This is a genomic window from Knoellia koreensis, assembly GCF_013041615.1.
Taxonomy (GTDB): Bacteria; Actinomycetota; Actinomycetes; order Actinomycetales; family Dermatophilaceae; genus Pedococcus; species Pedococcus koreensis.
The window spans coordinates 1-57,671 of record NZ_JABEPQ010000005.1 but is presented as its reverse complement, the minus strand read 5'-3'; the positions used below and the strand labels follow the sequence as shown (position 1 = coordinate 57,671).

At 70.2% G+C, this 57,671-nt stretch carries 50 protein-coding genes and 3 tRNA genes (1 of these 53 running past the window's edge); 16 read left to right on the top strand and 37 right to left on the bottom strand.

Translation table 11 applies throughout. The annotated features are described in order from the left end of the window. Positions 1–155: the 5' portion of a beta propeller repeat protein gene (locus HJG52_RS17665; RefSeq protein ID WP_171244912.1), read on the bottom strand. The gene continues 745 nt to the left of window position 1, outside the view; 155 of the gene's 900 nt are visible here — the first part of the coding sequence; it begins with the start codon at positions 153–155; its stop codon lies beyond the left edge, outside the window. A gap of 224 nt (positions 156–379) precedes the next feature. Between HJG52_RS17665 and HJG52_RS17660 the strand changes: the two genes are divergently transcribed. Together HJG52_RS17660 and HJG52_RS17655 are read left to right on the top strand one after the other, a co-directional pair. After that, the gene (locus HJG52_RS17660) at positions 380–730 is read left to right on the top strand and encodes a hypothetical protein (RefSeq protein WP_171244957.1); all 351 of its coding nucleotides are present in this window, start codon (positions 380–382) and stop codon (positions 728–730) included. Next, a complete protein-coding gene (locus HJG52_RS17655) occupies positions 727–2,223 on the top strand; it encodes a hypothetical protein (protein ID WP_171244956.1) in 1,497 nt (498 codons plus the stop codon). The genes HJG52_RS17660 and HJG52_RS17655 overlap by 4 nt, the downstream gene beginning before the upstream one ends. A 332-nt stretch (positions 2,224–2,555) precedes the next feature. Here the strand turns inward: HJG52_RS17655 and HJG52_RS17650 are convergent, their stop codons facing one another. The 15 genes from HJG52_RS17650 to gabT form a co-directional block, all read right to left on the bottom strand. Next, the gene (locus tag HJG52_RS17650) at positions 2,556–3,974 is read right to left on the bottom strand and encodes an NADH-quinone oxidoreductase subunit N (RefSeq protein WP_171244955.1); all 1,419 of its coding nucleotides are present in this window, start codon (positions 3,972–3,974) and stop codon (positions 2,556–2,558) included. An 18-nt stretch (positions 3,975–3,992) separates the two neighbouring features. Further along, positions 3,993–5,483 (bottom strand): NADH-quinone oxidoreductase subunit M, encoded by a 1,491-nt coding sequence (locus HJG52_RS17645; protein WP_171244954.1) that lies wholly within the window; start codon positions 5,481–5,483, stop codon positions 3,993–3,995. Between the two features lie 2 nt (positions 5,484–5,485). Further along, positions 5,486–7,402 carry an NADH-quinone oxidoreductase subunit 5 family protein gene (locus HJG52_RS17640; RefSeq protein ID WP_171244953.1) on the bottom strand — a complete coding sequence of 639 codons (1,917 nt, stop codon included), beginning with the start codon at positions 7,400–7,402 and terminating at the stop codon, positions 5,486–5,488. Continuing rightward, positions 7,399–7,701 carry an NADH-quinone oxidoreductase subunit NuoK gene (locus HJG52_RS17635; protein WP_171244952.1) on the bottom strand — a complete coding sequence of 101 codons (303 nt, stop codon included), beginning with the start codon at positions 7,699–7,701 and terminating at the stop codon, positions 7,399–7,401. The genes HJG52_RS17640 and HJG52_RS17635 overlap by 4 nt, the downstream gene beginning before the upstream one ends. Continuing rightward, complete coding sequence (locus HJG52_RS17630) at positions 7,698–8,261, bottom strand: NADH-quinone oxidoreductase subunit J (protein WP_171244951.1); 564 nt, start codon at positions 8,259–8,261, stop codon at positions 7,698–7,700. Before HJG52_RS17630 ends, HJG52_RS17635 begins: the two co-directional genes overlap by 4 nt. After that, positions 8,261–9,241: an NADH-quinone oxidoreductase subunit H gene (locus tag HJG52_RS17625; RefSeq protein ID WP_171244950.1), complete on the bottom strand. Its 981-nt coding sequence runs from the start codon at positions 9,239–9,241 to the stop codon at positions 8,261–8,263. Before HJG52_RS17625 ends, HJG52_RS17630 begins: the two co-directional genes overlap by 1 nt. Further along, positions 9,234–10,637: a hypothetical protein gene (locus tag HJG52_RS20445; RefSeq protein ID WP_206071076.1), complete on the bottom strand. Its 1,404-nt coding sequence runs from the start codon at positions 10,635–10,637 to the stop codon at positions 9,234–9,236. Before HJG52_RS20445 ends, HJG52_RS17625 begins: the two co-directional genes overlap by 8 nt. Beyond that, positions 10,628–10,945, bottom strand: a complete 318-nt coding sequence (locus tag HJG52_RS17615; RefSeq protein WP_171244949.1) for an NADH-quinone oxidoreductase subunit A — start codon at positions 10,943–10,945, stop codon at positions 10,628–10,630. Before HJG52_RS17615 ends, HJG52_RS20445 begins: the two co-directional genes overlap by 10 nt. Positions 10,946–11,014: 69 nt before the next feature. Beyond that, positions 11,015–13,327 carry a heavy metal translocating P-type ATPase gene (locus tag HJG52_RS17610; RefSeq protein WP_171244948.1) on the bottom strand — a complete coding sequence of 771 codons (2,313 nt, stop codon included), beginning with the start codon at positions 13,325–13,327 and terminating at the stop codon, positions 11,015–11,017. A 27-nt stretch (positions 13,328–13,354) separates the two neighbouring features. Beyond that, the gene (locus tag HJG52_RS17605) at positions 13,355–14,371 is read right to left on the bottom strand and encodes a hypothetical protein (RefSeq protein WP_171244947.1); all 1,017 of its coding nucleotides are present in this window, start codon (positions 14,369–14,371) and stop codon (positions 13,355–13,357) included. Positions 14,372–14,445: 74 nt separating this feature from the next. Further along, a complete protein-coding gene (locus HJG52_RS17600; RefSeq protein WP_171244946.1) occupies positions 14,446–14,652 on the bottom strand; it encodes a heavy-metal-associated domain-containing protein in 207 nt (68 codons plus the stop codon). Between the two features lie 55 nt (positions 14,653–14,707). Continuing rightward, complete coding sequence (locus tag HJG52_RS17595) at positions 14,708–15,025, bottom strand: metal-sensitive transcriptional regulator (RefSeq protein WP_171244945.1); 318 nt, start codon at positions 15,023–15,025, stop codon at positions 14,708–14,710. Positions 15,026–15,513: 488 nt separating this feature from the next. After that, a tRNA-Phe gene (locus tag HJG52_RS17590) sits at positions 15,514–15,590 on the bottom strand. A gap of 68 nt (positions 15,591–15,658) precedes the next feature. After that, a complete protein-coding gene (locus HJG52_RS17585) occupies positions 15,659–17,098 on the bottom strand; it encodes an NAD-dependent succinate-semialdehyde dehydrogenase (RefSeq protein WP_171244944.1) in 1,440 nt (479 codons plus the stop codon). Beyond that, on the bottom strand, positions 17,095–18,429 hold the full coding sequence (gene gabT, locus HJG52_RS17580) for a 4-aminobutyrate--2-oxoglutarate transaminase (RefSeq protein ID WP_171244943.1): 1,335 nt from the start codon (positions 18,427–18,429) through the stop codon (positions 17,095–17,097). The genes HJG52_RS17585 and gabT overlap by 4 nt, the downstream gene beginning before the upstream one ends. A gap of 94 nt (positions 18,430–18,523) precedes the next feature. Between gabT and HJG52_RS17575 the strand changes: the two genes are divergently transcribed. Next, positions 18,524–19,408: a LysR family transcriptional regulator gene (locus HJG52_RS17575; RefSeq protein WP_171244942.1), complete on the top strand. Its 885-nt coding sequence runs from the start codon at positions 18,524–18,526 to the stop codon at positions 19,406–19,408. 99 nt (positions 19,409–19,507) lie between these two features. Here the strand turns inward: HJG52_RS17575 and HJG52_RS17570 are convergent, their stop codons facing one another. Continuing rightward, on the bottom strand, positions 19,508–20,443 hold the full coding sequence (locus HJG52_RS17570; protein WP_171244941.1) for an AurF N-oxygenase family protein: 936 nt from the start codon (positions 20,441–20,443) through the stop codon (positions 19,508–19,510). Between the two features lie 51 nt (positions 20,444–20,494). Between HJG52_RS17570 and HJG52_RS17565 the strand changes: the two genes are divergently transcribed. Then, positions 20,495–21,169 (top strand): TetR/AcrR family transcriptional regulator, encoded by a 675-nt coding sequence (locus HJG52_RS17565; RefSeq protein WP_171244940.1) that lies wholly within the window; start codon positions 20,495–20,497, stop codon positions 21,167–21,169. Positions 21,170–21,238: 69 nt separating this feature from the next. Here the strand turns inward: HJG52_RS17565 and paaZ are convergent, their stop codons facing one another. After that, positions 21,239–23,278 (bottom strand): phenylacetic acid degradation bifunctional protein PaaZ, encoded by a 2,040-nt coding sequence (paaZ, locus tag HJG52_RS17560; protein ID WP_171244939.1) that lies wholly within the window; start codon positions 23,276–23,278, stop codon positions 21,239–21,241. 100 nt (positions 23,279–23,378) lie between these two features. Between paaZ and paaA the strand changes: the two genes are divergently transcribed. The 6 genes from paaA to HJG52_RS17530 are packed head-to-tail and all read left to right on the top strand — an operon-like array spanning position 23,379 to position 28,290. Then, entirely contained in the window at positions 23,379–24,359 is a 981-nt protein-coding gene (paaA, locus tag HJG52_RS17555; protein WP_171244938.1) for a 1,2-phenylacetyl-CoA epoxidase subunit PaaA, read from the top strand. Further along, positions 24,356–24,670 carry a 1,2-phenylacetyl-CoA epoxidase subunit PaaB gene (gene paaB, locus HJG52_RS17550; protein WP_171244937.1) on the top strand — a complete coding sequence of 105 codons (315 nt, stop codon included), beginning with the start codon at positions 24,356–24,358 and terminating at the stop codon, positions 24,668–24,670. The genes paaA and paaB overlap by 4 nt, the downstream gene beginning before the upstream one ends. Beyond that, positions 24,670–25,707: a 1,2-phenylacetyl-CoA epoxidase subunit PaaC gene (gene paaC, locus HJG52_RS17545; RefSeq protein ID WP_171244936.1), complete on the top strand. Its 1,038-nt coding sequence runs from the start codon at positions 24,670–24,672 to the stop codon at positions 25,705–25,707. Before paaB ends, paaC begins: the two co-directional genes overlap by 1 nt. A gap of 56 nt (positions 25,708–25,763) precedes the next feature. Then, positions 25,764–26,297 carry a 1,2-phenylacetyl-CoA epoxidase subunit PaaD gene (gene paaD / locus HJG52_RS17540; protein ID WP_346767821.1) on the top strand — a complete coding sequence of 178 codons (534 nt, stop codon included), beginning with the start codon at positions 25,764–25,766 and terminating at the stop codon, positions 26,295–26,297. Continuing rightward, positions 26,298–27,398, top strand: coding sequence for a 1,2-phenylacetyl-CoA epoxidase subunit PaaE (paaE, locus tag HJG52_RS17535; RefSeq protein ID WP_346767819.1), 1,101 nt, complete (start codon positions 26,298–26,300; stop codon positions 27,396–27,398). A 25-nt stretch (positions 27,399–27,423) separates the two neighbouring features. Continuing rightward, positions 27,424–28,290, top strand: coding sequence for a 3-hydroxyacyl-CoA dehydrogenase family protein (locus tag HJG52_RS17530; RefSeq protein ID WP_171244934.1), 867 nt, complete (start codon positions 27,424–27,426; stop codon positions 28,288–28,290). Here HJG52_RS17530 and HJG52_RS17525 read toward each other — a convergent pair. Genes HJG52_RS17525 through HJG52_RS21405 form a run of 6 tightly spaced genes read right to left on the bottom strand, consistent with a single transcriptional unit; the run spans position 28,278 to position 33,070 of the window. After that, entirely contained in the window at positions 28,278–28,904 is a 627-nt protein-coding gene (locus tag HJG52_RS17525; RefSeq protein WP_171244933.1) for a TetR-type transcription factor C-terminal domain-containing protein, read from the bottom strand. The genes HJG52_RS17530 and HJG52_RS17525 overlap by 13 nt on opposite strands. 34 nt (positions 28,905–28,938) lie before the next feature. Further along, the gene (locus HJG52_RS17520; protein ID WP_171244932.1) at positions 28,939–29,541 is read right to left on the bottom strand and encodes a CbiQ family ECF transporter T component; all 603 of its coding nucleotides are present in this window, start codon (positions 29,539–29,541) and stop codon (positions 28,939–28,941) included. Next, positions 29,538–30,212 carry an energy-coupling factor ABC transporter ATP-binding protein gene (locus HJG52_RS17515; protein ID WP_171244931.1) on the bottom strand — a complete coding sequence of 225 codons (675 nt, stop codon included), beginning with the start codon at positions 30,210–30,212 and terminating at the stop codon, positions 29,538–29,540. Before HJG52_RS17515 ends, HJG52_RS17520 begins: the two co-directional genes overlap by 4 nt. Continuing rightward, on the bottom strand, positions 30,209–31,369 hold the full coding sequence (locus HJG52_RS17510) for a thiolase family protein (RefSeq protein ID WP_171244930.1): 1,161 nt from the start codon (positions 31,367–31,369) through the stop codon (positions 30,209–30,211). Before HJG52_RS17510 ends, HJG52_RS17515 begins: the two co-directional genes overlap by 4 nt. Next, positions 31,366–32,448 (bottom strand): AMP-binding protein, encoded by a 1,083-nt coding sequence (locus tag HJG52_RS17505; RefSeq protein WP_171244929.1) that lies wholly within the window; start codon positions 32,446–32,448, stop codon positions 31,366–31,368. Before HJG52_RS17505 ends, HJG52_RS17510 begins: the two co-directional genes overlap by 4 nt. Before the next feature lie 22 nt (positions 32,449–32,470). Beyond that, positions 32,471–33,070 (bottom strand): biotin transporter BioY, encoded by a 600-nt coding sequence (locus HJG52_RS21405; protein ID WP_346767818.1) that lies wholly within the window; start codon positions 33,068–33,070, stop codon positions 32,471–32,473. A gap of 175 nt (positions 33,071–33,245) precedes the next feature. Here HJG52_RS21405 and HJG52_RS17495 point away from each other — a divergent pair, with 175 nt between their 5' ends. Next, complete coding sequence (locus HJG52_RS17495) at positions 33,246–34,172, top strand: NADP-dependent oxidoreductase (RefSeq protein WP_171244927.1); 927 nt, start codon at positions 33,246–33,248, stop codon at positions 34,170–34,172. Between the two features lie 125 nt (positions 34,173–34,297). Here the strand turns inward: HJG52_RS17495 and HJG52_RS17490 are convergent. From HJG52_RS17490 to HJG52_RS17475, 4 genes are all read right to left on the bottom strand, one after another. Then, a tRNA-Asp gene (locus tag HJG52_RS17490) sits at positions 34,298–34,371 on the bottom strand. A gap of 21 nt (positions 34,372–34,392) precedes the next feature. Beyond that, positions 34,393–34,465 (bottom strand) — tRNA-Glu (locus HJG52_RS17485). 121 nt (positions 34,466–34,586) lie between these two features. Further along, positions 34,587–34,961, bottom strand: a complete 375-nt coding sequence (locus HJG52_RS17480) for a GntR family transcriptional regulator (protein ID WP_171244926.1) — start codon at positions 34,959–34,961, stop codon at positions 34,587–34,589. Continuing rightward, the gene (locus tag HJG52_RS17475; RefSeq protein ID WP_171244925.1) at positions 34,958–35,857 is read right to left on the bottom strand and encodes a hypothetical protein; all 900 of its coding nucleotides are present in this window, start codon (positions 35,855–35,857) and stop codon (positions 34,958–34,960) included. Before HJG52_RS17475 ends, HJG52_RS17480 begins: the two co-directional genes overlap by 4 nt. Positions 35,858–36,147: 290 nt before the next feature. Here HJG52_RS17475 and HJG52_RS17470 point away from each other — a divergent pair, with 290 nt between their 5' ends. Continuing rightward, a complete protein-coding gene (locus HJG52_RS17470; protein WP_171244924.1) occupies positions 36,148–37,797 on the top strand; it encodes a peptide ABC transporter substrate-binding protein in 1,650 nt (549 codons plus the stop codon). 69 nt (positions 37,798–37,866) lie between these two features. Here HJG52_RS17470 and HJG52_RS17465 read toward each other — a convergent pair whose 3' ends face one another. From HJG52_RS17465 to HJG52_RS17430, 8 genes are all read right to left on the bottom strand, one after another. Further along, positions 37,867–38,919, bottom strand: coding sequence for a PHP domain-containing protein (locus HJG52_RS17465; protein WP_171244923.1), 1,053 nt, complete (start codon positions 38,917–38,919; stop codon positions 37,867–37,869). Between the two features lie 18 nt (positions 38,920–38,937). Further along, positions 38,938–40,380, bottom strand: a complete 1,443-nt coding sequence (locus tag HJG52_RS17460) for a GuaB1 family IMP dehydrogenase-related protein (protein ID WP_171244922.1) — start codon at positions 40,378–40,380, stop codon at positions 38,938–38,940. 24 nt (positions 40,381–40,404) lie between these two features. Beyond that, positions 40,405–40,617: a hypothetical protein gene (locus HJG52_RS17455; RefSeq protein WP_171244921.1), complete on the bottom strand. Its 213-nt coding sequence runs from the start codon at positions 40,615–40,617 to the stop codon at positions 40,405–40,407. Positions 40,618–40,711: 94 nt separating this feature from the next. Beyond that, the gene (locus tag HJG52_RS17450) at positions 40,712–41,653 is read right to left on the bottom strand and encodes a PQQ-binding-like beta-propeller repeat protein (RefSeq protein WP_171244920.1); all 942 of its coding nucleotides are present in this window, start codon (positions 41,651–41,653) and stop codon (positions 40,712–40,714) included. Beyond that, positions 41,650–42,639, bottom strand: a complete 990-nt coding sequence (locus tag HJG52_RS17445; protein ID WP_346767817.1) for a pirin family protein — start codon at positions 42,637–42,639, stop codon at positions 41,650–41,652. The genes HJG52_RS17450 and HJG52_RS17445 overlap by 4 nt, the downstream gene beginning before the upstream one ends. Continuing rightward, entirely contained in the window at positions 42,636–43,934 is a 1,299-nt protein-coding gene (locus tag HJG52_RS17440) for an alpha/beta hydrolase fold domain-containing protein (RefSeq protein ID WP_171244919.1), read from the bottom strand. Before HJG52_RS17440 ends, HJG52_RS17445 begins: the two co-directional genes overlap by 4 nt. Further along, on the bottom strand, positions 43,931–44,863 hold the full coding sequence (locus HJG52_RS17435) for an SMP-30/gluconolactonase/LRE family protein (RefSeq protein WP_171244911.1): 933 nt from the start codon (positions 44,861–44,863) through the stop codon (positions 43,931–43,933). Before HJG52_RS17435 ends, HJG52_RS17440 begins: the two co-directional genes overlap by 4 nt. 77 nt (positions 44,864–44,940) lie before the next feature. Then, the gene (locus HJG52_RS17430) at positions 44,941–46,434 is read right to left on the bottom strand and encodes an FAD-dependent monooxygenase (protein WP_171244918.1); all 1,494 of its coding nucleotides are present in this window, start codon (positions 46,432–46,434) and stop codon (positions 44,941–44,943) included. A gap of 80 nt (positions 46,435–46,514) precedes the next feature. Between HJG52_RS17430 and HJG52_RS17425 the strand changes: the two genes are divergently transcribed. Beyond that, on the top strand, positions 46,515–47,114 hold the full coding sequence (locus tag HJG52_RS17425) for a TetR/AcrR family transcriptional regulator (protein WP_171244917.1): 600 nt from the start codon (positions 46,515–46,517) through the stop codon (positions 47,112–47,114). A gap of 342 nt (positions 47,115–47,456) precedes the next feature. Here HJG52_RS17425 and HJG52_RS17420 read toward each other — a convergent pair whose 3' ends face one another. Beyond that, on the bottom strand, positions 47,457–48,722 hold the full coding sequence (locus tag HJG52_RS17420; RefSeq protein ID WP_171245137.1) for an ATP-binding protein: 1,266 nt from the start codon (positions 48,720–48,722) through the stop codon (positions 47,457–47,459). 620 nt (positions 48,723–49,342) lie between these two features. On the opposite strand from HJG52_RS17420, the gene HJG52_RS17415 reads away from it, so the two are divergent. The 3 genes from HJG52_RS17415 to HJG52_RS21915 form a co-directional block, all read left to right on the top strand. After that, entirely contained in the window at positions 49,343–55,687 is a 6,345-nt protein-coding gene (locus HJG52_RS17415; protein WP_171244916.1) for a DNRLRE domain-containing protein, read from the top strand. Positions 55,688–56,670: 983 nt separating this feature from the next. Continuing rightward, positions 56,671–56,964 carry a transposase gene (locus tag HJG52_RS21920; protein WP_206071070.1) on the top strand — a complete coding sequence of 98 codons (294 nt, stop codon included), beginning with the start codon at positions 56,671–56,673 and terminating at the stop codon, positions 56,962–56,964. Between the two features lie 20 nt (positions 56,965–56,984). Next, positions 56,985–57,671: DDE-type integrase/transposase/recombinase (locus HJG52_RS21915; protein ID WP_171244915.1), on the top strand; the 687-nt coding region annotated here is incomplete at its 3' end.

Below are 57,671 nucleotides of genomic sequence, written 5' to 3'. Positions count from 1 at the left end.
CCGAGCAGCAGCGCCACCAGGGTGGCCAGACCACCCACGAACATCGCCAGCCCCAACGTCGCGGGTAGCACCGCGCCCACAGTGAATGTCAGCACCGTGCTGACCACGACTGCCGGCCCGTACGCGAGCACCTTCCTCATCGTCGTCAGCACCACCGTTACCTCCTTCTCGAGTCGATGTGCACTAGTGCGAACATCTCGATTGCGGCCGGTGCTGACCTCCAGAGCGGCACCGGTGGCCATAAGGCCTACGAGAGCAGTGTCATCCCCACCTACGACACCCCGGCGACGTCATCCCCAGGCTCAGGAGCGGGCCTCACGCGCCGCACCGGGATCTGAGTGGATTGGGTTGCACACCTCTCACGAACAAGGAGACCGCCATGATGAGCACCGACCCCCGCCGGACCGACCTGGACGCCGCCGACAGCCTGACCACCGTCGCCCGATTGCTGGCGCGCGCCTTGGACATGGCCTGCGACCAGGCCGCGACCGACCCCAGCCCGGCCCTGCGCTTCCTGGGGCTCGGTCTGAACCTGGCCACCTCCCAGGCACTCGAGCTGCTGCCTGTGAGCCACGACGTCGATGAGCTCGCACCCGTTGAGACCGACCCGCTCAAGCTGCTGCGCGCCGCCGAGGAGCTCACCCGACTACACCCCATTGAGGACTTCCCGCCCGGAACCTCGCAGCTGATCGCCACGATCTGCGACCTGCTCAACGAGCACGCGCCGTGACCGGCAGGGACAAGCGCAGCGTCGGCGAACTCCTCCTCGAGTCCGACCACACCGCCAGAGCGATCCTGATGGACGTCGACGAGATGGACGCGGCTCCGATGCTGCGCACCTGGGGCGAGGTCGTCCAGGCCGCCAGCGAACTCTGGCAGGCCCTGCCGCCGGTGACCCCGATCCAGCCGGGCACCGGGGAGCATCTCCCCGACTCCGCAGACCTCGCGATCCAACAGCTTCAGGCGATGAGCGAAGCCATGCATCGCACCGGACGCGGCCGGGCCTGGCCAGGCGACGGGCCTCCAGACGAGCGCCTCCTGCGCATCGCCGAGAGCTTCACCCGCGCAGCCGACCTGATCAGCGGGCACGCCACCCCTCGGCCCCCGCTCAGCGACCCCGAACGGCGCGACCTGCAGGCAGCCAGGACCCGGATCATGCACACCCTCTACATCGGCTCCCACGGGGTTGCCGTCGCCGTCAGGCAGCGGGTGCGCGAGCTGGAGATGAAGATGGCCAGCCGACGCGGGCTGACCACCGGGGACTCACTTCGGCACGCCCGCGCTGCACACGCGCGGCTTACCGCGTTCGAGCAGCAGGCCGGCGCCGTCCTCGCATGCACCTACCCCCGCGCGCTGGCGGGGGAACACCGCGAGCCAGCCGCCACCGGACGGCTCGCACAGGCCCTGGCTACCTGGGACGTCCAGGCCCACCGGACCCTGGCCGTCAGGGTCGACACCGCCGATCTCATGCTCACCGCCCGGACCCAATCCTTGGTTCTCACCGCGGTCAACACCCTGACGCGCGTCGCCGCAGACTCCGGACAGCTCGACCGGCAGCAGTACACGACCCGTCTCTCCCCCGCTCTGGAAATGAGTCAGGAACGCTGGGAGACCATGGCCGGCCTCTGGAAGGACCTCACGCCGCCGACCTCACGCCGCGTCGACCCCGACCTCGCCAGCGCAGCCCTCGAGACCCGGGCCGCGCTGCACGAGCTTCTCCGGGACGGCACAACCATCGCCCACGCCTCAGTCATCGCCCAAAGGACCGACTTGAGTCGGATCGGCCGACTCTCTCAAAGGGTGCTGGCCACCAACCTCGACCTGGCCCACGCCACCCATGACGCCACCACCAACCCAGAACTGACCGGAGCCGCGCAAGCCGTCAACAGGCTGGCAATCGCCACGCGGTGGCACGACCCACGCGACCCCCAAACCATCGATGACAGCCCCCTCGCGGCCCGGGTCACGCCACGCGACCTCCTGACCAACAGAGCCGTCCCCCTGCCCGACCACGTCCGCTCCTGCCTCACGGTGGCCGCAGACAACCTCATCGACGCCAACAGGACAGCCATGAGCGCCGCAGCTTCCCTCGACCCTGTGCCCGCACAGGACAGGCGGACCAGTCAGGATGGTGAACCAAGCGCGCGTCGTGGTCGGGCTATACAAGACCGAACGCTCAACAGCATGTCCACGGGCCGTCCCACCTCGCGCTGCGAGAGATGACACCTCTGGGCGACCCGCATGGGCGGTTCAAGGGCTGCACCCCCGATGCGGGCTGTCGCCTAGCATGAGCATAGGACCGCGGTGAGCGGTTATCTGCCAGCTTCATGGGACCACCTGGGTTGCCAGTCATGGGACCACCCGGCGCCCCTTGCCGGTTGGCCCGCGGTCGCCGGGCCTGCGTCATGTCGTTGGACCCGGAGGTTGTCGAGCGTGGGATGGTCACCGTGTGGGTGCCGCCAAGGGCCAATTGTCGCTGGAGGGGCCTGGCGGAAGGGATTGGGTGCACCGAACTGGACGCAACGTCCACGTTCGCCGAAAGTGCACCTGTCTTGTCAGGGTGCCACGCCCAGGGCTCCGTCAATGACGTGCCACAGCAGGCCGCCCGCGATGCCGACGGCGAGGCTCAAGGCGGCGGCGCTCACTGCAGTCCAGGTCGACCATGGCAGTGCCAAGGACGACGACCGTCCGCCGACGTCGTGTCGGTTGGCGACCCGGAAGGCTGGCGCGATCCAGGATAGGTAGTAGAAGAGGCTGGCCACGCTGTTGAGCAGAACGACGACCGCGAGCCAGGCCATGCCGCCGTCCCAGGCGGCGGTGGCGGTGGTGAGCTTGCCGACGAACACGCCGGTGGGCGGCGTGCCTGTCAGTCCGAGCAGGGACACGACGAGGGCCGCGGTGAGCCATGGGGCGTGGCGGGACAGGCCGGCGTATGCCGCGAGGTCGCGTCGGTCGGGCAGCGCACCGGCGACGGCGAAGGCCGCGATGTTGGTGACCGTGTAGGCCGCGAGGTAGAAGAACAGGGACGGCAGGGCCAGCTCGGAGCGACCCGCGACCGCAACCGGGACGAGCAGGTACCCGACCTGGCTGACCGTGGACCAGCCGAGCAGCCGCCTCGGGTCGCGCTGGCCGTAGGCGGCGAGGTTGCCCAGCGTCATGCTGGCCGTCGCGAGGACCGCGACGAGCAGCGGCCATGCGAGCGTGTCGGGCATGACCGTTACTAGCCGGTAGGCGGCGATGAGCGCCCCGATCTTGGGGATCGTGGTCAGGAACGTCGCGACGGTCGAGCTGGCGCCCTCGGTGGCGTCGGGCACCCAGAAGTGTGCCGGCACACCGCCGGCCTCGAACAGCAGCCCGGCCAGCACCGCGAGCAGCCCGGCCGCGACCGCGGCCGGCGCCACCGCACCCAGCCCAGCGGGGAGGTCGGCGTAACGCGAGCTGGCGGCCACGGCGTACAGGATCGTCACGCCGAGCAGCAGGACGATCCCGAACAGGGCGCCCATGAGGTAGGTCTTCATGGCCGCCTCGGCAGCGCGTGGCCCGCGGGCCATCCCGACCAGCCCGTAGAGCGGGATGCTGGCCAGCAGGAACGCGGCGGCCAGGACGATGAGGTCCTGGGCGCCGGCCAGGATGATGGTGCCGGTCGTGGAGAACAGCAGCAGCGCGTAGGTGTCGCTCTCGCGCGGCGACCCGGTCAGCTCGTCGCCGGCGAGCAGCAGGATGAGCAGGGTGCCGAATGCGGCGACGATGCGGGCGACGCCGGTGCCGGTGTCGACGGCGTAGGCGCCCTCGAACGCGGCCGAGGCGGGACCGGCCAGCGCGACGGCGGAGATCGCGATGCTGACCACCAGGGCCGCCCCGGCGACCACCCGGCTGACCCATTGGCGTTGTCGGGGCAGGAACGAGCCGCCGAGCAGGACCGCGAGCCCGGCTGCGAACAGCAGCATCTCGGGCAGCAGGAGCAGTGGGCGCATCGCCATCGAGCCCACCGGTCACCTCCCGACCAGGGTGATGGCGGCGCGGCCGGCGGGTTCGATCAGGTAGAGCAGGGTGCGCGGCAGCAGCCCGATCACCAGCGACAGCACCAGCAGTAGGCCGACCGACCAGGTTTCGGACGGGTGCAGGTCGGTGAACCCGCGTGACGCACCGATGGTGTCCCCGGTGAAGATCCGCTGCAGCGCGCGGAGGAACAGTGCTGCGGTGATGAGGATCCCGAGCAGCGCGACGGCGGTGACGGGGGCGGCGGCGATGCTGCCGGTGAAGACCTGGAACTCGGCGATGAACCCGGACAGGGCGGGCAGGCCGAGCGAGGCGAACGCGCCGACCGCGAACAGCCAGGCCATCCGTGGCGCGGGGGCGGCGAGCCCGCCGTAGTTGCGCATGTCGTAGGTGCCGGCGCGGTCCTGCATCACCCCGGCGAGCAGGAACAGGGCGCCGGTGACCAGGCCGTGGCTGACCATCTGGGTGACCGCGCCGGTGACTGCGACCGAGCGGGCTTGGGCGGTGTCGGGGGCAATCACGCCCGCGACGCCGACGGCCAGGACGATGTAGCCCATGTGGTTGACGGAGGTGTAGGCGATCATCCGCTTGAGGTTGTCCTGGGCGAGCGCCACCAGCGCGCCGTAGAGAACGGACACGACGCCGACGGCCACGATCACCCAGGCCCAGGCGCGCCAGGCGTCGGGCAGCAGTGGCATCCCGATCCGGACGAACCCGTAGGTGCCCATCTTCAGCAGCACCCCGGCCAGGATGGCCGATCCGATCGCGGGGGCGTCGGTGTGCGCCGGTGGCAGCCAGGTGTGGAACGGCACCGTGGGGGTCTTGACCGCGAGTCCGAGCAGGATGGCGCCCAGCACGAGGGCGCCGGTGACGGGGTGGTCGGCCAAGGGCGGGTGGGCGGTGAGCTGGAGTATGTCGAAGGTGTGCGGGTCGGCGCCGACGTACAGGCCGATGAACCCGGCGAGCAGGGCGAGGGAGCCGAGGAAGGTGTAGAGGAAGAACTTCAGCGCCGAGCGGGCCGCGTCGCCGTGGCCCCAGCCGGCGATGACGAAGTACATGCCGACGATGGACAGGTCGAAGAAGACGAAGAACAGGATGAGGTCGGCCGAGGTGAACAGGCCCAGGCTGACCGACTGCAGGAACAGGAACAGCACCGCCTGCAGCCGCGGCCGGTTCCGCTCGCGTAGCGCGTAGACGGCGCAGGCGAGGAACAGCACGGCGGTCATCACGACCAGCGGCAGTGACAGCCCGTCGACGCCGAGGTGGTAGCGGCTGTCCACCCCGGGGATCCAGCGGGTCTGCTCCTCCAGCGCGAGCTGACCGGGCGCGGGCGCGTTGTAGCGGGCCCACGCGACCAGCACCAGCGCCAGGTCGACGCTGGCGGCGACCACCCAGGCCCACCGCGCGGCGGCGTCGCTCAGGCGTGGCAGCGTGAGCAGGACCACGGCTGCGGCCAGAGGCAGGAACACGATCAGGGAGAGCACGGTCACCTCACCGTCAGCAGGAGGACGAGACCGACGGCCAGGACGGCGACGGACTGCAGGTAGTACTGGTGCAGCTGCCCGGTCTGGGGGCGTCGCGCGACCCGTCCGAGCGCTCGGGTGCGCGCCGCGACCGCCTCGACCGCGGCGTCCACCCGTCGCAGGTCGAACCGCGCGGACCACGCGCCAGCGGCCATGGTGGCGTGGGCGATTCGCTCGACGGCCCGGTCGAACACCGCGTCGTCGAACCGCGCGAGCACGGCGGCGAGTCGCATCGTCGGTTGTACGAGAGTGGCGTGCGCGGCCCGCTCGAGGCCCAGCCAGTCCAGCGCCCAGCCGGGTCGTGGCACCGGCCAGCGCATCACGGCCAGCAATGCGGCCAGGGAGAGGGCGCCGCCGACGACCAGGCCTGCCGCGGACACCTGCTCGTCGGGCTGACCGAGGTCACTGGCTAGGCGCGCGGCGAGCGGGGGCAGGGCGAGGACGCCGAGGCCAACCGCTCCGACGGCAAGGACGAGCGTGGGTGCCTGCTGCCACCAGCCGACCACCCGCGTGCCGGGCTCCTCCTCGTCAAGATGCGCGGCCGAGCCGGCGGGGTCCGCGCCGCGCTCACCCCGCCAGATCACCACGACGATGCGGCCGGCGTAGCCGCCGGAGATCACTGACGCAGCGAGCCCCGCGGCATACAGCCACACCGAGTGCTCGGCAGCCGCGGCGAGGACCGCGTCCTTGGTGGCCCACAAAGACAGTGGGGGTATGCCGGCCAGGGCCACCGCGCCGAGCGTCGCCGACCAGCCGACCACCGGCCACCGGCCGGCGACACCCGCCAACGCCTCGAGCCGCTTGGTGCCCAGCGCGGTCAGCCACGCCCCGGCGGCGAGGAACAGCAACGCCTTGGTGGCCGCGTGCGCGACGAGGTGCGCGGCGCCGCCCGCGACCGCACCGACCCCCGCGGCGAGGACCACGAACCCGAGCTGGGCGGCGGTGGACGCGGCAAGCAGTTGCTTGAGGTCGGTCTGGGCGAGCGCGACGACGCCGAGGACCACCGCACTGGCGACACCCAGCCACGCGGTGGCGGTGGCGACGCCCGGGGTGGTGGCCAGTAGCGGCTGCACCCGCAGCAGGAGGTATCCGCCCATCGCGACCATCGCCGCGGAGTGCAGCAGCGCGCTCACCGCGCTCGGTCCCGCCATCGCCCGCGACAGCCAGAATGAGAACGGCAGCTGCGCGGCCTTGCCGAGCGCGGCCACGACGATGCCGGCGGCGGCGACCTGACGCCACGGGTCGTCGGCTGCGGAGAGGTCGGAAAGCGCCAGGCCTGAGCCACCGGCGAGGGCGGCGCCCGCGGCCAGGTACAGGCCCAGGTCACCGGCCCGGGTGGTGAGGAACGCGGTTAGGCCGGCCGACATCCGGTGCTGCTCTTGCCATCGGAACCCGATGAGGGCGTAGGAGGTTGCGCCCATCACCTCCCACGCCATGAGCAGAATGGGCAGCGTCGTGGCGGTCACGGTCAGCGACACCGAAGAGGCGAACAGCAGCATCAGCCCGTGGAAGCGGCCCTGTGACTCCTTGATGTCACCGACCGCGAAGATGAGCACCAGCAGGGTCACCGCGCTGACCACCGGCGCCACGAGGGCGGCCAGGCCGTCGACCCGCATCCCGAAGTCGGCGTCGGCCATGAACGGCACGGACACGGCCGGCCGGGCAACGGCGGCCCACACCGACAGCCCGAGTGCAATGGCGGCGGTGGCCAAGGATGCGGTGTTGGCCGACCGGCGGCCTGGACGGGTCCAGGCCAGGGTGGCACCGACGACGGCGGGCAGCAGCACGAGCACCAACAAAGCGGCGGCGGCCGGCGCTCCCGCGGTCGATGCGGGGGTCGACAAGGCGGTCGAGAAGGCAGTTGTGGCAAGGGTGTTCATTGCGACAGGTCACCCGCCATGTCGGTCATGTCGGTGCCGTGCTCACGGTGCAGCAGTGTGGCCACGGCGAACCCCATGGCCATCTCGACCGTCATCGCCGCGATGATCACCATGAGCAGCACCTGCCCGTCTGGGTTGGGGGCCAGGAACCACCAGAAGCCTGCGGCGGCGAGGATGACGCCGTTGACCATGAGCTCGAGGCCCATCATCACCATGACGACGACCTGCTGGGAGATCGCGCCGTAGAGCCCGACGCTGAAGAGCGCCGCGGCCATCAGGAGGACGGTCTGCAGGGTCATCGGCCCACCCCTCCGCGTCGCGGGTCGCGGGCCGGGCGCCGGCGCAGGTCGTCACCGAACCGGTCGTAGCGGGTGCGGTGCGCTGCGAGTACCACCCCGGCCACGATGGTGGCGACCATGACCGGGCTGATGACGACCATGGCCAGCATGTGCGGTCCCATCAGTGCCTCACCTAGTGCCCGGGTCGGGTCGGCCGGTGGCGCGCCACGCCGGGTCGGCCACGGGATCAGCAGGGCGCCGGCGCCGAGCACCACGAACGTCGCGACGGCGGCGCCCACTGCGCGGCGGTTGTCGTGGACCATGCTCATCGGCATCAGCGCCGGGTTCATCCCCATGAACATGACCATGTAGACCGCCATCACGGCCATCTCCATGACCATCATCAGGATGGTGATGACGCCGACGTAGTCCTGGCGCAGCATCAGCACCGCCACCCCGACGGCGATGAACGACAGGGCCAACGCGTAGGTGGCGCGGGCCATCGAGTCGACGATGAACACCGCCGCACCCGAGGCGACCGCGACGACGGCGACCACCCAGAACCCCACGTCGAGGACCATCACTGCCTCCCAATTGCGACAAGGGCGATAACGAGGTCCTGCAGCAGCGCCGCCGGCAGGAGGATCAGCCACCCGACCTCCATGAACCGGTCCGGCCGAACCGCCGGCAACCGGCGGCGCAGCAGCACCAGCACCGCCAGCAGCACCACCGTCTTGAGCAGGCTCCACGCCCATGCCGGCAGCAGCGGCCCGGCGCCGCCGCCGAGGAACAGCGGCACCGCGAACGCCGCCCCGGCCGCGAGCAGCGCATACCGTCCAGCCAGGAGCAGCAGCCGGTCGGCGCCGGACAGCTCCGCGCTCACCCCGCCGGCGACGTCGGCGCCCAGGGCCGGCGAGAAGGGCCCCCACACCGAGAACGCCAGCGCCCCCATGCAGTAGATGAGGAACGCCACCGGCATCCAGACCGCGAACCACAGCCCGTCCTGCGCCGCGGCGATGTCACCCACCCGCAGGCTCTTCGCCGCCACCGCAGGAGCGACGAGCGCGAACATCAGCGGCAGCTCGTACGCCAACCCGTAGGCGAGGAACCGGTACCCGCCGACCAGCGAATGCGCCGAGTTCGGGCCCCACCCGGCCAGCCAGACCGCAGCCCAGACGGCGACGTCCATGGCGTTGAACCACACCACTCCGACCGGCAGGTCGAACAGGGTCCACCGACCCAGCGGCACCACCGCCACCATCAGCAGCGCCAGCACCGGCAGGCCAGCGACACCGACCCGCCACAGCAGGACGTCGCTGGCCACCGGCACCCGACGGCACTGCCGCAGCAGCCGCGCCGCCTCCAGCAGCGGCACCGCGAGACCGCGCCTCCCGCCCCCGGGCCGGCCCCCGCCCCCGGCGGCAACGCTCCGCTCGGCGCGAGCCGTGGCCACGCCGTCGAGGGCCGCCGCGAACAACGCAAGCAGACCCAACAGCACTGCCGCGAAGACGGCCCACCCGGCGGCCACCGTTGTCACGCCGCTCACCATCGGCTCACCCATGCCGAGCCTCCGCCGGGACGGCAGCGGTGTCGAGGGCCAGGCTGGCCACCAGCAGCCGTACCTCCGCAAGGTCCAGACCGGAAACCAGGCGCGGAAGCGCCCGGACCATGGCCGTTGCCGCACCTGCTGGCTGCGCGGCACCGTGCCCGTCGCGGTCCTGCAATGACTCCAGCAGGGTGCCATCGAGAATTGCCAGCAACCGGTCGTACGCGTCGCCTTCCAGCCACGCGGGCAGGTCGTGGCGGTCGAGCACCTGGCGGTCCAGGCGTCCGGCGCCGCGCAGCGACCAGCGCAGCAGCCAGGACCGCGCCACCCGACGATGCAGCCGCCGGAGCGCCAGTTCGGCCTCCTCCGATCGCCCGTCGAGCAGCAGGTCACGCACCCGGGCCGCCCGCGACGCCCCGTCCGCCCAACCCGAGAGCGCCAACACGTCTGCGGCGTGGTCGACCAGCCGCGCCGCCGTCGCCGCCGACAGGTCGTCGTCCCCGTCATCGCAGCCGCGGGTCTGTTCCAGCAGCTCGACCGTGGCGTCGACGACCAGGTCACCCTGCAAGGCGACCGTGAGCACCAGCCCCGCCGGCCAGTACCGAAGCACCGGCCCCAGCGCCAGGTGCAGCACGTCCATCTCCAGACCGTCGCGGTCCTCGCCGCGCCCAGCCAGCGGTATGCCGTGTGGTGCCATCTCCATGCCACCGTGCCCGGAGTGGTCCATGCCTTCGTGACTGGTGTGATCCATCCCCTCGTCGGAGCCGTGGCTCATGGCCTGGTGACCCGAGCGGTCCATGACCTCGTGACCGGACCGGTCCATGGCTTGGGGAGCCGAGTGGTCCGGGGACGAGTGCTCGCCGCGGTCCATGATCTCTTGCCCGGAGTGGTCCATCCCCGCGTGGTGCATACCGGCGTGACCGGCGTGACCGGCGTGACTTGTGTCCGCGTGGTCCATGCCTTCATGACGGGCGTGGTGGTCCATGCCTTCATGACGGGCGTGGTGGTCCATGCCTTCATCAGCTCGGTGCTCGTCCGTCTCGTGGCCACCTGTGGGATCGGGCGATGTCTGGCGGGTGAGTGCGTCGTTCCGGTGCCGGTCGATGTCGGCCAACTGTGCGGCCGCCGACTCGAGCGCCTCGTCCAGGTTTGCGATGTCCTCGAGTTCGATGCGGACGCGCGGCCCGGGCAGCTGGTCCCACACCCGGTCCACCAACTCGATCAGGTCCGCCCCCGGTGACCCGCACACCAACAGTGCGTCCGCATCAGCGGGCGTGCCCGTCACCTGCCATCCGCGGTCGGTGACACCACGCTCCGCGGCGACCCGCAGGGTCCAGCAGCCCGGCACCTCGACGACGAGCACGTGAGCCCGCCGCGCGGCATACCGGGCCAGGAGTTGGTTCACACCCACCGCAGCGCACCTTCGCGCCACGCCCAGACGACGGCCACGAGCAGTGCACCGAGGAACAGGAACATCTCGAGCACCGCGGACGCGCCGAGGTCGGCGACGACGACGGCCCACGGGTACATGAAAAGCATCTCCACGTCGAAGGCGAGGAACAGCAGCGTGGCGAGGTACCAGCGCACGTGGTAGCGCGACAGTGCGTGCTCCTGCGGCAGCAAGCCGGATTGGAAGGGCAGCACCTGCAGCGCCGGTCCCGCGACCCACCGGTGCACGAGCCACACCACGGCGACCGCGCTCACCGCGGTGGCCAGCATGACCAGGACGCCTTGGTACATCACACCTCCCGTGAGGGTTGCCTACCCAGTGGACCCGATGTCACTCTGTCAGTCGTTCAAGGTCCGGAACCGCTTGAGCCGCAGGCTATTGGAGACCACGAACACCGAACTGAACGCCATCGCCGCGCCGGCGAGCATGGGGTTGAGCAGCCCCGCCGCAGCCAACGGCAGCGCGGCGACGTTGTAGGCGAACGCCCAAAACAGGTTGCCCTTGATGGTGCCGAGGGTGCGCCGGGACAGCCGGATCGCGTCGGCCGCGGCCCGCAGCTCGCCCCGGACCAGGGTGAGGTCGGAGGCTTCGATGGCGACGTCGGTGCCGGTGCCCATGGCCAGGCCGAGGTCGGACTGCGCGAGGGCGGCGGCGTCGTTGACGCCGTCGCCGACCATGGCCACGGACCGGCCGGCCTCCTGTAGCCGCTTGATCACGTCGACCTTGTCGGCCGGAAGGACCTCGGCGATCACGGTCTCGGGGCCGGGGTCGATGCCAACCTGGGTGGCGACAGCGTTGGCGACGGTGGCGTTGTCGCCTGTGAGCAGCACCGGGGTCAGGCCGAGGGCGCGGAGCTGCTTGATCGCCTGGGCCGAGGTGGGCTTGACAGCGTCGGCGACTACGAGCACGCCGCGGGCGCGGCCGTCCCAGCCGACGGCCACGGCGGTCTGCCCCTGGTCGGCAGCAGCCGTCATGGCCGATTCGAGCTCGGGAGGCAGCGCCTGCGACCAGTCGGCCAGCAGGCGGGGGCGGCCGACGAGGACGGCGTGGCTGTCGGTGCCGTCGAGCACCACGCCTTGGACGCCGACGCCCTCGAGGTTCTGGAAGTCCTCGACCGGGGGCAACGCGCCGTCGATCCGGGCCGTGGCGCCCTTGGCGATGGCCTGGGCGATCGGGTGCTCGGAGGCGTCCTCGACGGCCCCGGCCAGGCGCAGCAGCTCCTCGGTGTCGACTCCCTCGGCGGGGATAACGTCGAGCAGGGTCATCTGACCGGTGGTGACGGTGCCGGTCTTGTCCAGGACGATGGTGTCGACGCGTCGGGTGGTCTCCAGGACCTCTGGGCCCTTGATGAGGATGCCGAGCTGGGCGCCGCGGCCGGTGCCGACCATGAGCGCGGTCGGTGTGGCCAGGCCCAGGGCGCAGGGGCAGGCGATGATCAGGACGGCGACGGCGGCGGTGAACGCGGCCCCGGCCCCCGCGCCGGCGCCGAGCCAGAACCCAAGGGTGGCGAGTGAGAGCGCGATGACGATCGGCACGAAGATGCCGGAGATCCGGTCGGCCAGGCGCTGGGCCTGCGCCTTACCGTTCTGGGCGTCCTCGACCAGGCGCGCCATCTGCGCGAGCTGGGTGTCGGAGCCGACACGGGTGGCCTCGACCACGATCCGCCCGCCGGCGTTGACGGTGGCGCCGACCACGGTGTCCCCGGGTCCGACCTCGACCGGGACGGACTCGCCGGTCAGCATCGAGTTGTCCACGGCGGACGAGCCGTCGACGACGACCCCGTCGGTGGCGATCTTCTCGCCGGGACGCACCACGAACCGCGTCCCGACCGTGAGCTGGTCGACGGGGGTGCGTGCCTCTTGCCCGTCGCGCAGGACCGAGACCTCCTTGGCGCCGAGCTCGAGCAGGGCGCGCAGGGCGGCGCCGGCACGCCGCTTGGAGCGGGCCTCGAAGTAGCGGCCGGCGAGGATGAACGTCGTCACCCCTGCCGCGGCCTCGAGATAGATGTTGCCCGAGCCGTCGGAGCGGGCGATCGTCAGCTCGAACGGGTGCCGCATGCCGGGCATGCCGGCGGTCCCCCAGAACAGGGCGTACAACGACCACCCGAGGGCGGCCAGGGTGCCCACGGAAATCAGGGTGTCCATGGTGGAGGTCGCGTGGCGCAGGTTCGTCCAGGCCGCCTTGTGGAACGGCCACGCCCCCCACGCCACGACCGGGGCGGCGAGGGTCAGGGAGAGCCACTGCCAGTAGGTGAACTGCAGCGCCGGCACCATCGCCATCGCGATCACCGGCACGCTGAGCACCGCTGAGACGATGAGTCGCTGGCGCAACGAGCTGGTCGGGTCGGCCTCGTTCGTGCTGTTTTGCCCGTCGCCGGTCTCGGCGGCGTCCGCCTGTTTGGGTTGGGGCAGTGTGGCGGTGTAGCCGGCCTGGGCCACGGTGGTGACGAGGGCATCGGGGTCCACGCCGTCCGCGTAGGTCACGCGGGCCTTCTCGGTGGCGTAGTTGACGGTGGCCGTGACGCCGTCGAGCTTGTTGAGCTTGCGCTCGATCCGGTTGGCACAGGAGGCGCAGGTCATTCCGCCGATCACCAGCTCGACCTGGTTGCCTGCCGGCCCGGCCGTGGTCTGTGGGTGGTGCACGGACGTCATGGTCATCTCCTGCTGCTGGGGTGTCGGTCAGTGGCTGTGGTCGGCGTGCCCCGACGAGCTCGGTGACGGGCTCGTCGAGTCGACGGAGGGGGCGGGCGTCGTGGCGTCGCCTGCGCTCGGGGTGCCGGTGGCGCTCTGGGTGAACTCCGCGGTGTGGACCATCCCGTCGTGCTTGAAGTCCAGGAACAGCCGGTAGTCGCCGGTGGAGGGCACCTCGGCGTGGAACGTGATCTGTGGCCCCGCCTTGGTGCGCCCATCACCGGGCTCGCCGTCGGGGTGCACGTGCAGGTAGGCCAGGTCCCCGGCGCGCAGGGCGACCAGGTGGCCGTATGCCGCGAGGTAGGGCTGCAGGTCCGTCACCGGATTGCCGCCCTTGGCCACCGTCAGGGTGAGCTTCGAGGACTGGCCCGGGACCAGCGCGCCGTCGAGGGTGACCGCGTAGTCACCCACGGTGCTGGCACGCGAGGGGTGCGGCAGGGGGCTGGGGGTGAAGGTGCCGGGGACCGCAGCGTCGACGCCGAGCGTGATCGGCCGGCCGACCTTGGCCGGGGCGAAGTCGGCGAAGAACCGCCAGGTGCCGGGGCTGAGGTCCACGGTCGTGCTCCACTGGCCGTTGGCTCCCTTGGTGGGGTGGAGGTGCTGGAACCCGCTGAGGTCGCGTCGGACGGCGATGAAGTGCAGCTCCTTGTCGTGGGTCTGCGTGTAGTCGGTGACCGGCTCGCCGTCAGGGCCCAGGACGCGGAAGCTCACCGGGGTGCTCCTACCCGCGGACAGGGCGGGCTCGGCAAGGTCGAAGGTGTACCCGGAGTCGGAGACCATCAGCCCGCCGGGGAGCGAGGCAATCGTGGGCGCGGCGCCACCGCCGTCGCGCGACATGCCGTCGGCGCCGTGGTTCATGCCGGCCGTCTTGCCGCTGCTCCTCTCCGCGTGCGCGGGTTGGGCAGCGGCATCGGTCGGGCCAGCCACGCGCCCGATACCGATGGCGAGGGCGAAGACGGCCGCCAGGGTGGCGACGAAACCGCCGACCTTGAGCGGGGTCGTCATGGTTCTGGACTCCTTCGGCTAGGTGGCAGGGCGACTACTGGGATCTGCCTCTGGTGTCGTGCGTTCGTTGGCGGTCAGGTGGCGACCTGGTAGCCGGCCTCCTGGACGGCGGCGACGACGGCGGTCTCGTCGATGTCGATGTCGCTGGTGACGGTGAGTCGACCGCTGGCGAGGTCGACATCGACATCGGTGACGCCGGCGACCTCGGTCACTTCCTCGGTCACGGAGCTGACGCAGTGGCCGCAGGTCATGCCGACGACGGTGAAGGTGGCGGTGCTCATGATGTGCTCTCTTTCCTTTGATGGGTCTGGTCGTACGGGATGTCCAGCTGATCTGTCACGATCGGACGAGGCGGGCGATGGCCTCGGAGGCTTCCTTGATCTTCTCGTCGGCCTCCGTGCCACCCGCTGCCGCTGCGCGGACCACGCAGTGGCTCATGTGCTCATCGAGCAGCCCGAGTGCGACCGACTGCAGGGCCTTGGTCATCGCCGACACCTGCGTGAGGATGTCGATGCAGTACTGCTCGTCCTCGACCATCCGCTGCAGCCCCCGCGCCTGCCCCTCGATGCGGCGCAGCCGGCGCAGGTAGTCGTCCTTGCGGTGGATGTATCCGTGGTGCGGGGTCTCGTTCAGTGCCTCGATCTGACTCGCCATCGGGCTGCTCCTGTCGTTCTCGCTCGGCTGGATGCCGTTGTCGTTAACACCATACCCCGGAGCGGTATTCCCTCCAGCCTTCCCCCCAGGGAACTTGGCGACACCGTCACCATCATCTGAGGGCCGCTGCGCTCTCAAGACGCGAGGGCGGACGCCACCTGGTTTGACCAGGGCACAGCACATGATCAGTACTGATCCATGCCCGTCTTGTTTGCCGCGATGTCAACGGCCTACGGTCTTTTCGGCATGGAGTCCGGCGAACCAGGTCGAGGGTCGCCGGTGAGCACGTTCAAGGCGACGATGCCGACGACGTCGGCGATCTCCCTGTCGGTGTAATGGCCAATTGCCCGCAGGCAACCGAATGGACCGGTGGCTGCCCAACCTGACCTTGCTACCCTGCGATGGGAGAGAGTTAGCAATTCGTTAGCAGCCGCATCGAGTGCAAGGAGGTGCTGGCGGTGCCGAAGCGTCGTGACCTGCGGGTTTACTGGTGGCCAGGGGCGGGGTCGAACCGCCGACCTTCCGATTTTCAGTCGGACGCTCGTACCAACTGAGCTACCTGGCCGGGTGCGGGTCTCCCCGCACGCAACCGCGACGGGGAGCCCGTCGCGACCGGATGATCATAGCCCATGGTCAGGGGTGCCCCGGACGCCTCCCGGCAACTGAGCCGGGCCAGTCGACGCTGAGGTAGCGCGGTTCGAGGTAGGCCTCGAGCCCGGCCCGCGCGCCCTCACGCCCCAGCCCGCTGTGCTTGACCCCGCCGAACGGGGCGGACGGGTCGGAGACGATGCCGCGGTTGATGCCGACCATGCCCGCCTCCAACGACTCCCCGAGCCGGATCGCCCGGGCGAGGTCGCGTGAGTAGACGTAGCCGGCGAGCCCCATCGGCGTGCCGTTGGCCCGGGCGAGCAGGTCGTCCTCGTCGCGCCACGTCGTGATCGGGGCGATCGGGCCGAAGACCTCCTCTTGCATCACCGACGCGTGCTCCGGCACGTCACGCAGCACCGTCGGCGCCACCCAGTAACCACCACTCCCGGCAGTCACGTCCGCCCTCGCCGCGACCGTCGCTCCCTGTCGCAGCGCATCATCGACGAGGCCAGCCAGGGTCTGGACCGCGCCCGCGCTGATCACCGGCCCGATCTCGTTGCCCTCGTTGGCCGGCCCGACGCGCAGCCGCGCGACCTGAGCGCCGAGTGCCGCTGTGAACTCGTCCGTCACCTGCTCGTGCACGTAGAACCGGTTCGCCGCCGTGCACGCCTGGCCGCCGCCGCGGAACTTCGCCACCATCGCCCCGGCCACCGCCGCCTCGACATCCGCGTCGTCCGCGACGACGAACGCCGCGTTGCCGCCGAGCTCCATCGAGCAGTTCACGACGCCGGCGGCAGCCTGCTCGAGCAGCAGCTGCCCCACCCGCGTCGACCCGGTGAACGACAGCTTGCGCACGCGCGGGTCGCGCAGCCACGTCGACACGACTGACGCCGGATCCGTTGTCGTGACAAGGGAAAGCACGCCGTCGGGCAGTCCCGCCTCGGCGAGCAGACGGGCGATCGCGTATGCCGTGAGCGGAGTCTCGACGGCGGGCTTCAGCACCGCGGTGCACCCTGCCGCCAGGGCTGGGGCGACCTTGCGCGTCGCCATCGCGGCGGGGAAGTTCCATGGCGTCACGAGCGCGCTGATCCCGACCGGTCGGTGGGTCACGAGGGTGCGGACACCGCCCGCCGGGGCCTCCCCGTAGGACCCACCCGGCCGCACAGCCTCCTCGGCGTACCACCGGAAGAACTCCGCGGCATACGCCACCTCGGCTCGTGCGTCGGCGAGCGACTTGCCGTTCTCCGCGCTGATGAGCCGCGCCAGCTCGTCGGCGTCGCGACGCATCAGCTCGAAGGTGCGGTGCAGCACCTCCGAGCGCTGGCGTGGTGCGGTCGCCGCCCAGGCGCTCGCGGTCGCAGCCGCCGCGTCCACGGCGGCGCGGGCCTCGGCGGCACCCTCATCGGCGATCGTCGCGAGCACCTCCCCGGTCGCGGGGTCGAGCACGTCGACGGTGGCCGTCGCGGCGACGGTCGCGACGCTCATCGGGCCGCCGCCAGCGCGTCGGCGAGCACGTCGAGGCCGCGGTGCAGCTGTTCATCGGTGATCGTGAGCGGCGGCAGGAGGCGCAGGACGTTGCCGTGGGTGCCACAGGTGAGCGCCACCACGCCACGAGAGTGGGCGTATGCCGCGACGGCCTTCGTGAGCGCCGGGTCGGGATCGGTCGTGCCGGGCTGCACCAGCTCAATGGCCAGCATCGCCCCACGACCACGGACGTCGCCGATGCGCGGATCGGCGGCCTGCAGCTCCCCGAGCCGGCCGCGCACGAGCTGCTCGATGTCGAGCGCGCGCTGGAGCAGGCCGTCCTGCTCGATCACGTCGAACACGGCCAAGGCCGCGGCGCAGGCGATCGGGTTGCCGCCGTAGGTGCCACCGAGGCCGCCGACGTGCACGGAGTTCATCAGCTCGGCCCGACCCGTCACCGCCGACAGGGGCAGGCCGCCGGCGATGCCCTTCGCGCTCACGACCAGGTCGGGCACGACGCCCTCATGGTCGACGGCGAACATGCGGCCGGTGCGCGCGATCCCGCTCTGCACCTCGTCCGCGATGAACACGACTCCGTTCGCGGCGCACCAATCGGCAAGCGCCGCAAGGAATCCCGGCGCCGGCACGATGAAGCCACCCTCGCCCTGGATCGGCTCGATCACCACGGCGGCAAGGTCACCCGCTCCCACCTGCTTCTCGATGACGTCGATCGCCCGCCGGGCCGCGGCGGGTCCGTCGACTCCCGCCCCGTCGCGGAAGGGGTAGGACATCGGCGCGCGGAAGACGTCCGGCGCGAACGGCCCGAAGCCCGCCTTGTAGGGCATCGCCTTGGCGGTCAACGCCATCGTGAGGTTGGTGCGCCCGTGGTAGGCGTGGTCGAAGGCCACCACGGCCGACCGCTTCGTCGCGTGCCGGGCGATCTTGATGGCGTTCTCGACCGCCTCGGCGCCGGAGTTGAACAGCACGGTCCGCTTGTCGTGGTCACCGGGGGTGAGCGCGTTGAGCCGCTCGGCCACTCGCACGTACGGCTCGTACGGCGTGACCATGAAGCAGGTGTGCGTGAACTCGGCGACCTGCCGCTGCACCGCCTCGACGACGGCGGGGTGGCTCGCGCCCACCGTCGTCACCGCGATGCCCGAGCCGAGGTCGATCAGCTCGTTGCCGTCGACGTCCTCGACCAGTCCACCGTGTGCCCGGGCGGCGAACACCGGCATCGTCGTGCCCACGCCGTCGGCCACGGCTGCCTGCTTGCGCGCCATGAGGTCGCGCGAGAGCGGCCCGGGCAGCTCGGCAGTGGTCAGCGGGGCAGGGGTGGTCGTCGAAAGGCTCATGGCTCGATGGTGCGGACGAGAAAGCATGAGGTCCAGTGCCGGTTGATTCACAAAACCTTGCCTTCAAGGCAAGAAATGAGGCGACAATGGCGGCATGGACCTGCGCCACCTGCGCTACTTCGTCGCCGTTGCCGACCACGGCTCACTCGCCGCAGCGGCCGACGTCGTCGCCGTGACCCAGCCGGCCCTCTCCCGGCAGATCCACCTGCTCGAGCGCCGCCTCGGGGTCGTCCTGTTCACCAAGCCCAGCCGCCGGCTCGAGCTCACCCCCGCCGGTCGCGAGTTCCTCCCCGTCGCCCGGGACGTCCTCGCCCGCGCCGACGCCGCAGAAGCGGTCGGGCGCAGCCTCGCCCAGGGCCACCTCGCCAGCGTCACCATCGCCGCGCCGAGCACGACCCTCACCGACGTCATCGCCCCGTTCGTCGCCACCTTCGGCCCGGACGACCCGGAGCCGACCGTCGTCGAGGCCGACTCGACCGAGGCCCTCGACCTGCTCGCGCGCACGGTCGACCTCGCGATCGTCACCCGCACCCCGCCGCGCCACTTGGGCTCGCACCCGATCGCCCGCCTGCCCCTGTGGGCCTATGTCCGTCCCGACGACGAGTGGGGCGCGCGCTCCGACGTGCGGTTGGCCGAGCTGGCCGACCGGCCACTCGTGCTGCTCGACACCGGTTTCCGGGCGCGACAGCTGCTCGACGAGGCATTGGAGGCGGCCGGCCTGGCAGCCGGTGAGCACATCGAGTGCGGGAATCCCCAAGTGGCGCAAGCCCTTTCAGCGGCGGGTCGTGGCGTCTCAGTCGTCTCCGACGACCCACGATTCGACCTGCACGGGTTGCGCATCCTCGCCGCAGGCAAGCCGCTGACGCTCAGCCTTGTCGCCGCGTGGCGCCCCGATCACCACGCCAGCGCGACCCTCGCCGACCTTGCTGTGCGGCTCGCCGACTTCACCACCGCGAGGTATGCCGCCGTGCCCCACTGAGCGTGGCGCCGTCACCGCCGCGCTCCTCACCAGCCGTGCCCCCTGACCGCCGAGCTCCCCCGTCGAGAGCTCGGCGGTCCCTGCCTCCGGTCCTGGGGGTCAGATCAGACGAGCACGGGTCCACAGCCGTCGTGACGGGCCGCCGATGAGGCGCACGTCCTCGAGGAACGACGTGAGGCCCTTGGCAGCGTGCGTGAGCTTGGCCGTGTAGTGCTCGTTGGCGCGCGCAGCGCGCGTGGCCTCCTTCACGTCGAGGCCGCACGCGGCATACACCTCGGGCTGGACGAGGTTGTGGATGATCACGTTGGCCACGATCGAGAGCACCCCGCGCTGCAGGAGGCGCTCGCGGGTCGACATCGTCGCGGCGCGGCGGGCGATCTCGTCGCGCGCGAACCGCATGTGGCGTGCCTCCTCGACGACGTGGATGCGGCTGACCGCGCGGGTGAGCGGTTGGACGCGCTCGTCCTCGATCACCTCGCGCTGGAAGATGTCGAGGACCTCTTCGGCGACGAGGATCGAGGCGTAGAGGTCGGGTCCCTTGGCGAGTGTCTTGAACAGGCGGCCGAGCTCCTGGCTGGCGCCGGTGGGCTGGTAGGACGGTGCGCCGAACTTCTCGGCGGTCATCGCGAACATCACCGAGTGGCGGCACTCGTCGGCGATTTCGGTGAGCGCGAACTGGACGTGCTTGGTCGCCGGGTCCTGGTCGTAGATGTCGCGGATGACCATCTGCATGAGGATCATCTCGAACCAGATGCCGACGCCCGAGATCGAGCAGAACTCCAGCTCTGTCAGGCGAATTCGCTGCTCCTCGCTCATCTGGTCCCACAGGTGGGTGCCGTAGAGCGAGGACCACTCGGGGGTCAGGCCGAACAGGCCCTCCTCGAGCGGCTCGGTCCAGTCGATGTCCTTCTGCGGGTCGTACGAAGTCTTGGCGGCCGAGGCGAGGAGCCGGCGGGCGGTGGTCTCGCGGTCGTGCCGTGGCATGCGGGCGGCGGCTGCGGGGCTGAGTCCCGGGTGCGTCGCGGTGGCGGTCATGAGAACTCCCTCGGTTATCTGTAAACCGCAGTAACGCCTACCATGGTTCACATGAAGGACGGCTCAGTCAAGGGGGACGGAAAAAAAGACGGACGCACCGAGCGGTGGCGGGCGCATCGCGCCGAGCGGCGCCGCGAGTTCGTCGACGCGGCGATCGAGGCGATCCGCCGCGACGGTCCCCGGCTGGGTCTCGACGACGTATGCCGCGTCGCCGGCGTGAGCAAGCCCGTGGTCTACCGGCACTTCAAGGACAAGGACGACCTGTTTGCGGCCGTGGTGCAGCAGATCGCGACCGACGTGTTCCTGCCCCGGATGGCTGCCGAGCTCATGGCCGCGTCGGCGGCCGACGACCGTGGGGTGCTCGGATCGATCATTCGCGGCTACATCGCGACGGTCCGTGAGGAGCGAGACCTCTATCGGTTCGTGTTCTCGCACAACGAGATCGGTGGCGACGGTGACGTCGTGAGCAGCGTCGAGAGCACGATCGCCGAGGGGGTGACCGAGCTGTTGCGCGTCCGGGCGGCCGAGCCGTCGGACGACCTGGAGTATGCCGCGTTCGCGCTCGTCGGCATGGTGCAGCTGGCCACACACCGCTGGCTCGAACGGCCGACCATCTCCGAGGAGCGGCTCGTGGAGATGCTCACCGGCCTGGCGTGGGACGGCCTCGCGCCACGGGCCGCAGCCACCCCGGAACCTCAGCTTTCCTGCGTCAAGCGCAAAACCTGACCTTCGCTCGCTCTAGTAACCCGAGCGAACCTGAACTTCCCGCATGACGCGGAAAAGCTGTGACCGGCCTCAGGGGGTGGGCTGCTCCTTGGCCACCAGGGTCAGCACGTCGTAGGTCGCGACGGGCTCGCCGTCCTGGTTGCTCACCACGGCGTCCCAGCGCACCTCGCCGTAGTCGGCACTGCGCCGCGGCGTGACCTGCTTGACCGTGAGGACCACCGAGATCTCGTCGTCGACCTTGACCGGCGTGAGGAAGCGCAAGTTGTCGACGCCGAAGTTGGCCAGCACCGGACCAGGGTTGGGCTCGACGAACAGGCCGGCGGCGAGGGACACGACGAGGTAGCCGTGGGCGACGATGCCGCCGAAGAGCTCGTTCTTCTCGGCAGCCGCCTCGTCGGTGTGGGCGTAGAAGGTGTCGCCGGTGAACTCGGCGAAGTGGTCGATGTCGTCGCGCGTCACGCGGCGTGCCGGCGTCTCGATGGTGTCGCCGATCTTCAGCTCTGCCAACGACTTCCGGAACGGATGAACGTCGTCGACGGTGCGCTTCGACCCGCGCGTCCAGCGGCCGGTGATCGCCGTCAGCATGTCGGGAGAGGCCTGCAGCGCGGTGCGCTGCATGTGGTGGAGTATGCCGCGGACGCCGCCGAGCTCCTCGCCGCCACCGGCGCGGCCGGGCCCGCCGTGGACGAGCATCGGCAGCGGCGAGCCGTGGCCGGTCGACTCCGGAGCGTCGTCGCGGTCGAGGACGAGGATGCGGCCGTGCCACGGAGCCAAGCCGAGCACCAGGTCGCGGGCGACGGCCGGGTCGTGCGTGACGACCGAGGCGACGAGGGAACCCTTGCCCCGACCGGTGAGTGCGACCGCCTCGTCGACCGAGTCGTAGCCGATGACGGTCGAGACCGGGCCGAACGGTTCGACGTCGTGCGGCTCGACTGCACCCTTGCGGGCCTTGAGCAGCACGGGGGAGAGGAAGGCGCCGACGGTGTAGTCCGCGTCGACCAGGTCGGCCGAGTCGGGGTCGCCGTAGACGATGTCGCTGCTGGCCTGGAGCGACGCGATGGCCTTGCGCACCTCGTCGCGCTGCTCGATCGACGCCAGGGCGCCCATCCGCACGTCGGGGTTGGCGGGGTTGCCCACGGAGGTCTTGGCGAGCCGGTCGCTGACCGCCTCGATCACGGTGTCCACCATGGCGTTCGGCACGATCGCACGGCGGATCGCGGTGCACTTCTGGCCGGCCTTCACCGTCATCTCCGTGACGACGCCCTTGACGAAGAGGTCGAACTCGGGATCGTCGACCGTGACGTCGGCGCCCAGCACCGACGCGTTGAGCGAGTCGGCCTCGACGCCGAGCTGCACGCCACCGTGCATGACGTTCGGGTGGCTGCGCAGGATGCCCGCAGTGTGCGCCGAACCGGTGAACGCCACCGAGTCCTGCACGGTCAGCGCGTCGAGCACTCCGGACGCGCTGCCCGACAGCAGCTGGAGGGTTCCCTCGGGCAGGATGCCGGACTCGATGATGCGCCGCACGACGAGCTCGGTGAGGTATGCCGTCTGGCTGGCCGGCTTGACGATGCTCGGCACCCCGGCGATGAACGCCGGTGCGAGCTTCTCGAGCATGCCCCACACCGGGAAGTTGAAGGCGTTGATCTGGACCGCGACGCCGGGGCGCGTGGTGTAGATGTGCTCGCCGAGGAACTGGCCGCTCTTGCCGAGCTGCTCCAGGCCACCGTCGACGTAGACGGTCGAGGCCGGCATCTCGCGAGTTCCCTTGCTGGCAACGGAGAAGAGCGTGCCGAATCCGCCGTCGATGTCGACCATCGAGTCGCGCCTCGTCGCGCCGGTGCGGGTCGACAGCTCGTAGAACTCGTCCTTGTCGGAGGACAGGTGCGCGGCGAGCGCCTTGATCATGGCCGCCCGCTCGTGGAAGGTCAGGTCGCGCAGCGCGGGACCGCCGACGGTCTTGGCGTATTCCACCATCGCGGCGACGTCGAGCCCAGCCGAGGAGATGCGGGCGACCTCCTCGCCCGTGGTGGCGTCACGCAGGGGCGCGCCCTCGTCGTCGGCCCGGAACCAGCGCCCGGCGGCATAGCTCTCCAGCATCGAACTCATGGCGTGTCCTCTTTCAGGGGTTGTCCGCACGCGTCGCTCCGTGCCACACTATTACAGACCGAGCGGTCAGTAAATCCCCGGATGACGATCGGGAGTGACGATGACGACCACGCAGCCGGCCCCGACGGGCGACGACGCGGCATACCTCGAGGGCTTTGACGCCACGATCGAGCGCGGCGACCGGATCGAGCCGCGCGACTGGATGCCGGAGGGCTATCGCAAGACCCTCGTGCGGCAGGTCGCGCAGCACGCCCACTCCGAGATCATCGGCATGCAGCCCGAGGGCAACTGGCTGACGCGCGCTCCGTCGTTGCGGCGCAAGGCGATCCTGCTCGCCAAGGTGCAGGACGAGGCGGGCCACGGGCTCTACCTCTACTCCGCCTGCGAGACCCTCGGCGTCTCCCGCGACGAGCTCACCGAGATGCTCATCGACGGCCGGCAGAAGTACTCCTCGATCTTCAACTACCCGACCCTGTCGTACGCCGACGTCGGCACCATCGGGTGGCTCGTCGACGGCGCCGCGATCTGCAACCAGGTGCCGCTGTGCCGCACCTCCTTCGGCCCCTACGGCCGCGCGATGATCCGCATCTGCAAGGAGGAGTCGTTCCACCAGCGGCAGGGCTACGAGCTGCTGATGACGATGATGCGCGGCACCGACGAGCAGCGCGCGATGGTGCAGGAGTCGGTCAACCGGTTCTGGTGGCCGGCGCTGATGATGTTCGGCCCGCCCGACGCCGACTCGCCCAACACCGCCCAGTCCATGGCGTGGGGCATCAAGCGCAACACCAACGACGACCTGCGCCAGCGGTTCGTCGACATGACCGTGCCGCAGGCCAAGGCGCTCGGCGTCACGCTGCCCGACCCGGACCTGCGCTGGAACGAGGAGCGCGGCGCGCACGACTTCACCCAGCCCGACTGGGACGAGTTCATGCAGGTCGTCAAGGGCAACGGGCCGTGCAACACCCAGCGCATCGCCCACCGCCGCAAGGCGTGGGAGGACGGCGCGTGGGTGCGTGAGGCGGCGATGGCGTATGCCGCGAAGTCCAGTGCGGTGGCCGAGGGCCAGGAGGGTGCGGCATGACGTCGAATGCCAATGGTGCCAAGGGAGTTCAGGCCGAGTGGCCGCTCTACGAGGTGTTCGTGCGCGGCAAGCGCGGGCTCAACCACGTGCACGTCGGGTCGCTGCACGCGGCCGACGACCAGATGGCGCTGCTGCATGCCCGCGACGTCTACACGCGGCGCAACGAGGGCGTGAGCATCTGGGTCGTGAAGTCGACCGACATCGCGGCGTCGAGCCCCGACGAGAAGGACCCGCTGTTCACGCCCAGCAACGACAAGGTCTACCGGCACCCGACTTTCTACACGATCCCCGACGACGTCCCCCACATGTGATGACTGACCTCCACCGTGACCCCGAGTCTTCGGAAGAATCTGCACGTTCCAGCGTCGGTAATCTTCCGAAGACTGCCAGCACCGACGTCGCCCACCAGCCGACGCACCCCGCGCCCAACCCGGCAGAGGCCCACGGGTCCGTCTATGACGGCCTCCTGGAGGGCGACGCTGCGCACTGGGCGTTCGGCACCGACTTCGAGGACCCGCTCGCCGGTGTCGACACGACGATCCCTGAGGGGGTCGACGCACGCGCGCTCGCGGCATACTCCCTCGCGCTCGCCGACGACGCGCTCATCGCCTCGCACCGGCTCGCGCAGTGGACGAGCAACGCGCCGGACCTCGAGGATGACATCGCGCTGGCCAACATCGCGCTCGACCTGCTCGGCCAGGCGCGGCTGCTGCTGGCGCGGGCAGCCGCCGCCGACCCGTCGCTGGTGCCCGCCCTCCCCGAGGGCTCACCGGTGCCGCCGGAGGACGCGCTGGCGTTCTTCCGTGGGGACCAGGAGTTCCGCAACGTGCGGCTCGTCGAGACCGGCAACGGCGACTTCGCGGTGACGATCGTCAAGGCGCTGCTGTTTGCGTGCGCGCGGATGGCGGTGCTCGAGCGGCTGGTCGACAGTCGCGACACGGTGCTGGCCGCCGTGGCCGCCAAGGGGGTCAAGGAGCTGACCTACCACCGCGACTACGCCGGTCGGTGGTTCCTGACCCTGGCCCAGGGCACGGAGGAGTCGAGGCGCCGGCTCGAGGCGGCGCTGCGCCAGGTGTGGCCGCTCTACCCGGAGCTGTTCGACACACACGAGGCCGAGCGGGTGGCCGCGGAGCAGGGGGTCGGGGTCGACCCGGCGACCACGCGCGACGAGGTCGACGCGGTGCTCGACCAGGTATTCGCGGTGAGCGGCGTCGAGCGGCCGGAGGTCGGTCGGATGGCTGCGGTTGCCGGACGGACCGGCCGCGACGGCATGCACACCGAGGCCCTCAGCCACCTGCTCGCCGAGATGCAGTCGGTGGCCCGAGCCCACCCGGCCGGCCAGTGGTGACCGCCATGACGACCCCCAGGCTTACCGCGGTCGAGGTAGTCGGCCACCGTGGTGAGGTGGCGGATTACCTCGACCGGGAGTCGTCGACGCTGCGGGAGCGGGCGTATGCCGTGGCGCGCACCGTGACCGATCCGGAGCTGCCGATGCTCACGCTCGGGGACCTCGGGGTGCTGCGCGACGTCGAGGTGACCGACGACGGTGAGGTCGTCCTCGCGATCACGCCGACCTACTCGGGCTGCCCGGCGATGGCCGCGATGCGCGACGACCTCGTGCGTTCGCTGGGTGAGGTCGGCATCAAGGCGCGCGTGCGGGTGCAGCTGTCCCCGGCCTGGAGCACCGACTGGATCAGTGAGCGCGGTCGCACCGCACTGGCGGAGGCGGGCATCTCGCCGCCGCGCCATGGGGTGGCGACCACGCGGCATACCGGGCCTGTCCCGATCACCCTGGGAGTGACGCGTCGCAGCGTCACCTGCCCCCAATGTGGCTCTGCGGCAACGGAACTCACCTCGGAGTTCGGCCCCACGTCGTGCAAGGCGCTCTACCGCTGCACCGACTGCCTCGAACCGTTCGAGCACGTCAAGGAGATCTGAGTGTCGACCACCGAAGGCTCGCTGTTGGTCCGCAAGAGTGGCCGCCAGGGACCGCGGTTCCACGAGCTGACCGTGCACTCGGTCGAGCGGCTCACCGACGACGCCGTGGCCGTGAGCTTCGACGTGCCCGAGGAGCTGCGCGAGGCCTACGACTTCGCGCCGGGCCAGAACCTCTCGCTGCGCCGCTTCGTCGACGGCGTCGAGCACCGTCGGCAGTACTCCATCTGCGCGGCCGCGGGGGAGCGCCCGCGGGTCGGGGTGCGCGAGATCCCCGACGGTCTCTTCTCCCGCTGGCTCACCCGTGAGGTCAAGCCGGGCGATGTCATCGAGGTGCAGACGCCGAGTGGGGCGTTTCGCGCGGATCCGACTGTGGGACAACGGCATCTGTGCATCGCGGCCGGCTCCGGAATCACGCCGATGATCTCGATCGCAGCCAGCGTCCTCGCCAACCCCGACGCGCAGCTGACCCTGTTCTACGGCAACCGCACCAGTGGCTCGGTGATGTTCGCCGAGGAGCTCGCTGACCTCAAGAACCGCTACGGCTCGCGGTTCGAGCTAATCCACGTGCTGTCGCGCGAGCCGCGGGACGTCGAGCTCTTCTCCGGGCGGCTGGACGCCGAGCGGATCAGCGCACTCGTCGCGGCCTTCGTACCCATCGGTGCCGTCGACCACGTATGGCTCTGCGGCCCGCACCAGATGATCGAGGGTGCGCGTGACGCGTTGGGGGAGCTGGGGGTCGAGCCCGACCGCGTCCACTTCGAGCTGTTCTACGTCGACGAGCCGCCGCCCGAGCTGCACCGATCCGAGGATGAGCTCGCCGGGGAGACCAGCGACGTGACGGTCGTCCTCGACGGTCGCACCACGACCGGGCCGGTCTCCAAGGCCACCCCGATCCTCGACGGTGCACAGCGCACCCGCACCGACCTTCCGTTCGCCTGCAAGGGTGGGGTCTGCGGCACCTGCCGGGCGCTGGTCCGCGAGGGCGAGGTCGACATGCGCCGCAACTACGCGTTGGAGCCGGCCGAGGTCGACCAGGGCTTCGTGCTCACCTGCCAGACCTATCCCGTGACCGACGAGGTCACCGTCGACTTCGACGCCTGAAAGCCGTTCTCTGACAAGGAGTCCCATGGCAGACGCGACCAGCCCAGCACATGACCTGCCCGCAGTCGTGGGCGTCTACGGCGGCGGCCGGATGGGCGCTGGCATCGCCCACGCCTTCGTGAGCGCCGGGTCGCAGGTCGTCGTGGTCGAGAGCTCCGTCGACGCCGCCGATGCTGCGCGCAGCCGTATCGCCGGCAGCCTCGCCAAGGCGGCCGACCGGGGAACGCTCGGCGTCGCACCCGAGGCCGCCCGGGCGGCATACCGCGTCACGACCGACCCCGGCGACCTCGCCGAGGCGACCCTCGTCGTCGAGGCGGTGCCCGAGGACATCGACCTCAAGCGCCACGTGTTCGCGGCCGTGGAGGCGGCAGTGCCGGAGGCCACGTTCGCCACGAACACGAGCTCCCTGTCGGTCGACTCGATCGCCGACGCACTGCACCGCCCCGAGCGGTTGATCGGCCTGCACTTCTTCAACCCCGTGCCGGTGAGCGACCTCGTGGAGGTGGTGGTCGGGCCGCGGACCGACCCGGCGCTCGTCGCGACGGCGCGAGGCTGGGTCGAGGCCCTCGGCAAGACCGGCATCACCGTCACGGACGCGCCCGGGTTCGCCAGCAGCCGGCTCGGCGTGGCCATCGCGCTCGAGGCGATGCGGATGCTCGAGGAGGGCGTGGCCAGCGCGGAGGACATCGACACCGCGATGGTGCTGGGTTACCGGCACCCGACCGGACCCCTCAAGACGACCGACATCGTCGGGCTCGACGTGCGCCTCGCCATCGCCGAGCACCTGGCGCGCGAGCTGGGGCCGCGGTTCGAGCCACCGCAGGTCCTGCGCGACAAGGTCGCGGCGGGAGAGCTGGGCCGCAAGACCGGCAAGGGCTTCTACGACTGGTGAGTCGCGAGGCCGTCGAAGGCGATCGTCGTGATGGCCTCGGAGAGCTGATGGGCGTCGACGGCACCACCGGGGCGGTGCCACTCGACCAGTGAGTTGACCATGCCGAAGAGGAGACGGCTCACCAGCTGCGGTGAGACGTCCGAGCGCAGCGAGCCCTCGTCGACCGCCTGCTGCACCAGCGCCGCCAGCCGCGTGTCGATGGCACGGCGTCGGCGCAGGGCGTCGAGCTCGACCTCGCTGTTGCCGCGGACGCGCAGCAGCAGCGTCACGGCCGGCTGGTGGGCGACCAGCACCTCCACCGACAGCTGAACGGCTCGTCGCAGCCGCTCGTAGGCGCTGGCGCCCGCGGACGCCTGCTCGGCCTCGTCGATGACCGCGGTAAGACCGTCGAGCGCCTCGTCCAGCGCCAGCGACAACAGGTGCGTCTTGCTCGGAACATGGTGGTAGATGGCCGATTTCGTGAGCCCGAGGGCCTTGGCGAGGTCGCCCATGCTCGTGCCGTCGTAGCCCTGGGCGTTGAACAGCTCGATCGCCTGGCGCAGCACTGTCTCCTGGTCGTGACCGGGACGGCCGCGTCGGGGCGCCGCCACCTGGTCCGGCTCGGGAGTGCTCACGCCGACACCCTGCCACAGCCGCGCTCCGAGCGGCTCAGTCGTCGACGCCCCGAGCGGCCAGCGCCTCGCCGAGCTGGTCGGCGTGCTGGAGGGTGCGCACCACGAGCGGGACCCCCAGCACCACAGGTCCCGGGCGTATGCCGCGGGCGCGCGCCGCCTGCCGCAGCTCACCGAGGAGTCCGCCCACCACCGGCACCGAGGTGACCGCGAGCGCCAGCGTCAGGGAGACTCTGGCGGGATCGACTCCCAAGTGCCGCAACGGTTTCAGCCCGCGGTCGAGGGCGTCGAGCAGGTCACTGGTGCGCGTCGTGAGCGTGACCAGCACCGCGATGGCGACGGCGACCACCAGCTGGCTCGTCACGACGAACGCGGGCGCCCCACCGGCATACCACCACTGCGCCGCCCCCACCAGAGTGGCGACGAGCAGGATGAGGCGCAGCGAGCGCCACGCCGTCCTCACGGGAACTCGCGCGAGGGACCACAGTGCCGCAGCCACGACCACAGCGACGGTGGCCGCCGCGACCGAGCGCGCGGCCGCGGCGACGATGACCTCGCCTACCAGCAGGGCCAGCAGCTTGCGCCCGGCCGGCATCCGGTGGAGCCATGAGTCGCCGGAGACGGCGAGGGGCAGGCTCACCGGACCAGCCCGCGGTAGTGCGCGATCGCCTCGCCCGGTGCGCCGTCGGCGACGACGCGCCCCTCGTCGAAGACGAGCACCCGGTCGCTGTCGGCGGCGAGGTCGAGGTCGTGCGTCACCAGCACCAGCTGGAGCGCGAGCGCGGCGAGTATGCCGTGGACCTGGCGGGTGTGCCGCAGGTCGAGCAGCGTCGTGGGTTCGTCGCAGACGAGGACGTCGGGTTCGAGGACGAGCACGGAGGCGAGGGCGAGCAGCTGCTTCTGGCCGCCGGAGAGGTGCGTCGACGGCCGGTCTTCCAGCCCCGCCAGGTCAAGTGCGCGCAGCGTCTCGGCGACCTTCGTGCGCACCTGGTCGGCGGGCAGGCCGGAGCGACGCAGCGAGAACGCCACGTCCTCACCCACCGTCGGCATGATGATCTGGGCTTCGGGGTTGGTGAAGAGGAACCCGACCCGGCGACGGACCTCGGCACCCTGCGTAGCCGTGTCGAGGCCGTCGACGGTCACCGACCCCTGGCTTGGCACGATGAGGCCGTTGATCAGTCGCGCGAAGGTCGACTTCCCCGAACCGTTGGCGCCGACGACCGCGATGCGCCGCTCGGACAGCTCGAGGTCGACGTCATCGAGGACGACGCGGTCGTCGTAGCGGTGGGTGACGTGGTCGAGGCGGATCATCCGACCCGCTCCACGAGCACCGCCACGCCCTGGCCGCCACCGACCGCGATCGCGGCAAGCCCCAGCCCGCTGCGTGCGGCGTCGCCGGTGACGAGCTGGCTGAAGAGCCGCACCAGGAGCACGGCGCCCGAGGCCCCCCACGGGTGGCCCAGGGCCAGCGCGCCACCCTCGACACAGACCCGCTCGTCGTCGAGGCCCAGCTCGTCGCAACAGGCGAGCACCTGCCCCGCGAAGGCCTCGTTGACCTCGACCACGTCGAGGTCGTCGAGACCGATTCCGTTGCGCTGCAACACGGTCCTGATCGCCGGCACCGGACCGCGACCCGGCAGGCGCGGGTCGACGCCGCTCACCGCCCAGTCGAGGATGGCGAGCCCAGGGGCCCCAGCCGCGGCGCGGACCTGCTCGCTCACGAGGCCGACGACAGCTGCCCCGTCGCTGATGCCGCAGCTGTTGCCCGCGCTGACGGTGCCGCTCTCGACAAAGGCCGGTCGCAACCGCGCGAGCGTGTCTCGACCCAGCGATGCGCGCACCCGCTCGTCGCGGTCCAGCCCACCCACGGGCACCAGCTCGCGCGCGAACCGGCCACTCGTGATGGCTGCGGCGGCCCGCGCGTGGCTGCGCGCGGCATACGCGTCCTGGCGCTCGCGGGAGATGCCCGCCAGTCGGGCCAAGTCGTCGGCGGCGACGCCCATCTCAGGATCACCCGTCTCCGCCGGTGCGAAGGGCGCCCGCGTGTACCGCCGCGGCTCACCGCCGTCCGGCCCCGGTGGCCACGCACGCCACGGTGCGGTGCTCGCGCTCTCCGCGCCACCGGCGAGCACCAGCTCGGCGCTGCCCGACCGGACCAGTGCGGCCGCTGTCGTGACGGCGGCCAACCCGCTGCCGCACTGGAGGTCCACGGTCATGGCCGGGACGTCCGTGGGCAGCCCCGCCTCGAGAGCGCTCACCCGGGCCACGTTGCCACCCGGTCCCATGCAGTTGCCCAGCACGACGTGCCCAAGGGGGGCCGAGAAACCAGCAGCCGCAACGTTGCTCGCGACTGCTCCCAGGGCCGCGGCGGCCAGCTGGTCGACCGTCACGTCACGCAGCGCATGCCCCGCGGTGCCGATCGGGGTGCGGCGGGCGGCGACGACCACCGGTGTCGTGGGGTCCGTCATGGCCGGTCCTCGCCGCGGTCGAGGTAATCGGCTACCTCCAGGTGGTCGCGGATTGCCTCGACCGGCTGGAGGAGCAGAGCGCGCAGGGCCACGTCGTCCAGTTTGCCCGAGGGTGCCAGCGGCAGTTCGTCCACGAGGGCGTAGCGCACCGGTCGGTGCGTCGCGGGAAGTGCGGCCTTCGCGTGTTCGCGCAGATCGCCCACGGACAAAACCGGATCCGCCACCACGACCGCGCCGACGACCTGCCCGAGGTCAGGCGCCGACAGGCCGACCACGCCGACCTCGCGCACGCCGGCCAACCCCACCAGGGCAGCCCGCACGTCCTCCGCGAGCACCGTCGCCCCACCGACCGCGATCGCCGTGTCGCCGCGCCCCTCGATGACCAGCCCGCCGTCGTCACCCCAGTGCGCCCGGTCGCCGACGGTCGCCCACGCTCCGTCGCGCCGAAACGGCCCGACCTGCCCCGCGGCATACCCCTCGCTGACCCACGGGCTGCGCACCCACACGACACCGTCGCGCATCTCGACGTCCACGGACGGAAACGCCCTCATCACCCCGTGCGGCGCGCGGATAGCGACGAACGACAGCTCGGCCGCACCGTAGTAGTCGACGACCTTGACCCCGACCGCCGCGGCCTCGCGCCGTAACCCGTCAGGCACCGCCGCACCGGCTACCACGGCCGTTCGCAGCCGGTGGTCGTCGGGCAGCCGGGGGAGGAGGGCGGAGAGCATCGGGGGCGTGAAATGCCCTGCGCTGCAACGCTTCGCGGCCTCGGCCGCATCGCGCGCCGACCACCTCTCGAGGGTGGTCGCCGGGGCGCCGAGGTATGCCGCGTGGGCCAGTCCGTAGAGGAAGAGCGAGCTGCGTGGTGGGCTGGGGATGAGCACGTGGTCGTCCGCCGTCAGGCCCGACGCCGCGGTGAACGGGTCGAAGCTGTCGGCCCACGACGCCAGCGTCCGCACGACAGTCCGGGGCCGCGCCGTCGTGCCGCTGGTCGGCAGGTGCAGCCGCAGCGCACCCGCTGCATCGACGACGACCTCCGCGGTGCGGAGGACGGCGACGGCGTCCGCGTGGCTCACGGCCGGGGGCCCAGGGGCCCGGTCAGTCCGGCAGGCGCACGCCGGCCCGCCGCACTCCGCGCGTGATCAGCGTCGAGATGACCGCCTTGGCCAGGTCGCCGACGACGAAGAGCCCGGCACCGACGGCGACGGTCGGCAGCGGCAGTCCGAGTCGCCACGCCTGCACCGGCACGCCGAAGGCGTAGACGACGAGGACGCCGCCGATGACGGTGGCCGCCAGGGTGCCGAGGAACGAGGAGGTGGCACCGTCGCGCTCGCCGAACCTGCGGGTGAGCAGGCCGGTGACGTAGGCGCCGAAGACGAAGCCGACGAGGTAGCCCGCGCTGGGTCCGGCGAAGACGCCGAGGCCGCCACGCCCGCCGGACAGCAGCGGCAGGCCGACCGCCACGAGGGCCAGGAAGGTCAGCACGGCCAAGGTGCCCCGCTTGGCGCCGAGGATCGAGCCGGCGAGCATGACACCGAGCGTCTGGAGCGTGATCGGCACGGCATTGCCGAAGGCGTAGATCGGCGGGGCGAGCCCCAGGGCTGCGATGAGCGCCGCGAAGACCGCAATGAGCGCGATGTCCGCCGAGGTCGAGCGCCGGGCCGTGGCAGGGCGCGAGTCGGTCTGGAGCTGGGGCACGGGTGCCTCCTCGAGCGGCGGGAACGTCCCGGGATCGGTGTCGCAGAGCACTGTGCCACTTGACGGGGCGGGAAGGCACATTCGTCTCTCGAGTCGAGTGCCTGAGGACGACCCAGGGGGAGTTCTCAGGCACTCAACTCGGAAGATCGGCGGCCCGGGTGGGGTTGTCGCCTGCATGCGAGCCATCACCTATGCGAAGTACGGCGAGAACGACGTCCTCCAGCTCACGCAGGACCACCCCGAGCCCAAGGTCGGCCCGGGCGAGGTGCTGATCCGGGTCCGGTCGGCCTCGGTCAACCCGGTCGACTGGAAGATCATGCAGGGCCACCTCGACCCGCTGATGAACATCGAGTTCCCCGTCATCCCCGGCTGGGACGTCGCCGGCGTGGTCGAGCGAGTCGGTCTCGACACCCCCGAGTTCGCGCCCGGCGACGAGGTGATCGCCTACGCCCGCAAGGACTGGGTCGAGCTGGGCACCTTCGCCGAGCTCGTGTCCGCGCCGGTGCGCACGGTCGCCCGTAAACCTGCCAACCTCGACTGGGACCAGGCCGCGGGTCTGCCCCTCGCCGGCCTCACGGCATACCAGCTCCTCACCCGGCTCGGCGTCGGCGAGGGCGAAACCGTCCTCGTGCACGCGGCAGCAGGCGGCGTCGGGGCGCTCGCCGTCCAGATCGCCCGCGCGCTGGGCGCGCGCGTCATCGGCACCGCCTCCGCGTCGAACCACGACTTCCTGCGTGAGCTGGGCGCCGAGCCGGTGGAGTATGCCGGTGACCTCGCCGGGCGCGTCCGTGAGCTTGCGCCCCAGGGCGTCGACGTCGTCGTGGACTTCGTGGGTGGCGTCGGCGACGTGACCCGTGCCGTGCTGGCCGAGGGCGGCCGGCACGGCTCGATCGCCGACGGCTCGGTCGCCGAGGACGGCGGGCTCTATGCCTGGGTGCGTCCGGACGCGGCTGACCTCGAGGCACTGGTCGACCTCGTGGAGCGCGGTGACGTCACCGTGCCGGTCGCCGACGTCTTCCCGCTGGAGCGGGTCGCCGATGCGTTCGCGCTGAGCCAGTCGGGGCACGTGCGCGGCAAGATCGCCATCTCCGTCAGCCGTTGACCCGCACTTCGGGCCACTGGGTGCTGGTGTGAGGCGCTCGGTCAGCGCTGCGTGGCCCGAAGTCGGTGGAGATACCGGAAACGACGAAGCGCCCCACACTCTCGTGTGGGGCGCTTCGCTCTGGGCGACCCCGACGGGACTCGAACCCGCGACCTCCGCCGTGACAGGGCGGCGCGCTAACCAACTGCGCTACGGGGCCTTGGTAGGCCTTGCAAAACAGTATCCCCAACGGGATTCGAACCCGTGCTACCGCCGTGAAAGGGCGGGGTCCTAGGCCGCTAGACGATGGGGACCGGTGCTTCGACCGATCCTCGCCGCCAGCGAGCAGCGCTCGGATCCGTCGAGGACTCTGAAAGCATAGGGGCAGACCCGCCCGAACTCCAAAACGGCCAGCGTATGCCGCGGCTGGGCCGCTCAGGCGCGCGCGGACCGGAGCGCTGCACGCACCAGGTCGATGGCTGCGGACTCGCTGAGGCCGGCCCGCGTGGCCCGCTCGGCGTAGGCCGCGGCACTGCGCCCGAGTGCCACGTCGACCGACTGGGACCCGGCCGCGACGACCGTTCCGGCGCGCCGTCGGGTGGTGACCAGTCCTTCGGCCTCGAGCTCCTTGTACGCCCTCGCCACCGTGTTGACCGCGAGCCCGAGGTCGGCCGCGAGGGCGCGCACGGTCGGCAGCCGGTCGCCCTCGGCGAGCTCACCCGTGGCGATGGCGCCGGCGACCTGGGTGCGCACCTGCTCGTAGGGCGGCTCGGGGGCGCCGAGGTCGACGAGCACGGCGAAGGCGGTCACGCCGGCATCCCTGCCCGGGCACCGGCCTCCCGGGTCATGGGCAGCCGGGGCGAGTGCCAGACGAGCGCGACGACCGCCGCCACCAGCAGCACCACGCCGAGCCCGGTGCCGAGGAAGCCGAGGTTCTGCACCCAGTCGCCCGGTGAGGTGGGGGCGCCGGGTGCGGTACCGCGCAGGTTCTGGGTGACCCGGTTGACGGCCGGCCCCAGCGTGAGCCACAGCCCGGCCGCGGTCATCAGGGACCCCACGGCCGCGAACCGCAGGACCCGCACCTGCGACTGGGCGCGGACGGCCGTGTCGAGCTCGGCGTCACCGAGCAGGGCGGGGCGCTGCTCCACGCGGCGCAGCGCCCACCACGTCGCGGCACCCAGGAGGATCGCCGCGAGACCGACCGGGACGGCATACGTGATGCCGGGGTAGGGGCTGGCCGTCGAGCCGTAGTCGCCATGGGTGCGCGTCACCGAACGGCCGTCCGGTGCTGCCGTCACGACTCCGACGATGAGGGCGAGGGCGGTGCCGACGAGCCCGGAGCGGTAGAGGAACCGCAGGCCGGTGGACGCCGGTCGGCGCGCGACCAGACCGGCCTGCCGGATCCGTCCGGTCGGCTGGGGCCAGGTGAGCTCGGCCACCGCTGCGGCGACGACGGCCACCGCCGCGCACAGGGCGGGCAGGGTGGCGAGGCGCACGTCCTGAGGGGGCTGGCTGCCGATGCCGGCCCACACGACCACTGCCACGAGGCCGGCGACGGCGGTGCCGACCGTGGCCGCCAGCGAACGGGTCCGTGCCGACCGCTCGACACCGTGGGTGCGCGCGATTCCGGCCAGCCGACCGATGAGCGAGATGAGCGCGACGACCAGGGCCGGGATGACCAGGACCGCCAAGAGCTGTGTTGCCATGACCCCTCCTTTGTCTCAATGACTTAATTCATTAAGACATAAGACGAGGTATGCCGTCAAGGCTCCTTTGGTCTCCGCTCCTTCGTCTCCGGCGTCGCCCGCCTTGGCGTCGCCCGCCTTGGCGTCGCCGGCCGCGTGGGCGGCCCGCCGGGTCACGCTTGCACAACCGCCCGCTAACGATTCGGACTAGGCATTCGGCCCAGGTCGAAACGTTGGCCGCAGCCCGCGGGTGTGCCCACGATCGGGCCGGTGTCGCGAGGGACGCGACACCTGGTCGACAGGAGGAAACCATGCGCGGACCCTTCCGCCCGATCGTCTGGGTGGGTGGTGCGACCTCGGTCGCGCTGCTCGCAGCCGCCTGCGGCGGCGACGGCGGCAACGACAACACGGCGACCGGTGGCGGTGCAGGCCGTAGCGGTGGGACAGCAACGGTCCTGGGCTGCAACCCGCAGAACAGCCTGATTCCCAGCAACACCACCGAGACCTGTGGTGGCAACGTGCTCGACGCCATCACGGCCAAGCTCGTCCACTACGACTCGAAGACGGCGAAGCCAGAGAACGACATCGCGGAGAAGATCGACATGACCGACAACCAGAACTTCACCGTCACCCTCAAGAAGGGTTACAAGTTCCACGACGGCACCGAGGTCAAGGCGAAGAACTTCGTCGACGCCTGGAACTACGCGGCATACGGGCCCAGTGCGCAGTCGTCCGGGTACTTCATGGAGCCGATCGAGGGCTTCGCCGACATGCAGTGCGCCGACGAGAAGTGCGGCACCAAGCCCAAGGCCGACAAGCTCACCGGCCTCGCGGTCAAGGACGACTACACCTTCACCATCAAGACGACGGAGAAGGTGTCGAACCTGCCGGTGCGCCTCGGCTACTCGGCGTTCTCGCCGCTGCCGGACTCGTTCTTCAGCGACCCCAAGGCTTTTGGTGAGAAGCCGATCGGCGCTGGCCCGTTCAAGTTCGACAGCTGGACGAAGAACTCCGAGATCAAGCTCAGCAAGTTCGCCGACTACTCGGGCAAGTTCGGCGGCAAGCTCGACGCCATCACGTTCAAGATCTACCAGGACGCCTCCGCGGCCTACAACGACGTGATCGCCGGCCAGCTCGACGTCGTCAACCAGATTCCGTCGAGCGCCCTGGTCGACGACAAGTACAAGCAGGACCTGCCTGACCGCAACCTGTCGCAGGCGGTCGGCGTGATCCAGTCCATCACCTTCCCGCCCACCAAGACCGACCCCAGCTACGCCGACCCCAAGGTCCGTCAGGCGATCTCGATGGCCATCGACCGGCCGACGATCGCCAAGCAGATCTTCAACAACACCAGGGAGCCGGCGACCGGTTGGGTCTCGCCGGTGGTCGACGGCTACAAGGCCAACCAGTGCGGTGAGTTCTGCACCTACGACAAGGCCAAGGCCAAGGCCAAGCTGGACGAGGCCGGTGGCTTCAAGGGCGGCAAGATGACGTTGTCCTACAACGCCGACGCCGACCACAAGCCGTGGACCGAGGCGACCTGCAACTCGATCAAGGGCGCGCTGGGCGTGGAGTGTGTGGCCACTCCCGTCGTGGACTTCGCGACCTTCCGGTCGAAGATCACCTCCTTCCAGATGAAGGGGATGTACCGGTCTGGCTGGCAGATGGACTACCCGTCGATCGAGAACTTCCTCGCGCCGCTCTACCGCACCAAGGCGTCGTCCAACACCGGGCTCTACAGCAACGCCGAGTTCGACAAGCTGCTCGACGAGGCGGCGGCCGAGACCGACGCAGCTGCGGCCAACGCCAAGTACCAGCAGGCCGAGGCGCTGCTCGCCGACGGCATGCCGTCGATCCCCACGTGGTACTCGACCGTGCAGTTCGGCTGGTCCGACAAGGTGACCGGCGTCCAGAGCACGGCGTTTGGGACCATCGACCTCGCGTCGCTGTCCCTGAAGTAGCAGGACCATCCCGACTCAGGTGGGTGGGCGCGTGGCGGGGGCGCGCCCACCCACCCGAGCCAACCGTGCCTATGCCTTGCCGGCGGTCCAGTCGAGCAGCCGGTCGGCGTCCCAGGTCGTGACGATGCGCTCGGCAGGGATGCCGAGGGTGGTCGCGCGTTCGGCCCCGTAGGCCTTCATCTCGAGCTGGCCGGGGGCGTGGGCGTCGGAGTCGATGGCGAAGAGGCAACCGATCTCCAGGGCCAGCTCGATCAGCTCGTCGGGCGGGTCCCTGCGCTCGGGTCGGCTGTTGATCTCGACCGCGGTGTCGTGCTCGGCGCAGGCCTCGAAGACGGCCCGCGCGTCGAACTCGGACTGCGGCCGGGTGCCGCGCGACCCGGTCACGAGCCGGCCGGTGCAGTGGCCGAGGACGTTGACGCGCGGGTTCGACACGGCTGCGACCATCCGCCTCGTCATGGGGTGCTTGTTCATCTTGAGCTTGGAGTGCACGGACGCGGTGACGACGTCGAGCTTGCCGAGCATCGCCTCGGTCTGGTCGAGCGAGCCGTCGTCGAGGATGTCGACCTCGATGCCCTTGAGCAGCCGGAACCCGTGGCCCAACGAGGCGTTGACCGCGTCGACGAGACGCAGCTGCTTGGTGAGTCGCTCAGCGGTCAGGCCGTTCGCGACGCGCAGCTGGGGGGAGTGGTCGGTCAGCGCCAGCCACTCGTGCCCCAGCTCGACGGCGGTGAGCACCATCTCCTCGATGGGGCTGCCGCCGTCGGACCAGTTCGAGTGGGAGTGGCAGTCGCCCTTGACCTGCGCAAGCAGCTCGGTGCCGCCCGATGCGAGCGGTTTTGCCTTGTCCTGCAACGTCTTCAGGTATGCCGGGAGCTCGCCGTCGAGTGCCTCGCTCACCACCCCGGCCGTGGACTTCCCGATGCCCGGGAGGTCCTGGAGGGTGCCGGCCTCGTGCCGTGAGCGCAGCTCCTCCCCAGGGGTCTCGCGCACCGTGACGACGGCCTTGCGAAACGCCTCGACCCGGTAGCTGCCGGCCCGCTCGCGCTCGAGCAGGAACGCGATGCGGCGCAGCGCCTCGTCAGGCTCGACGGGCGCGGTGAGGGGAGCGACGGAGGCGACCACGCGGCATACCCCGCCGTCTCACCAGGAGGTGTGCAGCGGACGGCCCTCGGCGAACCCGGCCGTGCTCTGCAACCCGACGATCGCGCGCTCGGCGTACTCGTCGATCGTGCGCGCACCGGCATACGTGAAGCTCGAGCGCACCCCGGCGATGATCTGGTCGATGACGTCCTCGACGCTCGGCCGGGCCGGGTCGATGAACATCCGCGCCGAGGAGATGCCCTCCTCGAAGAGAGCCTTGCGGGCGCGCTCGTACGCCGTGTCAGTGGCCGTGCGGTTGCGGACGGCGCGGCTGGACGCCATGCCGAAGGATTCCTTGTAACGGCGGCCCTTTTCGTCGGTGAACAGGTCGCCGGGCGACTCGAGCGTGCCGGCGAACCACGAACCGATCATGACGTTGGAGGCACCGGCGGCGAGGGCCAGGGCCACGTCCCGCGGGTGGCGGACGCCGCCGTCGGCCCAGACATGTTTGTCGTGCTGGCGGGCCTCGGTGGCGCACTCGAGCACGGCGGAGAACTGCGGCCGGCCGACGGCCGTCATCATGCGCGTGGTGCACATGGCGCCCGGCCCGACGCCGACCTTGACGATGTCGGCACCCGCTTCGATGAGGTCGCGCGTGCCGGCAGCGGAGACGACGTTGCCGGCGGCGATGGGCACCTGCGGGTCGAGCGCGCGGACGGCGCGCAACGCGTCGAGCATCTTCTCCTGGTGGCCGTGCGCCGTGTCCATGACAAGCAGGTCGACCCCGGCGTCGAGCAGCGCACTGGCCTTGCCGGCGACGTCGCCGTTGATGCCGACGGCGGCGGCGATCCGCAGGCGTCCCTGGGCGTCGGTGTTGGGGGTGTAGAGCCGCGTGCGCAGGGCGCCGGCGCGGGTGAGGATGCCGACGAGGTTGCCGGCGTCGTCGACGACGGGCGCGACGTGGTGGTGGGCCGTGGCGAGCTGGTCGAAAGCCTTCTCGGGGTCGGTGCCGTCGGTGATGAGCACCGGCTCGCGGGTCATGACCTCCTGGACCTGGGTGAACCGGTCGACGCCGGTGAGGTCGGCCTCGGTGACGACGCCGATCGGGCGCTTGCCCGACTCGTCGACGACGACCGCGGCGCCGTGGGCGCGCTTGGGCAGCAGCGTGAGCGCGGAACCCGCGGTCTCATTGGGGGACAACGTGATTGGCGTGTCATGCACCAGGTGGCGCTGCTTGACCCACTGGGTGACCTCGGTGACCACGTCGACCGGGATGTCCTGCGGGATGACGGTGATGGCGCCCCGGCGGGCCACCGTCTCGGCCATCCGGCGCCCGGCGATCGCGGTCATGTTGGCGACGACGAGCGGGATGGTCGTGCCGCTGCCATCGGACGTCGAGAGGTCGACGTCGAGCCGGCTCGAGACGTCCGAGCGGCTCGGGACCATGAAGACGTCGTCGTACGTCAGGTCGAACTGGGGCTGGAGACCGTTGAGGAACTGCACGGGCTCCAGTGTAGGTTGCGGCGCTCAGCCCCGGTCGCGGCGAGCGTAGGCGCGCTCGGCGAGCGTGTAGGCGATGGCGCCGCCGACGACGGCGACGATGAACGCGATCCACACCGACACGTCCGGGAACAGCGCCTCGAAGGCGAACCGGAGCAGCAGCGTGGCGCACACGCCCACGACGAGCGGGATGAACGTGGCGGCTCCGGAGCGGCGCGGACGCTCTGGGTTGGTCGACATTTCCCCATCCTCGCGCACCTGCTCTGCAAAACCCTCGTTGCGCGGCAAATGTCGGCCTACCAACCCGACGTAAGCCGCGCCACGAGGGTTATGGCTACGCGCGGGGGATGGCGTAACGCACGATCTCGTCGTCGGTGCGCACCACGACCGCGTCGCGGGTGACGAGAAGTGGCTGGAGTCGGCCGGCGCCGGCGACCTGTCCGAGCTCCTTGCCGGAGGCGAGCTCGACGCCGAGGACGGTCGTCGGGCGCCCCCACCGCAGCGGGTTGAGAGGAGTCGTATGCCGCGTGCTCGTCGCCCGCACGTCGCTCGCCACCGGGTCGGCCGGGCACTGGTCCAGGACCTGCGTGCTCGCTGGGTCGGCGTCGGTGAAGCGCGAGAGGACGCACTTGCCGCCCTGCTCGACGGTGATGAGGACGGTGCCGTCCGGTGCCGTCGCTGCCACCTTCCCGGGCTGGAGGGTCTGGCGCCCGGTGACGGGATCGGTGACGAGCACGCCTCCACCGGGCACGGGGCTCGCCAGCACCGCGGGGAGTTGTCCCGACCTCGGTGCCTCGACGGGGGCCGACGCCTGGATTCGCCAAGCCTCCTTGCCCTTGGAGTCCAAGCCGATCGCTGTGCACGTGGTGGGGTTGCCGCTGCCCGGGCAGACGCCGAGGACGGTGGATCCGGACCGGGAGGCGAGAGGGGTGACCCGGGACCCGATCGGTGCCTCCCACGACCAGCGGGAGGTCGCGTCGAGCGTTGCCGCGTCGACTCGTGCTTCGCGCACGATCACCAGGATTCCGTTGCCCGCGTAGGGAGTTCCACCGCTGGCGGACCCGAGCGTGATGCGCTTGCCGGTGACGAGGTCCAGCGCAGTGTGGTCCCCACTGAGGAGGGTGACGCCGACGACCCTGCCGTCGAGCTTGTCCGTGGCCCACTGCGCCTCGAGGCCCACGGTGCGGGGAGTCGTGGCATACGCTGCGGCACCCCACAGGAGAACCAGGGCAGCCGCCGCAACGCCGACGACAACCCGGCGCGAGAAGCGCCTCACGACCCCGAAGTTTGCCCAGAAGGCTTGGTGCGCGGACGAATTCGCACACCCGGCAAGGCGGGCGCGGGCAGGTGCTGGACGTCCCCGGCATACCCCTCGACCTCGCCGAAGCGCTCGGAGTGCGCCATCCACTCCTCGCGCGCGGTCGCGATGTCCTCGTGGCTGCGGCCCACGAAGTTCCACCACATGACGATGTCCTCCTCGAACGGCTCACCACCGAGGACGAGGACCCGTCCGGGTCGGTCACCCGCTCTCAGGGTGAGCGTGGGGACGCCCACCGGGAGGTAGGCCATGGCGCCGGGGCCGACCGCGTGGCCGTTCACCGTCACGCCGTCGCTGTCGACGAGGATGCCGTGCTCGTATGCCGGGTCGAGCTCGAGCGTGGTCGTGGCGCCGGCGTCGACGGTCACCTCGGCGCCGAGCAGCGGGGTGAACGTCTCGACGGGGGAGGTGTCGCCGGCGAGCGAGCCGAGGAACACCGAGACGGTGGCGCCATCCACCCGCAATGGCGTGGGCGCGTGGTGCTGAAACGCCTTGGGGGCGTTGCGGTTTGCCTCAGGAAGGGCAACCCAGAGCTGCGCTCCGTGCAGGGTGGTGGTGTCGGGGGTAGAGACCTCCGAGTGCGCGATGCCGTAGCCGCCGGTCATGAGGTTCACCTCGCCGGGGCGGACCAGCTCGTGGGTGCCAAGGGTGTCGCGGTGCTCGATCTCGCCGGTGAACAGCCAGCTCACCGTCTGCAGGCCGATGTGCGGGTGCGGAGGGACGTCCATGCCGCCGGAGCTGCTGACGTCGTCGGGTCCGTAGTGGTCGGCGAAGCACCAGGCGCCGATGAGGGAGCGCTGCTTCTGGGGGAGGGTGCGGCGCACCGTCATCGCGCGCGGCCCACCCAGCGGCACGTCGCGCGGTTCGAGCACCTCGAGGCCCTCGCAGGGCGGCTCGTGGCCGGGCAGCATCGTCTCCTGCGGGTCGACCTCGACGTTGCTCACCCGCCCAGTCTCGCACCCGGGCCCCGCCCTTCGGGCCACTGAGTGCTGAAGGCGCGCGCCGGATCGGACCGCCGCGGCCTCATACGCCCATGTAACCCGTGCACTTTCGCCGTCTCTGGACGTGAGCCGGAGATGGTCGAGCTCGCACCGCTGGCCCAAGGCGTGCGATCGCTCTGCGTGTCACGGACCCAGGTGGTGAACGTGTCGATGGCGTCGAGGACTGCGTGCAGGCGCACGGAGTTGAACAGGTCGAATCCGTGTTGGGTCCCTGGGAGCTCGGCATACACCACCGGGGCGTTGCCGGTCGTTCGCGCGGTTTGGGCAAACGACCGGGCCTCAGCGGGAAGGACGAGGGTGTCGATTGCGCCGTGGATGAGCAGCATGGGTGGCGCCGCTGCGGAGACGGCGGCCGCGGCGGATGAGGTGCGCCCGCTCCCACCTGCGGGGCCGTAGTACCCGTACAACCCGATCATGGCGTCCACAGAGGTGTCGGCGGACTCGAATCCCCTTTGGTACTCAGGGTCGCTGGCGGTCAATGCTGCCGTGGCTGCGAGGTGAGCGCCGGCTGAGCTGCCGACGATCACGACGGTCGTGGTGTCGATGCTGAGGTCGGCGGCACGGGCGCGCAGCCAAGCGATGGCTTTCTTCACGTCGGCTAGCTGGCCGTCGTAGTTCGTGCGGGGCCGGTAGCTGATGCTGGCGCAGGTCCAGCCCCTACGGGCGAGGTGGTAGAGCAGGGGCCTGCCGCCCAGCCGTTTGCTGCCGAAGCGGAAGGCGCCGCCGTGGATGTAGACGATCAGGGGTGTAGGTGCCTGTGGGGCTCGACGGTCCTGGTAGAGGTCGAGCAGGTTTCCGCGCCCGCCCGGTCCGTAGCGCAGGTTGCGGAGCCGGCGGACGCCGGGGCGGTACGAAACGAAGGGCAAGACCAGCACGCGAAGCCACTGCACCGGGGTGTGCGCCTGCTTCGCGTCGGGTAGGGCCAGTTCGTGCTGGAGCGCCAGGGCCAAGGTTGGCCGGGCAGTGCGCGCCCGCAGACCCAGCACGGCGAGCCCCACGGTCGCGGCTGCTGTGAGCACCGCCGCGGTCAGCCACAGTGGGCCCCACCTCGTCGCACTGGTCAGCACCGGGAGGCCGACGGACAGCAGCCACACCAACCCCCACAGCGGCTGCTCGTTGACCAGGAAGGTCAGGCCGTAGCTGAGGCGCCACGGCGCCGATCGGCGCGGCCGCGGTGGTCGCCAGGCGAGGAGCACGCAGAGCGTGACGAACCCGGTCTGGACCAGGCGGCCGGTCACGGGATGTCCACCATGGGCCCGGCGGCAGGAGGGGTGTGTGCACTGCCCAGACCCGGCCCCATGAGGGGGCCACGTCCCGCGGCATACGGGGACAGGTGAAGCCCACTGAGGTTGAGGCGGATCGCCAGCAAGAGGTTGCTGGCAGTGATGTACAGGACGTTGCGCTTCGGACCGCCGAAGGTGAGGTTCGAGCAGATCTCGGGCAGCAGGAGCTTCCCGAGCAGGGTCCCGTCGGGGTCGAACACGTGGATCCCGTCGTGGGCGGCGACCCACAGACGTCCCAGCTCGTCGACCCGCACACCGTCGAAGGACCCGGCGTCGCAGGTGGCGAGATCCCTTGGATTGCTGAGGTTTCCAGCTCGGTCGACCTCGAAGGAGCGCAACAGCTTGCGGGTGGTGTCTACGACGTAGAGGGTGCGTTCGTCGGCGGAGAAGGCCAGCCCGTTGGGCTTGGTGAAGTCGTCTGCGACCCGCACCACGACGCCGTCGTGATCGATGCGGTAGACGTGGCAGCCGTCGGTCTCGGACCTCCCACGGTGGCCCTCGTAGTCGCTGTCGATTCCGTAGCTGGGGTCGGTGAACCACACCGTGCCATCGGAGCGTTCGACCACGTCGTTGGGGCTGTTGAGGCGGTGCCCTTCCCATGCCTCGGCGAGGGTGGTCAGGGTTCCGTCGTGCTCGAGCCGGGTTACGGCACGGGTGCCCTGTTCGCAGGTGATGACGCGGCCCGAGCGGTCCATGGTGCGACCGTTGGCGTGGCCGGCGGGCGCCCGCCAAACACCGACGGTGCCCGTGGTCTCGTCCCACCGGATGACCTGGTCGTTGGGGATGTCGCTGGCGAGGACGCTGCGCCAGGCGCCGGACCACAAAGGCCCCTCCAGCCAGCTGCCGCCGTCGAACAGCACCCGCACGTGCTCGTCCCCGTTCACGGGTGCGAAGCGATTGTCGTGACGTTCCCAGCGCGCCCGGATCCGCGGGACGAGGGGCTGGGGGTAGGGGGAGCGGGTCACAGTGCGTGAACCTGCCGTGCTGCCGACCGCGCGCCGGCCAGGCCCAGTGAGGCAAGCGAGTGTGACAGCTCGGCGTCGCTGCGGCCCGCGGCGGCGACGTAGCCGTCCGGGCGGACCAGCACCCATCGGGACACCTGGCCAGTCACGCGTTCGATCTCGGGCCCGCCGCCCGGTGGCGTCAGGAAGTCGGCGGCGGTGACCTCCGGCAGGACCAGGACGAAGCGTCCGCCGCGCAGTGCCACGGCGAGCTCGTGGCCGTCGATGCCGGGTATGGACTCCGCCCGCAGGCCCGCGTCCCGTGAGGCGCCCACTGGCGGGTGGTACCGCAGCCCCAGGCCGCTGACCACCCCGAGCGCCTTGTCCCGCACGGGAGGCAGGGCGAGCACCCCGCGCAGCGCGAGCCCGCGCAGGGCCCGTGACAGTGCGGAGCCGGCCGCGCCCCCGCGCACGAGGCCGCCGCTGACCTTGAGCGCGAGCTCGCCGACCGGGTGACGTTCGGCCTCGTAGCTGTCCAGCAGGTCCTCGTGCGCCCAGCCGTTCGCGACCGCGGCCAGCTTCCAGCCCAGGTTGGCGGCGTCCTGCAGGCCCGTGTTCATGCCCATGCCGCCGGCGGGCGAGTGGACGTGGGCGGCGTCACCGGCGAGCAGGACCCTGCCACGCCGGTATGCCGTGGCCTGACGTTCCTCGGAGTGGAACCTGGAGAGCCACCGGGGGTCGTGCATCCCGAAGTCTGTGCCGAAGACCGCCCTGGCGGTGCGCCTGACCTCCTCGAGCTCGACCGGGGCGGTGTCGGGCAGGTCGACCGACTGGTCGCGCGTGATGACGCGGTACCAGCCGTCGCCGAACGGGACGACGAAGCAGAAGCCGTGGCGGTTGCCGTTGGTGGTCAGGACGTCCGCGGGGGGCTCGGTCATGCGCACGTCGGCCAGGACGAGCGACTGAACGATCGACTCGCCGGGGAAGTCGATGCCGACGGCCCGGCGAACCGTGCTGTGGTGACCGTCCGCCCCCACCACCCATCGGGCCGAGATGGTGTCCTCGCTGCCGAGGCCTTCACGGATCCTGACGGTGACCCCGTCGGAGGCGGTGACGTCGGACGTCGGTCCGTGGTGGGTCAGGCCCACGACGTCGACGGGACGTCGGATGGTCACGCCGAGGTCGGCGGCTCGGCGCGCGAGCACGTTCCCGACGTTGTACTGCGGCGTGATGAGCACGTAGTTGTAGCGCGAAGGAAGGACCGACAGGTCGGCGTCGATCGACCCGAGCAGCCGGAATTTGGACAGCGGGGTTCCGGTGGCGATGACCGCATCGGCACAGCCGCGGGCGTCGAGCATCTCCAGCGTGCGGGCGTGCACCGCGAAGGCTCGGGTCAGTGGTGACTCGCCGGGGTGGCGGTCGACGACGGTGACGTCGACGCCGGCCCGGGCCAGGTCGCCGGCGAGCAACAGCCCGGTGGGGCCGGCTCCGACGATGAGAATTTCGGTGTCCATGGGATCTCCTGGGGCGTGTACTACATCTGTAGTTCCACTACACTACAGATGTAGTAGGAGTGTGATCAAGGGAGCCGATGATGACCGCCACCGTGGACCGCAGCACCGCCATCGCCGACGCGGCAGTCGCGGTCATCAGCAGGGACGGGGTGCGGGGCCTCACCCACCGCGCGGTCGATCGAGAGCTCGGACTTCCCCTCGGGACGACCTCGAACCACGCCCGGACCCGGCGCGACCTCGTGGCCCTCGTGGTCGACCGCCTGGCCCAGCTGTCCGTGGTCGACGTAGACCGGCCCTCGGGCCGCCGGCGTCGCCCGACATCCGTCAAGGGCGCAGTCGACCTGCTCACCGAGCTCTTCGACGCGGTCGTGGCCCGGGGCCCGGAAACCCGGGCCAGGTTTGCCCTCACCCTCGAGCTTGCTGCCGACCCGGAGCTGCACGAGCTGCTCACCATCGCCTCCCCAGCGCGCGCGCATCTCTACGAGCAGGGACGGGAGCTGCTGGAGACGCTCGGGGTCCCCGATGCGCAGGCTCGGGCAGCCGACCTGGTGGGCCTGCTCAACGGTCTGGCCTTCGACGCGGTGTCGGGTGCCGAGCGGCGCGGTCCCGCGCCCGACGTTCGCGCAGTCCTGACCGCGTGGTTGGCCGGCGTCCGGGGGATCCGGCCAGCGCGCCGATGATGCGGCGGCGCCATCGCAACCATGGGGCCGAACACTGTCAGGAATCAGCCGAGGCTCAGCGTCAAGCATCAGGCGGAGTCATACAGCGAGACGGTGGGCCCCGTGGGACTCGAACCCACAACCTACGGATTAAAAGGTCTCAGGACCCAGTCTCAGGCGGACTCGTGCGGTCGCTAGTTGTGCTCAAGTACGCCCAGCGTACGTCGTTGCCTGCTCGGGTAGAAGCCCCAGCAACTGCACCACATCTGCACCGCTCCCTTCATCGTCAGGGGGTCGGTTGTGGGCTCTTGCGGTCGATGGGGGTCGACAGCCATCCAGCCGCAGCGGATTGACCGGGCCCCCTCAGGGTCCGAGCGCTCCGATCGGCAGGACGCTGACGCCGTCATCTCTCCGATACGCGAAGCCCGTGGTCGTGATGACGCCCATGGCGGCGGGTTTGCCGACTTTGGCCTGGTCGACCTTCTGGGAGAAGGACAGGAGTGTCGCTGCGGCCTTGTCGGCGTCGTCGGGGTTCATCTTGACCTCGAATGCCGCCCAGCGCCCGTCGGGCATCGTGACGATGATGTCCACCTCGTTCTGGTTCTGGTCTCGCCAGTGGTGCACTGCTCCGCCACTTCGTTGGGCGTAGACGCGCATGTCGCGGACCACGAGGTTCTCGAAGAGGTAGCCGGTCGCGTTCAGGTCGGCCATGAGTTGCTTTGGCCCCTGCCCGAGGGCCGCTACCGCCAGGGACGGATCGATGAAGTAGCGGGTTGGCGAGGACTGCAGGGGGGTGGCCGAGCGCATGTGCGGGGCCCACGCTGGGGAGTTCTCGACCAGGCGCAATCGGTGCAGGGAGTCGAGGTATCCGTCAACGGTGGATCTGGCCACGGGGCCATCCGCGCCGCCGACATCCTTGGCCAGCGCGGTGACCCTGGCCGAGGTGGCGACGTTTCGAGCCAGCGATGCGAGCAGGCGGCGGATGTTCTCCGGGTCGCGGCGACGCGTGCCGAGCTCCTGGATGTCCACGAGGACGATCTGGTTGAGGTAGTCCCGCAGCCAGCGGCCGGCGTCGGTTGGTGTGGCGTCTAACAGGGCCGGCCAGCCACCAACGCAGACGCGGTCGATGATGCCGGGTACCGAGAGGCCGGCATCTCGACCACGTACGCGGTCCCCGTCCATCAGTGCCGCCAACGAAGCCGCCCCTGACGAGTGCCCGGACTCCAGGAGGGACATCGGCCGCATCTGGATGACGCCGATCCGACCCGCGCCCGAGTGCCGGTTGATGTCGTCACGCGGGGTGGCCGACCCCGCCATGATGAACAGCCCCTTCTCGGGTGAGCGATCATCGACGGCCCGGCGCACGTGATCCCACAGACTGGGGGCGACCTGCCACTCATCCAGCAACACCGGGGCTGGACTGTCCAAGAGCACGTCCGGAGCGTAGGCAGCCGCGCTACGCGCGGCTGCGTCGACGTCAAGCCGGTAGATCGTCGCGGCCGCCTGCGTAGCGGTCTCGGTCTTGCCGCAAGCCTTGGGCCCTTCGATCAGGACAGCGCCAATGGCGCTGAGCCGCTCCCGCAGCTCGAGATCAACGACTCTCGCGCGGTACCCCGCCCCTTCCACCATCACCGGCACCCTTCACGCACTCGCCACCTTCTTCGCTTTGCATTAACCATAGGCGACGTATTGCAAAATCCATAACCTTGACTTTGCGAAAACCTCGGGCGACAGCGCTGGCGCGCTCCGTCGAGCGTTGCCATCGTGCTCGGGCTGCTCCTGATGCGTGCACAAAGGGACTCGACCAGGTCCGCTCGGCCCTGCCCAGGATCGGCCCGACGGACGACATCAACGGGATGCTCGCCGCAGCCACTGCCCTCGTGAACGCCTCCGTCCGCGCACGACGATGAGAACCGGTGGCCCCACCCGCCGCGTACTGGCGCAGCGAGAAGCATCGTCCGTTCGGCTGAGTCCGTCGCGCCTTGGTTATGGGTTTGGTAAAGGGAGAGGGGCAGGGCATGCGGTCCATGTAGTTTGCGCTCGGTTCGCTCCGAAGAGGGAGCGTTGTCTGGGGGAGTTCGTCGATGGCCGCGTCCGCACATTCGGGTCCGTTCAATCTGTTTCAGTCGATCCCTGGGCGCCGAGCCCGCGGGGTGGGGTTCGCTGTCGCGGCCGCTCTAGCGGTGACTCTTGGCGCTGTCGCTGATGCCCCGGCGGCGAACGCGAGCCCCCCGGCGGCGAAGACTCCCGTGTCGGCCGAGCCTTTGGTGGCGCAGGATGTGCGGTCGGCGCAGCTGACCGCTCGGGTGCGCAAGCAGAAGGTTGAGGTTCTTTCGGAGCGAACGGAGGACTCGACGACGTTCGTCAACCCGGATGGGTCGTTCACGACGGAGTCGTTCGGGGCGCCCGTTCGGGTGCGGGACAAGGACGGCAAGGATGGCTGGTCCGATGTCGATTTGGAGCTGACGAAGCGCACTGATGGGTCGGTTGGGCCGCGGGTGCACCCGCAGAACCTGGTCATGGCCGGCGAGACCGGAGAGACGGGCGGGCTGCTGGCCTCGATCGCTGACGGCAAGGGCCGTCAGGTGCAGTTGGACTGGAAGGCCGCCCTGCCCGAGCCGACGTTGTCGGGCACCAAGGCCACGTATGCCGGGATCGCGCCCGGCGTCGACCTCGTCCAGGAAGCCACGCGTACCGGGGTGGAGCAGTTCCTGTTGCTGAAGGACAAGGCAGCCGTGGACGCTGCGGTCGCCGCTGCCAAGGATGGCCGGTACGAGGTCCGCATCCCGATCACGACCAAGGGCTTGACCGCGAAGACGCGCACCGATGGCGGTCTCGACTTCGTCGACGCCAAGGGCACCCCGGTTCAGACGATCGCGGCGCCGCGGATGTGGGACGCCGCGACGATCCCCAACGCTGACGTGCCCGCGAACGAGCACCCGGTCGGTATGCGGTTCGAGCCCACGGCCGGTAAGGGCAAGGGCGAGCTGGTCCTGAGTGCTGACGCCGCCTGGTTGGCCGACCCTGCCCGCCAGCTCCCCATCACCCTGGACCCGACGACGACCCTGGCGGCATCGCACGACACCTGGGTGCAGGAGGGGTACACCACCGCCCAGGCCGGGTCTACCGAGCTACGGCTGGGCACGTTCGACGGGTCCACCGTCGCGCGCACGTTCATGAAGTGGAACTCCTCGTCGTTCTCCAAGACCGACGTGACGTCGGCGACGCTCTCATTGTGGGAGTTCCACTCCTGGTCCTGCACCGCTCGCCAAGTCGACCTCCGCGCCGCCTACATCTCCGACACCAGCACGGTGTGGTCGAACCAACCGGCCGCAACATCGCTGTGGTACCAACCCAACTTCGCCAAGGGCTTCTCCTCCTCGTGCGCGGACGGCTGGGTCAACATCGCCATCACCGGACTGGCGCAGGCCTGGGCCGACAACGGCGCCACCTACCAAGGCATCCGCCTATCGGCGACGAACGAGGCCGACGTGTACGGGTGGAAGAAGTTCAACTCGGCCAACGCGTCGACGAACGTGCCGAAGCTGTCGGTGACCTACAACCGGTACCCGAACACTCCGGGCACCCCGACCCACACGCCCGGCACGTCCTCGACCACCACGACAGCGGGCTGGTCCACCTCGGCCACCCCAACCCTCAAGTCCGTGGTGTCCGACCCTGACGGTGGGTCGGTCAAGGGCCTGTTCAGCGTCTACCTCAACGGCACTGGCACTCCCGTGATCGACAAGGCTGCCGGGTCGACCGTCACCTCCGGCGGCACATCCCAATACACCGTCCCAGCGGGCAAGCTCGTCAACGGCAACCGGTACGTCGTGCGCGCGTACTCCAACGACGGATCGCTGACGAGCAAGGCCTGGTCGACGAACTACGACAACTTCGTCGTCGACACCAGCGCCCCAGCCACCCCGACCGTGGCGTCGAGCACCTCCCCGGAGAACGGCTGGTCCGACGCCCTCGACTCCGGCGGCAAGCTCGCGTTCACCGCCACCGGCACCTCAGCCGACATGAACCGGGTCCAGTACTCCCTGGATGCCGCGACCTACACCACGACCATCAACGCCAGTCCCAGCACTCCCGCCGCGATCAGCCTGGCCAAACCGGCCACCGGTAAGCACACCCTGTACGTGCGTTCCCTGGACAAGGCGGGCAACCCCTCGACCGGGAAGGCGTACGTCTTCTACTACGGCACCGGGGTCGCCCTCGCGCAGCCGGTCGAGAACCACGTCACCGCCAGGCGCATCCCGCTGCAGCTGCAGATCGACGCCGCCCAGGTGACCGCGCTCGGGACACACAAGTACCAGTACCGACGCGGCACGGCCGACACCTGGCACGACGTCCCCCTCGCCGATGTCACCAACACCGCAGGAACCACCCTGACCGCGTGGCCGGCCACAGCCGCCTCGACGGACGTGTCCTACTGGGACGCCGCCAAGACCCTCGCCGGGGGAGGGGTGATCGACGTGCGCGCGTTCTTCACCGGCAACAGCGCGACCACGGACCCGAACACCGTCACCGTCGACGTCAACGGCGGGCAGGGCGGTGACGCCACCACCGGCCCCGGCAGCGTCAACCTGCTCACCGGCGAGTACTCCCTGAGCGACACCGACGCCACGTTGTTCGGCGCCTCGGTCGGACGCACCTACGGGTCCAGGTCACTGACCGCAGGCACGGACAACGGTCAGTCCGGCGCGTTCGGACCGCAGTGGGCGATGTCCGGTGTGTCGGAGTACACCGACGCCAACTGGAAGGCGGTCGTAAAGACCTCCACCCTGTCGGTGGATGTGCAGGACGCCGACGACGAGGTCGTCTCCTTCACCGCCAAGTCCTCGGCCGCAGGCAACTCCGCGTGGACACCCGAACCCGGTGCCGAGGACCTGACCTTGAGCGGGTCCCTGACCTCCGGGTCGTTCACGCTCAAGGACACCGACGGAAACCTGACCACCTTCACCAAGCCCGCGACCACGCCGGCACCCCCCGCCGACACGTGGCCCGTCGCCTCGACCACACCCACGGGCGCTGGCGCAACCGCCAGGTACGGGTACGACACCGACCCCACCGGGAAGCTGCGGTTGACCCGGATCGCGGCACCCAACGCCGCCCTGAGCGATACCGCGCTGCAGGCATGCGCCGACAAGGGAACCGACCTGACGGCCGCCGCCTCTCGCGGTTGCCGCACCCTCGAACTCGTCTGGGGAGTTCCCGCCGCGGGTGGTTTCACCGGCCAGCGGGTCACGGCCATCAAGGCGTACACGTGGGACCCGGCCGCAGCCTCCGGTGCCGGGGCCATGACCGCGACGACCGAGGCCACGTTCGGGTACGACAGCGCAGGGCGCCTGGTCACGGCCACCGACCCCAAGCCCGCGCTCACCACCGGCGGGCAGGCGCTGACGACCACCTACACGTACGACGCGACCACGAACCTGCTCACCAGCCTGGCCCCGCCCGGGGAGCAGAAGTGGACCTTCACCTACGCCACCGGCAGCACCGTCGCCGGCCCCACCTGGGACCGCACCCTGCCGACCTCGACGGGTCGCCTGGTGACCGTGTCCCGGCCGACCCTGACCCCCGGCACAACCTCGACGACCAACGGCACCGCAACCACCGCGGTCGTGTACGGCGTGCCCGTGACCACCGCGGCCCGAGGCCCTGCCAATCTCAACCAGGCAGCCACCGACACCTGGAACCAGGGCGTGGCACCGGTCGAGGGCGCCGCCGTCTTTGACGCCGACGCGCCCGTCCAACCCGCAGGGGACTACTGGGCCGGTGACGACACCACCACCAGGTCCTGGTCCAAGGCCACCGTCACGTACCTGGACGTCAACGGGCGTGAGGTGAACACCCTGTCCCGTGACGGGCTGATCGACGCCACCGAGTACGACCGCGACGGCAACCCCGTCTTCCAGATCGACGGCGGAAACCGGGCACTCGCCCTGGGCCAGGGCTCCGACGCGGCCGCAACCTTGGCCGAACTCGGCCTCGACGGGGACAGTACAGACAAGCGTGCGCTCGAGCTCGGCACGGTTACCGTGTATGAGAAGGGCGCGAGTGGCGTCTCGCGAGTGAAGTACTCGCAGGGCCCGGTGCGGACCGTGGTCACCGCCGCTGGGGCGCAGGACCAGCAGCGGCCCACCACTCGCACGAGCTACGACACTGGCCGCCCAGTGGACGCTGCCACTTCCGATCTGGCCACCTCCACCGTGACCGGTGGGCTGGCGCGCGGGGCCGACCCGGCAACGGCAGCCCTGGACAACGCCCGCACGACCACGACCACGTACGACTGGGCGCTCGGCCTTCCCCTGGATGTCACGACCGACCCGTCCGCCGCCGCGGGTGACGAGATCACCGTCCGCACCCGATACGACGTCAAGGGCCGTGTCATCAAGCAACAGCAACCCTCCGACGCGGCAGGGACGGGGGCCGGGACCAGGGTGACCGCGTACTGGGACGACAACAGCGGCTCCTGCACCGGCCGCCCCGAATGGGGCGACCTGGTTTGCCGAACCTCGTATGCCGGGGTGATCACCGGGTCGACGAGCAACACGGCTCTGCCCGTCGTCACGACCAGCTACAACAGGGTCGGTGCGCCGGCCGTGGTCGCCGAGTCCGCGAACGGCGCCACGCGCACCACCACGACGGTGTTCGACGCCGCAGACCGCGCCACCTCCGTGACCATGACCAGCACCGGCCTGGGCTCCAACCCGGTGGCCCAGACCATGGCCTACGACCCGGCCACCGGGGCCCTGACCTCGACCAGCGGTAGCGGCAAGACCATGTCGACCGTCACCGACACGTTGGGTCGCACCCTGACCTACACCGACGCCTCAGGTTTGCGGGCCACCACCTCCTACGACGCCCTCGGCCGGGCAACGCAGGTCGCCGAGTCCGACACCACGGGCGCGCTGTCGCGGGTGCTGAAGACCACGACCGCGTTCGACGCGACGACGGGCCGGCAGACGTCCCAGACCGACGACCAGGGCGGCACCATCACCCTCGGCTACGACACCGCAGGCAACGTGACCTCCCAGACCTGGGGCGCCGCCGCAGCCGGCGGGCTGAAGGCCACGTCCCGGTACGACACCTCCGGCGCCGAGATCGAGCGCGTCTGGACCATGACCGGACAAACCGACCCCGTGCTGTCCGAGCAAGCCCTGGAGAACATCCATGGCCAGCAGGTCGACCACACCCTCATGCCCGGCGGTCACCGCGACTACCGGTACGACGGCACCGGCAGGCTCACCTCGACCGTCGACCTGGACGCCGGCCAGTGCACCGTGCGCGCGTACCGGTTCGACGCCAACTCCAACCGCACCGGCTACAGCAGCACCGCCGCTGCGGCCACCGCGGACGGGGCTGGTGACCTCACCGTCTGCCCGTCGCCCGTCACGCCCGCCGCCACGGCGACCTTCGACACCGGCGACCGCATCACCACCGCTGGCCACGTGTACGACGCGTTCGGGCGCACCACGAGGCTTCCTCTCGCCTCCGGTCAGGTCGCGCGGATCTCCTACAACGCCAATGACCTCGTCGCCTCCCAGACCCTGTACGCCAGCGCGGCCGACGCCGACGCCAACAGCGGGGCCGGGCAGAACCCGATCCAGTCCTCCAGCTACACCCTGGACCTGACCGGGGAGCGCGTCGCCACCCGCACCGCCCAGGACGTCGACCCCGACACCGGCATCGTCACACCGCGCACCCGCACCCTGCGATACGCCAGCAGCGGTGACTCCCCGGACTGGACCGACGAGGGCGACGGCACCATCACCCGCAACATCACCGGCGCCAACGGCGACCTGGTCGCCCTCGCGACCATCGACAAGACCGGCGCAGCCGCCGACGCCCTGGCATGGCAGCTGTCCGACATCCACGGCGACGTCGCCGCCACCCTGCCCGCAGCGGACACCGCGCCGCTGCAGATCAGCCGACCCGATGAGTACGGCGCCGGCAGCGACGACGCCCCCCGCTACGGATGGCTCGGCGCCAAACAACGCGCCGGCGACACCCCCGGCGGGCTGATCCTCATGGGCGTTCGGCTCTACAACCCCGAATCTGGACGATTCCTGTCGGTCGACCCGGTCTACGGCGGCAACCCCAACACCTACAGCTATCCCGCTGACCCCGTAAACTCCTTCGACCTCGACGGTCGATTTGGGTGGGGCAAGTGGTTGGATCGAGCCGCAACGGGACTCGCGATCGCTGGAATGTTCGGGTGCGCTGCCTGTGCAGCTGTGAGCGCTGGCATCTCTCTGGGCCGAGGGATCTATAAGGTGCGCCATGGAGATCGGTCTGGCTGGATTGACATCGCAGGGGCCGGCGCGTTCGGCGCGGCAAAGGGTCTTAGATACGCTGGCCGCATCTGGAAGGCACGACGCATCGCCCAGTACCCCAAGGGGGTTCGCGGAGGCCGAGCCAGCTATAACAAGCGCATGCGTCAGCGGACAGCGCGGCAGCATCGTCGCTACGAACGGCGCTATGTCCACCGCGCTGACCGCATCGACTTTTGGTACGGGGCGGCCTCGACTGCCTACTCCATCGGAAGTGAGTACAGGTCTTGGCGGTCGCGGCGAAATCGCTAGAACGGAGATGAGCGTGCCATGCGTCCGGATACACTGGTCCTCAGAGTGCTCGATGCGGCGTTGACGTGGCGCTCGACCGGCTCATCGTTCACTGCTGGCTACCGAGACGCCCTGTCCCACGCTCCCGACTCGGATTCAGGCACAGCCTTTGAGGACTATTCGAAGATGCTTATGGGCACGTACATCTTCTTGTCGTGTGTCTTCATGGGATTGTCACTGGTGATAGCAGGCCTACCTGGATTCCTTCCCGGGGTCGGACGCGTCCTGCTGACCGTTCTTGGTGCCGCAGCGCTAACGCTGGCGCTTAGCCATGCACTGTCACGGATTCGAGTGGACCGCCGAACCGGAAAGAGCGTGGTGCTCTTTGGGCTCGGACGAGCCGGCGACCTATTGGCCTTCGCTGCAATTGCTCTCGCGCTGCACGTCGCAATTTCGTGAGGATCGCACAGCGCCCGATGCGCCACAGACACACATGTGAGCAGTCCAGCAACATGCCAGCGCCGCGCCTGATCAAGCAGATCGCCGATCCCAGTTGGTTTGGTAACGGCGTGTATTTCCTCATGGGCGTCCCGTTCCTGTTCGGTCTCCTAGGCGCTCTGATCGGCGCATTGATTGCAGACGCCGTGGCGGGCCTTGCTATCGGACTGTGTATTGGGCTAGCCGCATGGTGCGCCTTGAACATCTGGGCGGTACGTGTTGTTCGCCGGGATGGCTACAAGGGGCGCAGACGGACCTAGCGCATTAGCGACCAGCGGCCACAAGGTCTTTGGTCGCAAGATCTGGGTCGTCAGGGAGAAGGACGGGTCTAGTGAGCTGCGGATGGCGTTAGTGCCGGTCGATACCTCAGCCGACGATGTGTGTGTGAGATCTACTTTCGTTAATGCGATTGGTCCTGGGAAGTCGTCCGGGACGTACGGGTCTGCTGCACGGATAGGTGACAATTGACTTGTGGTGCCGCCAGGTGCCGCTGGAAGGATGTCCCAGTGCCCAAGCCCTACCCCAAAGAGTTCCGCGATGACGTCGTGCGGGTGGCCCGCAACCGCGAGCCCGGACAGTATTTGAAGCAGATCGCCGCCGACTTCGGCATCAGCGAGTCGTGCCTGGCGAACTGGATCAAGGCCGCCGACGTCGAGGAGGGCGTCAAGCCTGGGACGACGGCGGCCGAGGGTGCTGAGAACCGCGAGCTGAAGAAGCGGATCCGGCTGCTCGAGCAGGAGAACGAGGTCCTGCGCCGTGCGGCCGCGTATCTGTCGCAGGCGAACCTGCCGGGAAAATGATGTACCCGCTCGTCCGCGAGTTGGCCGAGGACGGCATTCCCGTCACGGTGACGTGCCGGGTCCTAAGGATCGCCCGCCAGCCCTACTACCGGTGGCTGACCGCCCCGGTCACCGACGCCGAACGCGAGCAGGCGTACCGGGCCAACGCGTTGTTCGACGCCCACCGCGACGACCCCGAGTTCGGCTACCGGTTCCTGGTCGACGAAGCCCATGACGCGGGACAGTTGATGGCGGCTCGGACCGCATGGCGGATCTGCTCGGACAACGGCTGGTGGAGCGTTTTCGGCAAGAAGCGCGGCAAGAACGGCAAGCGGCCAGTACCGCCGGTGCACGACGACCTCGTGAACCGCGACTTCACCGCTGAAGCGGCGAACCAGCTGTGGCTGGGCGACATCACCGAGCACTGGACCGGCGAAGGCAAGCTGTACCTGTGCGCGATCAAGGACGTGCACTCCAACCGGATCGTGGGGTACTCGATCGACTCCCGGATGAAGTCCCGCCTCGCGGTTGCCCCCCTGAACAACGCCGTCGCTCGTCGCGATGACATGGCCGGCTGCGTGGTCCACACCGACCGCGGGTCGCAAGGCGGATTCAACCGGTCGTCGCAACACCTCGACAGTGGAGGTGTGCGACGGTGGCTACGGCGGACTGGAGCAGGAAGACGTGCGATGCGCCTGAGGGAGTGCGGCGGCAGTGGCGTGCTGATC

Bases quoted from the DNA above. Each gene is read 5' to 3' on its own strand.
- HJG52_RS17660 (WP_171244957.1), top strand. From the start codon at position 380: ATGATGAGCACCGACCCCCGCCGGACCGACCTGGACGCCGCCGACAGC.
- HJG52_RS17650 (WP_171244955.1), bottom strand. From the start codon at position 3,974: ATGCGCCCACTGCTCCTGCTGCCCGAGATGCTGCTGTTCGCAGCCGGG.
- HJG52_RS17640 (WP_171244953.1), bottom strand. From the start codon at position 7,402: ATGAACACCCTTGCCACAACTGCCTTCTCGACCGCCTTGTCGACCCCC.
- HJG52_RS17635 (WP_171244952.1), bottom strand. From the start codon at position 7,701: ATGACCCTGCAGACCGTCCTCCTGATGGCCGCGGCGCTCTTCAGCGTC.
- HJG52_RS17630 (WP_171244951.1), bottom strand. From the start codon at position 8,261: ATGGTCCTCGACGTGGGGTTCTGGGTGGTCGCCGTCGTCGCGGTCGCC.
- HJG52_RS17625 (WP_171244950.1), bottom strand. From the start codon at position 9,241: ATGGGTGAGCCGATGGTGAGCGGCGTGACAACGGTGGCCGCCGGGTGG.
- HJG52_RS17615 (WP_171244949.1), bottom strand. From the start codon at position 10,945: ATGCTGGCCACCGCGGTGAGCGCGGTCGCCGTGGTGTGGCTCGTGCAC.
- HJG52_RS17610 (WP_171244948.1), bottom strand. From the start codon at position 13,327: ATGACGTCCGTGCACCACCCACAGACCACGGCCGGGCCGGCAGGCAAC.
- HJG52_RS17605 (WP_171244947.1), bottom strand. From the start codon at position 14,371: ATGACGACCCCGCTCAAGGTCGGCGGTTTCGTCGCCACCCTGGCGGCC.
- HJG52_RS17600 (WP_171244946.1), bottom strand. From the start codon at position 14,652: ATGAGCACCGCCACCTTCACCGTCGTCGGCATGACCTGCGGCCACTGC.
- HJG52_RS17595 (WP_171244945.1), bottom strand. From the start codon at position 15,025: ATGGCGAGTCAGATCGAGGCACTGAACGAGACCCCGCACCACGGATAC.
- HJG52_RS17585 (WP_171244944.1), bottom strand. From the start codon at position 17,098: ATGAGCGTCGCGACCGTCGCCGCGACGGCCACCGTCGACGTGCTCGAC.
- gabT (WP_171244943.1), bottom strand. From the start codon at position 18,429: ATGAGCCTTTCGACGACCACCCCTGCCCCGCTGACCACTGCCGAGCTG.
- HJG52_RS17575 (WP_171244942.1), top strand. From the start codon at position 18,524: ATGGACCTGCGCCACCTGCGCTACTTCGTCGCCGTTGCCGACCACGGC.
- HJG52_RS17570 (WP_171244941.1), bottom strand. From the start codon at position 20,443: ATGACCGCCACCGCGACGCACCCGGGACTCAGCCCCGCAGCCGCCGCC.
- HJG52_RS17565 (WP_171244940.1), top strand. From the start codon at position 20,495: ATGAAGGACGGCTCAGTCAAGGGGGACGGAAAAAAAGACGGACGCACC.
- paaZ (WP_171244939.1), bottom strand. From the start codon at position 23,278: ATGAGTTCGATGCTGGAGAGCTATGCCGCCGGGCGCTGGTTCCGGGCC.
- paaA (WP_171244938.1), top strand. From the start codon at position 23,379: ATGACGACCACGCAGCCGGCCCCGACGGGCGACGACGCGGCATACCTC.
- paaB (WP_171244937.1), top strand. From the start codon at position 24,356: ATGACGTCGAATGCCAATGGTGCCAAGGGAGTTCAGGCCGAGTGGCCG.
- paaC (WP_171244936.1), top strand. From the start codon at position 24,670: ATGACTGACCTCCACCGTGACCCCGAGTCTTCGGAAGAATCTGCACGT.
- HJG52_RS17530 (WP_171244934.1), top strand. From the start codon at position 27,424: ATGGCAGACGCGACCAGCCCAGCACATGACCTGCCCGCAGTCGTGGGC.
- HJG52_RS17515 (WP_171244931.1), bottom strand. From the start codon at position 30,212: ATGATCCGCCTCGACCACGTCACCCACCGCTACGACGACCGCGTCGTC.
- HJG52_RS17510 (WP_171244930.1), bottom strand. From the start codon at position 31,369: ATGACGGACCCCACGACACCGGTGGTCGTCGCCGCCCGCCGCACCCCG.
- HJG52_RS17495 (WP_171244927.1), top strand. From the start codon at position 33,246: ATGCGAGCCATCACCTATGCGAAGTACGGCGAGAACGACGTCCTCCAG.
- HJG52_RS17475 (WP_171244925.1), bottom strand. From the start codon at position 35,857: ATGGCAACACAGCTCTTGGCGGTCCTGGTCATCCCGGCCCTGGTCGTC.
- HJG52_RS17470 (WP_171244924.1), top strand. From the start codon at position 36,148: ATGCGCGGACCCTTCCGCCCGATCGTCTGGGTGGGTGGTGCGACCTCG.
- HJG52_RS17455 (WP_171244921.1), bottom strand. From the start codon at position 40,617: ATGTCGACCAACCCAGAGCGTCCGCGCCGCTCCGGAGCCGCCACGTTC.
- HJG52_RS17430 (WP_171244918.1), bottom strand. From the start codon at position 46,434: ATGGACACCGAAATTCTCATCGTCGGAGCCGGCCCCACCGGGCTGTTG.
- HJG52_RS17425 (WP_171244917.1), top strand. From the start codon at position 46,515: ATGACCGCCACCGTGGACCGCAGCACCGCCATCGCCGACGCGGCAGTC.
- HJG52_RS17420 (WP_171245137.1), bottom strand. From the start codon at position 48,722: ATGGTGGAAGGGGCGGGGTACCGCGCGAGAGTCGTTGATCTCGAGCTG.